The organism is Arcobacter sp. F2176 (assembly GCF_004116465.1).
GTDB classification, from domain to species: domain Bacteria; phylum Campylobacterota; class Campylobacteria; order Campylobacterales; family Arcobacteraceae; genus Arcobacter; species Arcobacter siniprincipis.
In genome coordinates this window covers 1-57,671 of the sequence record NZ_PDJV01000012.1, presented here as the reverse complement: position 1 = coordinate 57,671, position 57,671 = coordinate 1, and the positions used below count along the sequence as shown (strand labels likewise).

Annotated in this window: 61 protein-coding genes, 6 tRNA genes, 1 rRNA gene and 1 pseudogene (1 of these 69 running past the window's edge); 22 read left to right on the top strand and 47 right to left on the bottom strand. The window is 29.6% G+C overall.

Features of this window, described 5'->3' with window-relative positions; translation table 11 throughout:
- The 3 genes from CRU95_RS11650 to CRU95_RS11640 all read right to left on the bottom strand — a co-directional run.
- Positions 1-136, bottom strand: partial view of an FkbM family methyltransferase gene (locus tag CRU95_RS11650; RefSeq protein ID WP_258238699.1) — the 5' portion only. 713 nt of this gene lie to the left of the window's left edge; the window shows 136 of its 849 coding nt (coding positions 1-136); the start codon lies at positions 134-136; its stop codon lies beyond the left edge, outside the window.
- 260 nt (positions 137-396) lie between these two features.
- Entirely contained in the window at positions 397-1,314 is a 918-nt protein-coding gene (gene lipA / locus CRU95_RS11645; RefSeq protein WP_258238698.1) for a lipoyl synthase, read from the bottom strand.
- Entirely contained in the window at positions 1,298-2,062 is a 765-nt protein-coding gene (locus CRU95_RS11640; RefSeq protein WP_129101290.1) for a lipoate--protein ligase family protein, read from the bottom strand. Before CRU95_RS11640 ends, lipA begins: the two co-directional genes overlap by 17 nt.
- A 326-nt stretch (positions 2,063-2,388) precedes the next feature.
- Between CRU95_RS11640 and aceE the strand changes: the two genes are divergently transcribed.
- The 4 genes from aceE to CRU95_RS11620 are packed head-to-tail and all read left to right on the top strand — an operon-like array spanning position 2,389 to position 9,177.
- Positions 2,389-5,073: a pyruvate dehydrogenase (acetyl-transferring), homodimeric type gene (aceE, locus tag CRU95_RS11635; protein ID WP_129101289.1), complete on the top strand. Its 2,685-nt coding sequence runs from the start codon at positions 2,389-2,391 to the stop codon at positions 5,071-5,073.
- Positions 5,074-5,083: 10 nt separating this feature from the next.
- Complete coding sequence (aceF, locus tag CRU95_RS11630) at positions 5,084-6,811, top strand: dihydrolipoyllysine-residue acetyltransferase (RefSeq protein WP_129101288.1); 1,728 nt, start codon at positions 5,084-5,086, stop codon at positions 6,809-6,811.
- 9 nt (positions 6,812-6,820) lie between these two features.
- Positions 6,821-8,590 (top strand): dihydrolipoyl dehydrogenase, encoded by a 1,770-nt coding sequence (gene lpdA, locus CRU95_RS11625; RefSeq protein ID WP_129101287.1) that lies wholly within the window; start codon positions 6,821-6,823, stop codon positions 8,588-8,590.
- Between the two features lie 29 nt (positions 8,591-8,619).
- A complete protein-coding gene (locus CRU95_RS11620) occupies positions 8,620-9,177 on the top strand; it encodes a hypothetical protein (RefSeq protein WP_129101286.1) in 558 nt (185 codons plus the stop codon).
- On the opposite strand, the gene CRU95_RS11615 is transcribed toward CRU95_RS11620, so the two are convergent.
- Genes CRU95_RS11615 through CRU95_RS11590 form a run of 6 tightly spaced genes read right to left on the bottom strand, consistent with a single transcriptional unit; the run spans position 9,161 to position 12,742 of the window.
- The gene (locus CRU95_RS11615; RefSeq protein WP_129101285.1) at positions 9,161-9,670 is read right to left on the bottom strand and encodes a GDSL-type esterase/lipase family protein; all 510 of its coding nucleotides are present in this window, start codon (positions 9,668-9,670) and stop codon (positions 9,161-9,163) included. The genes CRU95_RS11620 and CRU95_RS11615 overlap by 17 nt on opposite strands.
- Positions 9,671-9,716: 46 nt before the next feature.
- Positions 9,717-10,364, bottom strand: coding sequence for an energy-coupling factor ABC transporter ATP-binding protein (locus CRU95_RS11610; RefSeq protein ID WP_129101284.1), 648 nt, complete (start codon positions 10,362-10,364; stop codon positions 9,717-9,719).
- A complete protein-coding gene (locus tag CRU95_RS11605; protein WP_129101283.1) occupies positions 10,361-11,008 on the bottom strand; it encodes an energy-coupling factor transporter transmembrane protein EcfT in 648 nt (215 codons plus the stop codon). The genes CRU95_RS11610 and CRU95_RS11605 overlap by 4 nt, the downstream gene beginning before the upstream one ends.
- Positions 11,005-11,418, bottom strand: a complete 414-nt coding sequence (locus CRU95_RS11600) for a hypothetical protein (RefSeq protein WP_129101282.1) — start codon at positions 11,416-11,418, stop codon at positions 11,005-11,007. The genes CRU95_RS11605 and CRU95_RS11600 overlap by 4 nt, the downstream gene beginning before the upstream one ends.
- A complete protein-coding gene (cbiM, locus tag CRU95_RS11595; RefSeq protein ID WP_129101281.1) occupies positions 11,418-12,014 on the bottom strand; it encodes a cobalt transporter CbiM in 597 nt (198 codons plus the stop codon). Before cbiM ends, CRU95_RS11600 begins: the two co-directional genes overlap by 1 nt.
- The gene (locus CRU95_RS11590) at positions 12,014-12,742 is read right to left on the bottom strand and encodes a DUF4198 domain-containing protein (RefSeq protein WP_129101280.1); all 729 of its coding nucleotides are present in this window, start codon (positions 12,740-12,742) and stop codon (positions 12,014-12,016) included. Before CRU95_RS11590 ends, cbiM begins: the two co-directional genes overlap by 1 nt.
- Positions 12,743-13,176: 434 nt before the next feature.
- Between CRU95_RS11590 and CRU95_RS11585 the strand changes: the two genes are divergently transcribed.
- From CRU95_RS11585 to CRU95_RS11575, 3 genes are all read left to right on the top strand, one after another.
- On the top strand, positions 13,177-13,377 hold the full coding sequence (locus tag CRU95_RS11585) for an AlpA family phage regulatory protein (RefSeq protein WP_129101279.1): 201 nt from the start codon (positions 13,177-13,179) through the stop codon (positions 13,375-13,377).
- A gap of 82 nt (positions 13,378-13,459) precedes the next feature.
- The gene (locus CRU95_RS11580) at positions 13,460-14,011 is read left to right on the top strand and encodes a Lin1244/Lin1753 domain-containing protein (RefSeq protein WP_129101278.1); all 552 of its coding nucleotides are present in this window, start codon (positions 13,460-13,462) and stop codon (positions 14,009-14,011) included.
- A 338-nt stretch (positions 14,012-14,349) separates the two neighbouring features.
- Positions 14,350-15,831: a plasmid recombination protein gene (locus CRU95_RS11575; protein WP_129101277.1), complete on the top strand. Its 1,482-nt coding sequence runs from the start codon at positions 14,350-14,352 to the stop codon at positions 15,829-15,831.
- A gap of 235 nt (positions 15,832-16,066) precedes the next feature.
- On the opposite strand, the gene CRU95_RS11570 is transcribed toward CRU95_RS11575, so the two are convergent.
- Positions 16,067-16,693: a short chain dehydrogenase gene (locus tag CRU95_RS11570; RefSeq protein ID WP_129101276.1), complete on the bottom strand. Its 627-nt coding sequence runs from the start codon at positions 16,691-16,693 to the stop codon at positions 16,067-16,069.
- A 102-nt stretch (positions 16,694-16,795) separates the two neighbouring features.
- Here CRU95_RS11570 and CRU95_RS11565 point away from each other — a divergent pair, with 102 nt between their 5' ends.
- A complete protein-coding gene (locus CRU95_RS11565) occupies positions 16,796-17,680 on the top strand; it encodes an AraC family transcriptional regulator (RefSeq protein WP_129101275.1) in 885 nt (294 codons plus the stop codon).
- A gap of 239 nt (positions 17,681-17,919) precedes the next feature.
- Here the strand turns inward: CRU95_RS11565 and CRU95_RS11560 are convergent, their stop codons facing one another.
- The 7 genes and pseudogenes from CRU95_RS11560 to hisI form a co-directional block, all read right to left on the bottom strand.
- Positions 17,920-18,594: a DUF1826 domain-containing protein gene (locus tag CRU95_RS11560; protein ID WP_129101274.1), complete on the bottom strand. Its 675-nt coding sequence runs from the start codon at positions 18,592-18,594 to the stop codon at positions 17,920-17,922.
- A gap of 20 nt (positions 18,595-18,614) precedes the next feature.
- Entirely contained in the window at positions 18,615-18,881 is a 267-nt protein-coding gene (locus tag CRU95_RS11555; RefSeq protein WP_129101273.1) for a DNA repair protein Rad50, read from the bottom strand.
- A 14-nt stretch (positions 18,882-18,895) separates the two neighbouring features.
- The gene (locus CRU95_RS11550; protein WP_129101272.1) at positions 18,896-19,153 is read right to left on the bottom strand and encodes a DUF2116 family Zn-ribbon domain-containing protein; all 258 of its coding nucleotides are present in this window, start codon (positions 19,151-19,153) and stop codon (positions 18,896-18,898) included.
- Between the two features lie 31 nt (positions 19,154-19,184).
- Entirely contained in the window at positions 19,185-19,286 is a 102-nt protein-coding gene (locus CRU95_RS16835; RefSeq protein ID WP_258238697.1) for a TraR/DksA C4-type zinc finger protein, read from the bottom strand.
- A 35-nt stretch (positions 19,287-19,321) separates the two neighbouring features.
- Positions 19,322-19,543, bottom strand: coding sequence for a hypothetical protein (locus CRU95_RS16830; protein ID WP_258238696.1), 222 nt, complete (start codon positions 19,541-19,543; stop codon positions 19,322-19,324).
- Positions 19,544-19,558: 15 nt separating this feature from the next.
- Entirely contained in the window at positions 19,559-20,128 is a 570-nt protein-coding gene (gene ribA, locus CRU95_RS16825; protein ID WP_258238701.1) for a GTP cyclohydrolase II, read from the bottom strand.
- Positions 20,129-20,140: 12 nt separating this feature from the next.
- A pseudogene (gene hisI / locus CRU95_RS16820) lies at positions 20,141-20,461 on the bottom strand (phosphoribosyl-AMP cyclohydrolase); the annotation flags it as partial.
- A 155-nt stretch (positions 20,462-20,616) separates the two neighbouring features.
- Between hisI and pyrC the strand changes: the two are divergent.
- Positions 20,617-21,630 carry a dihydroorotase gene (gene pyrC / locus CRU95_RS11535; protein ID WP_129101270.1) on the top strand — a complete coding sequence of 338 codons (1,014 nt, stop codon included), beginning with the start codon at positions 20,617-20,619 and terminating at the stop codon, positions 21,628-21,630.
- Positions 21,631-21,742: 112 nt separating this feature from the next.
- Here the strand turns inward: pyrC and CRU95_RS11530 are convergent, their stop codons facing one another.
- Complete coding sequence (locus tag CRU95_RS11530) at positions 21,743-21,979, bottom strand: helix-turn-helix domain-containing protein (RefSeq protein WP_258238695.1); 237 nt, start codon at positions 21,977-21,979, stop codon at positions 21,743-21,745.
- A gap of 95 nt (positions 21,980-22,074) precedes the next feature.
- Between CRU95_RS11530 and CRU95_RS11525 the strand changes: the two genes are divergently transcribed.
- Positions 22,075-22,347 carry a hypothetical protein gene (locus CRU95_RS11525; protein WP_129101268.1) on the top strand — a complete coding sequence of 91 codons (273 nt, stop codon included), beginning with the start codon at positions 22,075-22,077 and terminating at the stop codon, positions 22,345-22,347.
- Positions 22,334-22,642, top strand: a complete 309-nt coding sequence (locus tag CRU95_RS11520) for a hypothetical protein (RefSeq protein ID WP_129101267.1) — start codon at positions 22,334-22,336, stop codon at positions 22,640-22,642. Before CRU95_RS11525 ends, CRU95_RS11520 begins: the two co-directional genes overlap by 14 nt.
- Before the next feature lie 5 nt (positions 22,643-22,647).
- Here CRU95_RS11520 and CRU95_RS11515 read toward each other — a convergent pair whose 3' ends face one another.
- The gene (locus tag CRU95_RS11515) at positions 22,648-22,941 is read right to left on the bottom strand and encodes a hypothetical protein (protein ID WP_129101266.1); all 294 of its coding nucleotides are present in this window, start codon (positions 22,939-22,941) and stop codon (positions 22,648-22,650) included.
- 98 nt (positions 22,942-23,039) lie between these two features.
- Between CRU95_RS11515 and CRU95_RS11510 the strand changes: the two genes are divergently transcribed.
- Positions 23,040-23,441 carry a hypothetical protein gene (locus tag CRU95_RS11510; RefSeq protein ID WP_129101265.1) on the top strand — a complete coding sequence of 134 codons (402 nt, stop codon included), beginning with the start codon at positions 23,040-23,042 and terminating at the stop codon, positions 23,439-23,441.
- Between the two features lie 52 nt (positions 23,442-23,493).
- On the top strand, positions 23,494-24,354 hold the full coding sequence (locus CRU95_RS11505; RefSeq protein ID WP_129101264.1) for a DUF726 domain-containing protein: 861 nt from the start codon (positions 23,494-23,496) through the stop codon (positions 24,352-24,354).
- On the opposite strand, the gene CRU95_RS11500 is transcribed toward CRU95_RS11505, so the two are convergent.
- The 20 genes from CRU95_RS11500 to mraY all read right to left on the bottom strand — a co-directional run bounded on the left by CRU95_RS11500 (position 24,290) and on the right by mraY (position 42,936).
- The gene (locus tag CRU95_RS11500; protein WP_129101263.1) at positions 24,290-25,507 is read right to left on the bottom strand and encodes an integrase arm-type DNA-binding domain-containing protein; all 1,218 of its coding nucleotides are present in this window, start codon (positions 25,505-25,507) and stop codon (positions 24,290-24,292) included. The genes CRU95_RS11505 and CRU95_RS11500 overlap by 65 nt on opposite strands.
- Positions 25,508-25,664: 157 nt before the next feature.
- Positions 25,665-25,952: a YciI family protein gene (locus CRU95_RS11495; RefSeq protein WP_129101262.1), complete on the bottom strand. Its 288-nt coding sequence runs from the start codon at positions 25,950-25,952 to the stop codon at positions 25,665-25,667.
- Between the two features lie 61 nt (positions 25,953-26,013).
- On the bottom strand, positions 26,014-26,379 hold the full coding sequence (locus tag CRU95_RS11490) for a hypothetical protein (protein WP_258238694.1): 366 nt from the start codon (positions 26,377-26,379) through the stop codon (positions 26,014-26,016).
- Between the two features lie 65 nt (positions 26,380-26,444).
- Positions 26,445-30,971 carry a DNA-directed RNA polymerase subunit beta' gene (rpoC, locus tag CRU95_RS11485; RefSeq protein WP_129101260.1) on the bottom strand — a complete coding sequence of 1,509 codons (4,527 nt, stop codon included), beginning with the start codon at positions 30,969-30,971 and terminating at the stop codon, positions 26,445-26,447.
- Positions 30,964-35,109 (bottom strand): DNA-directed RNA polymerase subunit beta, encoded by a 4,146-nt coding sequence (gene rpoB, locus CRU95_RS11480; RefSeq protein ID WP_129101259.1) that lies wholly within the window; start codon positions 35,107-35,109, stop codon positions 30,964-30,966. The genes rpoC and rpoB overlap by 8 nt, the downstream gene beginning before the upstream one ends.
- A 174-nt stretch (positions 35,110-35,283) precedes the next feature.
- Positions 35,284-35,655, bottom strand: coding sequence for a 50S ribosomal protein L7/L12 (gene rplL, locus CRU95_RS11475; RefSeq protein WP_129101258.1), 372 nt, complete (start codon positions 35,653-35,655; stop codon positions 35,284-35,286).
- A gap of 46 nt (positions 35,656-35,701) precedes the next feature.
- On the bottom strand, positions 35,702-36,190 hold the full coding sequence (gene rplJ / locus CRU95_RS11470) for a 50S ribosomal protein L10 (protein ID WP_129101312.1): 489 nt from the start codon (positions 36,188-36,190) through the stop codon (positions 35,702-35,704).
- A 221-nt stretch (positions 36,191-36,411) separates the two neighbouring features.
- Positions 36,412-37,113, bottom strand: coding sequence for a 50S ribosomal protein L1 (rplA, locus tag CRU95_RS11465; protein ID WP_129101257.1), 702 nt, complete (start codon positions 37,111-37,113; stop codon positions 36,412-36,414).
- Positions 37,114-37,186: 73 nt separating this feature from the next.
- Positions 37,187-37,612 carry a 50S ribosomal protein L11 gene (gene rplK / locus CRU95_RS11460; RefSeq protein WP_129101256.1) on the bottom strand — a complete coding sequence of 142 codons (426 nt, stop codon included), beginning with the start codon at positions 37,610-37,612 and terminating at the stop codon, positions 37,187-37,189.
- A 99-nt stretch (positions 37,613-37,711) separates the two neighbouring features.
- Complete coding sequence (gene nusG / locus CRU95_RS11455; RefSeq protein ID WP_129101255.1) at positions 37,712-38,239, bottom strand: transcription termination/antitermination protein NusG; 528 nt, start codon at positions 38,237-38,239, stop codon at positions 37,712-37,714.
- A 9-nt stretch (positions 38,240-38,248) separates the two neighbouring features.
- Positions 38,249-38,431, bottom strand: a complete 183-nt coding sequence (gene secE / locus CRU95_RS11450) for a preprotein translocase subunit SecE (RefSeq protein ID WP_013136416.1) — start codon at positions 38,429-38,431, stop codon at positions 38,249-38,251.
- Between the two features lie 80 nt (positions 38,432-38,511).
- A tRNA-Trp gene (locus CRU95_RS11445) sits at positions 38,512-38,587 on the bottom strand.
- A 31-nt stretch (positions 38,588-38,618) separates the two neighbouring features.
- Positions 38,619-38,786 carry a 50S ribosomal protein L33 gene (gene rpmG / locus CRU95_RS11440; protein WP_013136417.1) on the bottom strand — a complete coding sequence of 56 codons (168 nt, stop codon included), beginning with the start codon at positions 38,784-38,786 and terminating at the stop codon, positions 38,619-38,621.
- Positions 38,787-38,794: 8 nt separating this feature from the next.
- Positions 38,795-40,003: an elongation factor Tu gene (tuf, locus tag CRU95_RS11435; RefSeq protein WP_129101254.1), complete on the bottom strand. Its 1,209-nt coding sequence runs from the start codon at positions 40,001-40,003 to the stop codon at positions 38,795-38,797.
- A gap of 240 nt (positions 40,004-40,243) precedes the next feature.
- Positions 40,244-40,320, bottom strand: a tRNA-Gly gene (locus CRU95_RS11430).
- Positions 40,321-40,328: 8 nt separating this feature from the next.
- A tRNA-Tyr gene (locus tag CRU95_RS11425) sits at positions 40,329-40,413 on the bottom strand.
- A 68-nt stretch (positions 40,414-40,481) separates the two neighbouring features.
- Positions 40,482-40,558 (bottom strand) — tRNA-Thr (locus CRU95_RS11420).
- A 21-nt stretch (positions 40,559-40,579) separates the two neighbouring features.
- Positions 40,580-40,655: transfer RNA gene (locus CRU95_RS11415), tRNA-Phe, on the bottom strand.
- Positions 40,656-40,696: 41 nt separating this feature from the next.
- A complete protein-coding gene (gene murD, locus CRU95_RS11410) occupies positions 40,697-41,851 on the bottom strand; it encodes a UDP-N-acetylmuramoyl-L-alanine--D-glutamate ligase (protein ID WP_129101253.1) in 1,155 nt (384 codons plus the stop codon).
- A 23-nt stretch (positions 41,852-41,874) separates the two neighbouring features.
- Positions 41,875-42,936: a phospho-N-acetylmuramoyl-pentapeptide-transferase gene (mraY, locus tag CRU95_RS11405; RefSeq protein ID WP_129101252.1), complete on the bottom strand. Its 1,062-nt coding sequence runs from the start codon at positions 42,934-42,936 to the stop codon at positions 41,875-41,877.
- A gap of 67 nt (positions 42,937-43,003) precedes the next feature.
- On the opposite strand from mraY, the gene gpmI reads away from it, so the two are divergent.
- From gpmI to CRU95_RS11390, 3 genes are read left to right on the top strand one after another with little or no spacing between them, the layout of a single operon-like run.
- Positions 43,004-44,479: a 2,3-bisphosphoglycerate-independent phosphoglycerate mutase gene (gene gpmI / locus CRU95_RS11400; protein WP_129101251.1), complete on the top strand. Its 1,476-nt coding sequence runs from the start codon at positions 43,004-43,006 to the stop codon at positions 44,477-44,479.
- A gap of 10 nt (positions 44,480-44,489) precedes the next feature.
- Positions 44,490-45,188 carry an ATP-binding cassette domain-containing protein gene (locus tag CRU95_RS11395; RefSeq protein WP_258238693.1) on the top strand — a complete coding sequence of 233 codons (699 nt, stop codon included), beginning with the start codon at positions 44,490-44,492 and terminating at the stop codon, positions 45,186-45,188.
- Positions 45,188-47,257, top strand: a complete 2,070-nt coding sequence (locus tag CRU95_RS11390; protein WP_129101250.1) for a penicillin-binding protein 1A — start codon at positions 45,188-45,190, stop codon at positions 47,255-47,257. The genes CRU95_RS11395 and CRU95_RS11390 overlap by 1 nt, the downstream gene beginning before the upstream one ends.
- Before the next feature lie 60 nt (positions 47,258-47,317).
- On the opposite strand, the gene glnA is transcribed toward CRU95_RS11390, so the two are convergent.
- From glnA to CRU95_RS11370, 4 genes are all read right to left on the bottom strand, one after another.
- Positions 47,318-48,745 (bottom strand): type I glutamate--ammonia ligase, encoded by a 1,428-nt coding sequence (glnA, locus tag CRU95_RS11385; protein ID WP_129101249.1) that lies wholly within the window; start codon positions 48,743-48,745, stop codon positions 47,318-47,320.
- A 124-nt stretch (positions 48,746-48,869) separates the two neighbouring features.
- On the bottom strand, positions 48,870-49,652 hold the full coding sequence (hisJ, locus tag CRU95_RS11380) for a histidinol-phosphatase HisJ (protein ID WP_129101248.1): 783 nt from the start codon (positions 49,650-49,652) through the stop codon (positions 48,870-48,872).
- On the bottom strand, positions 49,649-50,101 hold the full coding sequence (locus CRU95_RS11375) for a molybdenum cofactor biosynthesis protein MoaE (protein ID WP_129101247.1): 453 nt from the start codon (positions 50,099-50,101) through the stop codon (positions 49,649-49,651). The genes hisJ and CRU95_RS11375 overlap by 4 nt, the downstream gene beginning before the upstream one ends.
- A gap of 29 nt (positions 50,102-50,130) precedes the next feature.
- The gene (locus CRU95_RS11370) at positions 50,131-50,352 is read right to left on the bottom strand and encodes a MoaD/ThiS family protein (RefSeq protein WP_129101246.1); all 222 of its coding nucleotides are present in this window, start codon (positions 50,350-50,352) and stop codon (positions 50,131-50,133) included.
- Positions 50,353-50,415: 63 nt separating this feature from the next.
- Here CRU95_RS11370 and CRU95_RS11365 point away from each other — a divergent pair, with 63 nt between their 5' ends.
- A complete protein-coding gene (locus CRU95_RS11365; RefSeq protein ID WP_129101245.1) occupies positions 50,416-51,072 on the top strand; it encodes an MqnA/MqnD/SBP family protein in 657 nt (218 codons plus the stop codon).
- Positions 51,073-51,081: 9 nt separating this feature from the next.
- Positions 51,082-51,849: an undecaprenyl-diphosphate phosphatase gene (locus tag CRU95_RS11360; RefSeq protein WP_129101244.1), complete on the top strand. Its 768-nt coding sequence runs from the start codon at positions 51,082-51,084 to the stop codon at positions 51,847-51,849.
- Here CRU95_RS11360 and CRU95_RS11355 read toward each other — a convergent pair.
- Entirely contained in the window at positions 51,829-52,863 is a 1,035-nt protein-coding gene (locus tag CRU95_RS11355; RefSeq protein ID WP_129101243.1) for a UDP-N-acetylglucosamine--N-acetylmuramyl-(pentapeptide) pyrophosphoryl-undecaprenol N-acetylglucosamine transferase, read from the bottom strand. The two genes, CRU95_RS11360 and CRU95_RS11355, sit on opposite strands and share 21 nt — an antisense overlap.
- A gap of 2 nt (positions 52,864-52,865) precedes the next feature.
- Entirely contained in the window at positions 52,866-54,083 is a 1,218-nt protein-coding gene (locus CRU95_RS11350) for an FtsW/RodA/SpoVE family cell cycle protein (RefSeq protein ID WP_129101242.1), read from the bottom strand.
- A 28-nt stretch (positions 54,084-54,111) separates the two neighbouring features.
- Between CRU95_RS11350 and CRU95_RS11345 the strand changes: the two genes are divergently transcribed.
- Genes CRU95_RS11345 through CRU95_RS11330 form a run of 4 tightly spaced genes read left to right on the top strand, consistent with a single transcriptional unit; the run spans position 54,112 to position 57,241 of the window.
- Entirely contained in the window at positions 54,112-55,971 is a 1,860-nt protein-coding gene (locus CRU95_RS11345; protein WP_129101241.1) for a penicillin-binding protein 2, read from the top strand.
- Positions 55,972-56,031: 60 nt separating this feature from the next.
- Entirely contained in the window at positions 56,032-56,547 is a 516-nt protein-coding gene (locus CRU95_RS11340; RefSeq protein ID WP_129101240.1) for a peptidylprolyl isomerase, read from the top strand.
- A complete protein-coding gene (locus CRU95_RS11335; protein WP_164969775.1) occupies positions 56,537-56,998 on the top strand; it encodes a hypothetical protein in 462 nt (153 codons plus the stop codon). Before CRU95_RS11340 ends, CRU95_RS11335 begins: the two co-directional genes overlap by 11 nt.
- A gap of 12 nt (positions 56,999-57,010) precedes the next feature.
- On the top strand, positions 57,011-57,241 hold the full coding sequence (locus CRU95_RS11330; protein WP_129101238.1) for a transcriptional antiterminator Rof: 231 nt from the start codon (positions 57,011-57,013) through the stop codon (positions 57,239-57,241).
- Between the two features lie 28 nt (positions 57,242-57,269).
- On the opposite strand, the gene CRU95_RS11325 is transcribed toward CRU95_RS11330, so the two are convergent.
- Positions 57,270-57,345 (bottom strand) — tRNA-Thr (locus CRU95_RS11325).
- A 210-nt stretch (positions 57,346-57,555) separates the two neighbouring features.
- A 5S ribosomal RNA gene (rrf, locus tag CRU95_RS11320) occupies positions 57,556-57,671 on the bottom strand.

Below are 57,671 nucleotides of genomic sequence, written 5' to 3'. Positions count from 1 at the left end.
CATCTATAAAATCAGGACTAGCTAATTGTAAATCACTATATTTGCAAAGAGCGAGATAATTTATATTTTTAAAACCCATTTTATCAAGGCCATTTTTTACTTCGAGGGGACTTCCACTTGATGTTGATAATATCAAAGCATCTTTTGGAACATCTTCTATTTTGAGAACTGTTTTTTTTCGAGAACTTTGAACTCTTGTAAAGTCATCAATTATTCCAGCTACTTCTATATGTTTTAATACTGATTTTGTAAGTTTATTTATACCTAAAATATATTTTTTAGTAGTTTTAGAAGAGATAAAGAGTTCAACTAACTCTTTATCTTTTTGATTTATGTAATCAAGTCCAATTAGATTGATGATTTATCCTTTTTTATTTGAAGGATTATATCATCATATTATTTTAGTAAATCTTTGTTAGCACTCTCATGACCTAAATATTCATGTGCCAAATAAGAACTTCTAGCATATGGAGTTGAGTGTACAAATTCAAATCCTAAATCCATAGCAAGTTCTTTATATCTTGCAAATTGCTCAGGTTTTACATACTCAATAACTTTTGCATAATCTCCACTTGGCGCTAAATATTGCCCAATACTTAAAAACTTACAGCCAACAGCAACTAGGTCTTTAAATACTTGTACCATCTCTTCTTCAGTCTCTCCAAGTCCAACCATAAGAGCTGATTTAGTTTTGATTTTATCGCCACCAAGTTCTTTTAATCTTTTTAATACTTGAAGTGATCTTTCATATGAAGCATTTTTTCTGATTTTATAAAATCGAGGAACCGTTTCAATATTATGTCCAATAATAACAGCCCCAGAATCAATAACAGTTTGAAGTGATTCTTCTCGTGCTTTAAAATCAGGGATTAGAATTTCCACTTGAGTTCCGGGACATTTTTCTAAAATATCTTTTGTCACCCTATAAAATTGTTGTGCTCCACCATCTTTTAAATCATCTCTAGCAGGACTTGTAATTACTACAAATTTAAGTCCAAGGTGTTTTACAGAAGTAGTAACTTTTTGTATCTCACTTAAATCAACTTCAGTTGGAAGTCCAGTTTTTACATTACAGTATGAACATCTTCTTGTACAAATATCTCCCAAAATAAGAAATGTTGCATTTTTCTTTGCAAAACACTCACTTATATTTGGACATTTTGCCTCTTGGCATATTGTATGTAATCCACCCACATCTTTTAAAAGATTTTCCATCTCTATTTGTGCACTTGGTGTTAATTTTTTTCTTAACCATTCTGGTTTTTTGAAATTTACTTTTTTCTCAGCAAATTCCATATTACTTGGCATAGTCATATTTATCCTTTAATAACTCTTTTTTTTTCTTTTTTTCTTTCTCATTTAATTGTGAATTTATCAATTCTACTTTAAAACTTTCATTAAAAGATTCTATCAATAAATTCTTTGCTTCTTCATATGTTAAATTTATATTTAAATCTTCTAAGCTGATTCCAAATCTTTCATCAATACTGTTTTCATTTTCTAAATTTGTGTTACTTTTTTTCACACTGTATAAAGGAATTGAACCGTGTTGAAATATTACTTTTTTTGTTCTTCTTTGTGCATTTCCACCAATTTTTTGTCTATTTACCAAAATATCATAAGCTTCATAACCCACTTGACAAAACTCATTTTTAGATAGATTTACACCCTCATCATCCTTAGCAAAACTCGTTTTTAGACCCAATTTTTTGTAAAAATTTAGCAAAAAATAACAAATCAGCTCATATGATTGTTTAATATTGTAACTTTTTAGCATAGGTGTTGGTATGACTAGTGAGTATGATAAATCATGACCATGAAATAGTACTCCACCACCAGTAACTCGCTTAGCATAATTACCATTATACTCATCACAAAATGAATAAGAAGAAAAGTCCTGTGAAACCCCTATAGTAAATGATTTACTCCAATGATAAACTCTTAAAATAGCTTTATCATTTTCTTCAAAAGATGATATTAATGCATCATCTGTTGCCATATTTACCCTAGCAGAATTTTCACCATCTTTTATAACTCTAAACGAGCTTTTTTCTTCAATCATAGAAACCTTTTCTAAGCAAAAAATAATTATTTTTATCTTAAACTTAAATTTTAATTAATATTTTACATATTTTTAACATAATTTTCTAGTAAAATAGACTAAAATTTGTTGTTTTTTCATTATATTTGATAATATTTCTAATATAACTTAAATGAAAAAATTAATTTTTCTGATAAGTATATGTTAAGTAAAAATAAGTACCATATGACCACAATTCGATACACTCGATAATGGGCTTACATTATTTTTACATTTTGGACATATGTTCACCAGTAAATATAGAGAAAATCGCAATTTCTATTAAAAAATCTAACAAGGATTACTAAATGTCAGTTGAAAACTTAAACGATGTCTTGAAAGATCTTGATCCGCAAGAAACACAAGAATGGATTGATGCTTTAGAAGCAGTTATTGAAGAAGAAGGAAGCGAAAGAGCTCATTTTCTTTTGGAAAAACTTATTGATAAAGCAAGAAGAAGTGGAGCATATTTACCATATAATGCGACTACTGCTTATTTGAATACTATTCCAGTAGAACAAGAACCTAAAATGCCAGGTAACTTATCACTAGAGAGAAAAATAAGATCTATCATTAGATGGAATGCACAACTTATGGTTTTAAGAGGTTCTAAAAAAGATTTAGAATTAGGTGGGCACATCGCATCTTTTCAATCTTCTGCAACACTATATGATGTTGGATTTAATCACTTTTTTCAAGCACCAAATGAAAAAGATGGTGGAGATTTAATATTTTTCCAAGGACATATCTCTCCAGGTATCTATGCAAGAAGTTTTCTAGAAGGAAGACTTACTCAAGAACAAATGGATAACTTCAGACAAGAAGTTCATGGAAAAGGTTTACCATCATATCCACATCCTAGACTTATGCCAACATATTGGCAGTTTCCAACTGTATCTATGGGACTAGGACCTATTCAAGCTATTTATCAAGCAAGATTTTTAAAATACTTAACTGATAGAGGAATCAAAGATTGTTCTAATCAAAAGATTTATTGTTTCATGGGTGATGGTGAGTGTGACGAACCTGAATCATTAGGAGCAATTGGACTTGCAGGAAGAGAAGGATTAGAAAACTTAATCTTCGTTATTAACTGTAACTTACAAAGACTTGATGGTCCTGTTAGAGGAAATGGAAAAATTATCCAAGAACTTGAAGGTGAATTTAGAGGTGCTGGATGGGAAGTACTTAAAGTTATCTGGGGAAGCAAATGGGATGAACTATTAGCTAAAGATACATCTGGAAAACTTCTAGAACTTATGGAAGAGACTGTTGATGGTGAGTACCAAAACTTTAAACAAAAAGGTGGAGCTTACACAAGAGAAAAATTCTTCAACAAATACCCTGAAACTGCAAAACTTGTAGAAAATATGAGTGATGATGAAATTTGGATGTTAAACAGAGGTGGACATGATCCAGTTAAAGTTTATGCAGCATACAAAAAAGCAAATGAAACTAAAGGTAGACCATCTGTTATCTTAGCTAAGACTGTAAAAGGTTACGGTATGGGGGAAGCTGCTGAAGGTAAAAATATTGCACATGGTGTTAAAAAAGTAGATTTAAAATCTTTAAGACAATTTAGAGATAGATTTGATATTCCTGTTACTGATGAAGAAATTGAAAAATTACCATACTACTTACCACCTGAAGATTCAGAAGAAATGAAATATATCAAAGAAAAAAGAGCTGCGCTTGGTGGATTTGTTCCTCAAAGAAGAGAAGCCTTTACTGAAAAACTTGTTATTCCTGAATTGAGCGCTTTTGATGCTATTTTACAAGGAAGTGGTGATAGAGAAATTTCTACTACTATGGCATTTGTAAGAGTTTTAAATACACTTGTTAAAGATAAACAAATCGGAAAAAGAATTGTTCCTATCGTTCCTGATGAAGCTAGAACATTCGGTATGGAAGGTATGTTTAGACAACTTGGTATTTATGCAGCTGAAGGTCAAAAATATATCCCACAAGATAAAGATCAAGTGGCATACTATAAAGAAGATAAAAAAGGTCAAGTACTACAAGAAGGTATTAATGAGTTAGGTTCAATGGGTTCTTGGATAGCAGCAGCTACTTCATACTCAATCAATGATTGTCCTATGATTCCATTTTATATTTTCTACTCAATGTTTGGATTCCAAAGAACAGGTGATATGTGTTGGGCAGCGGGAGATCAAAAAGCAAAAGGTTTCTTAATCGGTGGAACATCTGGTAGAACTACACTTAATGGTGAAGGTTTACAACATGAAGATGGACATTCTCATATTATTGCTAATACTATTCCAAATTGTGTTACTTATGACCCAACATTTGGTTATGAAGTTGCAGTTATCGTTCAAGATGGTGTTAGAAGAATGTATGGTGAAACACAAGAAGATGTATTCTATTATATTACAACATTAAATGAAAATTACCACCAACCAGCAATGCCAAAAGGTGCTGAAGAAGGTATCAAAAAAGGTATTTATAAATTAGAGACTGTAAAAGCTAAAAATAACTATAAAGTTAATTTATTAGGTTCAGGTTCAATTTTACAACAAGTTAGAGCTGCTGCTAAAGTATTGGCAGATGATTATGGAATTGCAAGTGATATTTACTCGGTTACTTCTTACAACGAATTAACAAGAGATGCACAAGACGTGGAAAGATCAAATATGTTAGATATCAATGGAAAAGATAAAGTTCCATATGTGACTCAAGTATTAGGTGATGACGAAGAATCAATATTTATATCAGCAACTGATTATATGAAATCATATTCTGAGCAAATCAGCCCTTATTTAAAAGGTAGCTTCAAAGCTTTAGGAACTGATGGATTTGGTAGAAGTGATAGTAGAGCTAACTTAAGAAGCTTCTTTGAAGTTGATTCTGACTTTATTGTATTTACTACTTTATCACAACTTGTTAAAAATGGTAAGTTGAAAAAATCTATTTTAGCTGATGCTATGAAAAAACATAACATCAACCCAGATAAAATCAACCCACTAAAAGCATAAGGAGTAGAAGATGAGTACAATTCAAGATATTTATATTCCTGATTTAGGGGCTGACAAAGATGTTGATTTAATTGACATTATGGTTAGTGTTGGTGATACTGTTGAAGTTGAAGATGGTTTAATTACACTTGAGACTGAAAAAGCATCTATGGATGTTCCTACAACTCATGCAGGTGTTATAAAAGAAATACTTGTGAAAGTTGGAGATAAAGTAAATTCTGGTGATTTAATTGCAAGAGTTGAAATCCAAGATGAAGCAAGTAGTGAAGAAGCTCCAGCTGAAGCTGCGGCACCAGCTCCTAAAACTGAAGAGAAAAAAGAAGCACCAGCTGCTTCTGCTCCTGCTAGTTCTGGTCCAATGGATTTAAAATCAGCAGAAGCAGAACTTCAAGCAATTTCAGCTTCAGGTGCACAAGTTTCTTGTCAACTGATCCAAGATCAAACTATTTGTTCAGTAATTGAAGAAGTTCATATTCCTGATTTAGGTGCAGATAAAGATGTTGATTTAATTGATGTTATGGTTAATGTAGGTGATACAGTTGAAGCAGAACACGGTTTAATTACACTTGAAACTGAAAAAGCATCTATGGATGTACCTGCTCCATTTGCAGGTGAGATTTTAGAACTTTTTGTTAAAGTTGGAGATAAAGTAAACTCTGGTGACTTAATTGCTAAGATGGTTAAAACTGTAGTTATGGAAAGTAAAGTTCCAACTCCAGCACAAGCACCTAAACAAGAAGCTCCAAAAGAAGAGAAAAAAGCACCTGCAACTTTACAAGCAGCTGTTGCAACAGCAACTGTTAAAGAAGACACAAGTGTATTATCTCAAAAAGCTAAAAAAGTTTATGCAAGTCCAAGTGTAAGAAAAATAGCAAGAGAATTTGGTGTTGATTTAGGTTTTGTAAAAGGAAGCGCTAAAAAAGGTAGAATTCTAAAAGAAGATATCAAAGCTTATGTAAAAGAGCAACTAAATAAACCAGCAAGTGCATCTGGAAGTGGATTAGGATTTAATCTACCAGAACTTAAAGAAGTAGATTTCTCACAATTTGGTGAAATTGAAACTGTTGAGTTAAGTAGAATCCAAAAAATTTCAGGACCAAGTTTACATAGAAACTGGGTATCAATTCCTCATGTAACACAATTTGATGAAGCTGATATTACAGAACTAGAAAGCTTTAGAAAAGCACAAAATGCTATTGCTGATGGGTTTAAACTTTCACCTTTAGTATTTGTGGTTAAAGCTGTGGCAAAAGCCTTAGCTATTCATCCTAAATTTAATTCATCATTAAGTGCTGATGGACAAAATTTAATTATGAAAAAATATTTCCATATTGCAATTGCAGTTGACACTCCAAATGGTCTTATGGTTCCAGTAATTAGAGATGTTGATAAAAAAGGATTTAAAGAAATAGCTATTGAAATGGCTGAGATTTCTAAAAAAGCAAGAGAAGGTAAACTAAAATCTGCTGATATGCAAGGTGCTTCATTTACAATCTCATCTTTAGGTGGAATTGGTGGAACTAAATTCACTCCAATTATCAATGCTCCTGAAGTTGCAATCTTAGGATTATCAAAATCTGAAATGAAACCAGTATGGAATGGTGAAAACTTCATACCAAGATTAACTTTACCGTTATCATTATCTTATGATCATAAAGTAATCGATGGTGCTGATGGTGCAAGATTTACAACTACTTTATCACAACTATTAAGTGATATTAGACTATTAAGTCTGTAAGGAAGAGAAATGAGTAAAGTTATAGATATTTTAATTCCTGATTTAGGTGCTGATAATGATGTTGATTTAATCGATGTTATGGTTAGTATTGGAGATAAAGTAGAAGAAGAAGATGGACTTATTACCCTAGAGACTGAAAAAGCCTCTATGGATGTTCCAACTACTCACGGTGGTATTATAAAAGAGATTCTTGTAAAAGTTGGAGATAAAGTTAACTCTGGTGATTTAATTGCAAGAATTGAAATAGAAGATGAAGCTTCAGCAACACCAGCTGTTGAAGAAAAAGTGCAAGAAGCACCAAAAGCTAAAACTGAGCCAGCAAAAACTTCTACAAATACTGATGGTGCAGGTGAAGTAAAAGGTCAAGTACTAGTAATAGGAGCAGGACCTGGTGGTTATTCTGCTGCTTTTAGATGTGCAGATTTAGGTTTAGATACAGTTTTAGTGGAAAGATATCCAACACTAGGTGGAGTTTGTCTAAATGTTGGTTGTATTCCATCTAAAGCACTTCTTCATGTGGCAAAAGTTATGGAAGAAGCAGAACACATTTCACATGCAGGTATCAAGTTTTCAAAACCTGAGATTGATTTACCAGGAGTTGCAGCTTATAAAAGTGGCGTTGTAAAAAAACTAACTGATGGTTTAGGTGCAATGGCTAAGATGAGAAAAGTAACAGTAGTACAAGGTTATGCTAAGTTTTTAGATAATAACTCTGTTATCGTTGAGCATACTGATGTTGAAGGTAAACAAACAAAAGTTACTTTTGATAATTGTATTATTGCAGCTGGATCTCAAAGCTCTAAAATGTCATTTATACCTCATGAAGATCCTAGAATTTGGGATTCTACTGATGCCTTAGAAGTAAAAGAAGTACCAAAAAGACTTCTAGTTATGGGTGGAGGAATTATCGGACTTGAAATGGGAACTGTTTATCAAAAATTAGGAAGCCAAGTTGACTTCGTAGTTAGAGGTAAACAACTAATGAGCGGAACTGATGCTGATATAGTTAAAATGTATACTAAATCAAATGTAAAAAGATTTAATGTAATGTTTGAAACTCAAGCACAATCAATCATCCCAAAACAAGATGGTGTTTATGTTGAATTCAAAGGTAAAAATGCACCAGAAGGTGCAGTAGCTTATGATGCAATTCTTGTAGCAATGGGAAGAAGTGCAAATGGTAATAAACTAGACCTTCAAAATTGTGGAGTGAATGTTGATGATTATGGAATCATAAAAGTTGACAATCAAATGAGAACAAATGTACCAAATATCTATGCAATTGGAGATATTGTTGGGCAACCTATGCTTGCACACAAAGCAGTACATGAAGGTCATGTGGCAGCTGAAGTAATAGCTGGTGAAAAAGTATTCTTTGAACCAAAACAAATTCCAAGTATCGCTTATACTTTCCCAGAAATCGCTTGGGCTGGTATGACTGAAAATGAAGCAAAAGCAGCTGGTGTAAACTATGAGGTATCAACTTTCCCATGGTCAGCATCAGGTAGAGCATTGGCAAGTGATGTTTCAAGTGATGGTATGACTAAACTTATTTTTGATAAAGATACTCACCAACTAATTGGTGGAGCACTTGTTGGAGATAATGCAGGTGAATTACTTGGTGAAATTTCACTAGCACTTGAAATGGATTGTGATGCAGAAGATATTGCACTTACAATTCATGCACACCCTACTTTACATGAATCAGTTGGTATGGCAGCTGAAATATTCCACGGAAGTATTACAGACTTACCAAATGCAAAAGCTAAAAAGAGATAAAACTCTTTTTAGTTATGTTATAATTATGAATGACATTTTATAACATACTAGATTTTATATTCTTTTTAATACTATTTTTCCTAATTTATCACTCTTATGTACAAAAAACTTATCTAAAAATATTTGAATATTTTAAAATCTTTTTTATACTTTCAATCTCTGCAAAATTTGCTCCTGAAAGTGCAACCTTATTACAAAAATTTCATATAACAAAAGCAGATACATATACTACTCTTATATTAATTGCCTTTGCCATAAATCTATTAATACTATATTTTGGATGGGATTTTATATTTAAAATACTTTCAAAATTTATTGATAGTCAAAATATCAAATCTTTGTTGGCAAAAGTTATAACAGTAATTGAAATAAGTGTTTTAAGTACGCTTTTTCTATATGTGGTAATGCAGTTTTATCCTGCGAAAAAGTATATTTATCCATCTGTGAAAAAAAGCTATACCTATCCTAAAATAGAGAAATTTTATACTCACTTTTTAAATGATAATTTTGTCTTTATGATACTGAATCAAGATACAGCAACAAATCATAAAGAGCTACTATTTAAAAGTTTTAAAAATAGCTTCTAATTTTGTTTGCCCACTCAATATAAGCTTTCATATTTAAATGTAAACCATCTGTTGTATAAATATTTAACAAAACCTCATCCCTTGATAAATTCTCATTTAAATCTATAAAAGTAAGATTATTGTCATTACAATACTCTTTGAGTTTGATATTGATTTCTTTTACTTTTTTATTAAAAGAGTTCATTTGTGTATAAAGTACAGATTGTACAAAAACTTTTGAAGTAGATTTGATTTTCAATCTATTTAATATTTGGATATAATTCTCAAAAATTTTGTCTAAACTCTTATAAGAATTCATATCATTAATACCAATCATTAGATAAATACATTTAGAGTGAACTTCAATAGCTAAATCTAATCTAGCTAAAATATCAACTGTAGTATCAGCATCATGACCAAGGTTTATAATTTTTTTGGGGTAAAGAAGAACATCCCACTCTCCCCTTGATGTAAGAGAGTCACCTAACATTACTATATCAATATTGTTTTTCATGTTTACCAACTTTATACTTTATTGATATATTTTATTAGCCTTTGGCTTATTCCTTTATCAAACTTTTATTTAATCTATATATTGTAAGTGTAAGTTTATCAATGAAACTTTTGTGATGGGATACGATTATCATAGATTTTTTTATAGAATTTAAAATCTCACATATAGTATTTTCACTTTTCTCATCTAAATCATTCGTAGGCTCATCAAAAAGCAATATTTTTGGTTTGGTAATAAGAATCCCAGCTAAGGCTACGATCTTCTGCTCACCGCCACTTAATTCATGTATAATCCTATTTTCTAACTTCTTTATATTTAGGTTTTCCAAAACTTCGCTAGCTTTTGTATATGATTCATCTTTTGATACACCTTTTGCCCTTAAAGCAAACATCACATCTTCTATTACAGTTGGGCATAAAAAATGATTTGAAACATCTTGGGGTAGATATCCTATATCACTTCTATATTTTCTAAAATCTTTTAGTGAGCCCATTTTGTCATGGAATATTTCAATATAGCCACTTGAAGGAGAGATTAAACCTGCAATTATTTTAAGTAAAGTACTTTTCCCACTTCCATTTGCTCCAACAACAGCAACTTTTTCTTCATGTCCTACATTTAAATTTATATTTTCCAACAAACTTTTGCTTTCACATGAATAATTTACATCTCTTACATTAACAGAACAACTCATAGACTTACCACCATTTTATTAATTGCAACAATAAATACTAAAATTGAAAGGATAATATAGTTTTTATTTTTTGAGGGCATTTCAAGTAGATAAATCTCACCATTAAATCCTCTTGAAATCAAACTATCTCTCATCTCTTCAGATTTTCTAATTGATTTTATAAACATCATTGCAAATACATTTCCATAAGTTTGGTAACTAAAAAGATTACTTCTAGCATGAAATCCTCTAAGTCTAAGTGTTGCTTTTATTGTTTTAAATTCTTTAAAAAGATATTCGATCATCACAATAGAAAAATAAAATATTGTCACAAACTTTTTTGGAAATCGAAGTGAATTAAAACCTCTTACTATGTCATAACCTTTTGATTTATAAAAAACCAGTAAATTAAATAACAAAATAAAATTTGTTCTAAAAAAAAGCTCAATTGCTTTATTTATATCATGGAAGGCTACAAAAACAACTAAGAAAATTATAAATAGATTTATTAAAGCAAGTTTTTTTAAAATAGATAATACCTCTTTATACTCAACAATTAGCATAAAAAATATTGGCAATAAAAAAATATATTCTATATGAAAAGAAAAAGCTACAATTGCAGAATAAATAAGTGAAACTAATAATTTAATTGGATATTCGTTCATTTTCTCTTTACTTTTTTGATTAGGAAAAATATTATACCAATTAAAAGTAAAGAGATAACTATTTTATAATATTTTTGTGTCTCTTCTTCTTGTATATGTTTTGTTAGACTTTGGGTATGTGGCTTAGAAACTTCTATTTTCTCTTGGGCCATATGTCCACCTTCAGCATCAACAATTACATCTATATTTTTAAACTTCGAATTGTATGTATATTTTCCCTTATTATCAAGTTTATCTTCAAATACAATTTTGTCTTTATTTTTTATGATTAATCTACAGTTTTGACAAACTGCTCCACTTGCAAAATAAGCAAAAACATGTACATTACTATCTTCATTTGTTAAAAATACATTTAATTTGTGAGCCCATACACTAGAAAATAGTATAAAAATTATAAAAATATATTTCATCATTTGGCCTTCAAAATTTTTGGATAAGTTTTTTTGATAAACTGCAATAAAAACATACTTATTATTCCTTCAATTACCATAGCACCTGAATCAACTATAAATATAGTATATGAAGCATACTCATACTCTGGTTTTGAGAAAAGTAAGATAATTGCTAAAAAAAGTGTTGCAAAAAATGTGCCTAAAAATCCCACTAAAAAAAACTTTACTTTTTCATTTAATTTATTAGTAATTTCCATATTATATAAATAATACACAATGATTGCCGGCATTCCCATAACAAAAAGATTTACTCCTAGTGATACAACACCTCCATAACCTAAAAGTAAAGCTTGAAGTACTAAAGCTATAAAAATACTAATAAAACTCATCCACCCAATTAGTATCCCAATCACGCCAATAAGGACTAAATGTATTTGGGTAACACCAAGTGGGACATGAATAAATGTTGCTATAAAAAACATAGCACTCATAGCTGCTGCTAAAGTTATCTTTTCATCTTTTATAGATTTTATAGAAACATATAAACAAACTAAACTAATAGCGCTAACAGTTATAGTTGATTCTAAAGTTAAGACACCATCAGCTATATGCACTAGTAAGCCTTAATCCAAAGTAAAGCACCATTTTCTATAGGGTACTCTTTACCATCTTCTTTATTTTTTATTTGCCCTTCTTCAATTAAAGCTGCAAATCCCCACCATCCTTTGTGATTCATAACAAAAGAAAAAATACCATTAGCATCAGTTTTAACAACTTGTGTTACATGACTACTAGTTGGAGCTTTAAAATTAAAGTCATTATATAGTTCAACTTCAACTTCAACATTACTAGCTGGTTTACCATCGTGTAAAACTTTTCCTTGAAATAAATTACCTGCATATAATCCAAAAGGTTTAACCATTGGTACAATCTCATATTTTAACCCAATAGGTTCATCCCAACCATCTTCTAAACCATAAGCATCAACAATTAGTTTTGGTACATGAATAATATACTTTCCTTCTGCTGGTTCAAAATATGCTTGTGGCTCAACAAAAAATTTATATACACCTGGCATATTTATTTTATATTTTGCACTCCATGCTTTGTGGCCTAATTTAGTAGTTTCACTTACAGGTATTTTATTATCATTACTATTTACAAATAATTTTGGCTTTTCCATTGTCATTGCATTTTGCTCAAAAGGATGTATAAATGAAATATCAAAATTAAGCGTTGAATCTTTTTTATCATCAACAACATCACTGTTTGACATAAAAGTTAAGAAATGAGCTTGTGATAGTGTAAGCAACATAATAAGAGTAGAAATAATTTTTAACATGTGTTTCCTTTTAGTTTTGAAGATTATAAATCCATATGCGTTAAATCACACTAAATAAAAACTACACTTATGTATTTTTAGGAAATTTTTAGGAAAATAATAAAAAGAGGCAAAATGAACCTCTTTTTATTAATCTTTAGGAAGTAACTTTACAGGTACGATTTGGAACTAAAGTACAATCGTAAAAGTACTATAATATAGGAAGTTATAAAAATATTAACTTCCATAGTACCGTAAAAAATACCGTAATAAAATCTTGTTTATAAATTTTTATGAAAAAAAAAATTACAAAATTTATCTTTCCCTAGATTATATATTAATTAATATTAAATAAAAACAAACTTCTTTAAAATGCCTATTTTAAGGGCTTGACAAGCCAAAAAAATTAAACTAAACTTCTCAAAACATATAAAAAAAGGAAGGAAAATAATCAAATGGAAAATGATAAATTACTTAAAATAAAAGAAGTATGTAATCTACTAAATGTATCAACAAGAAAATTTTATGAAGATATAAAAACTGATAAAACTTTTCCGCAAAGTTTTAGGTTAGCAAATACTAAAACAAAATTATATTCACAAAGAGAAATTAGAGAATGGATTGATTTACAAATGCAAAACAATAGAGTTTCATAAAAAATTTGTTGCTTAAGCTACTTATATTTCATTTAGATGATTAGCAAATAAAAAATATAAAGTTAAAAATAAAAGGTAATTAATGAACATTAAAAAGAAGGATGCATATTACTTTTCACATGATAGTAATGCAAAAGATGATTACAAATGTATGCTTTTAATAGAAGAACTAGGGCTCGAAGGATATGGCATTTTTTGGGTATTAGTTGAAACACTTAGAGAACAAGAGAATTTTAAGTATCCACTTAAATTACTAACAAGTTTAGCTCGTAAATATAATACTACAGTTGTGAAGATGGAAGTTGTTGTAAAAAATTATAACTTATTTAGCATTGAAGATGATATTTTCTTTTTTAGTCCAAGTTTAAATAGAAGAATGGACTTAATGAATAAAAAAAGAGAACAAGCAAGACTTGCTGGAATTAGAAGTGGAGAAGTAAGAAGAAACAAGAAAAATGAACAAATGTTAAACAGTCGCTCAACAAATGTTGAACAATTAAATAAAAGTAAAGTAAATGAAAAAGAAAAATATGAAAAATTAAATGAACTACTACTTTTAAAACAAATAAATAAAGACAAAGAAAAAGATAGATTAGAATCTCTTGCTTATGAAAAAAAAGAAATTAAGATTTAAAAATATTGAATCTTAAATAGCAAAAATTAAGAATGAAGTATAAGAGACAACCGTAGGGCGTCAGTAGCCCAACAGTTTGTAAATCATTAAAGCTAAATTACGCGTACGCGTTAGTTATCTAGATGACCAATAAATGAAAATATTAGTATTTGATAATTAGATAATTATCTCTATAAAGCATAAGAAGTACGTATGCACTGTGTGCCTATGTATCATGTATTTAGGTAAACCATAAATACAACTTACTAACCTCCCACTTTGTGTTAGGTTGTAAGTTCAAGGGGTACGGTCGCCACCCTTAAAAATCCCCATTATTCTATATTCTAAGGAGAAGTATTTTGAATCAAAGAAAGAAAGTACAAGTTCGTTTTCAAACTACTTGTAGAACTATCCAAAGCATAAATCATGATTTTAGAATTGCTAAACCCAATTACTTAAGAGATAATATGCACCACAACAAATTTTATAATATCTATTTTGGGTATGATCCAAAACAATTAAAACAAAAAGCTAAAAAAAGTTTTGATGAATACAATCAGTTATATAAAAATAAACATCATAGAAATTTACAGAAGGGTAAACAATCAGATCATCTAACTGGAGTTATTACTCTAAGTCCTATTGTAAATGAATGGCTAGAACAAGGTAAAGTAACAAAAGAACAACTAGAAAAATCTTTTGCAGATTCAATACCACTAATCCAAGATAAGATACATAATATCTTAGGTGATGATAGTATTAAGTTATCTCATTATGTAATCCACTATGATGAAAAAACACCTCATATGCACTTTACTTTTAATAACCATACAAAGAATGGTGAAGCTGTATGGTATAACCTAAGAAAAAGTGGAAGACTATCAGAGTTTCAAGATATTGTCGCATCTACTTTTAAAGATATTGGATTAGAAAGAGGTGATAGAAAATCAACTACAAAACATCTATCTGTTAGGCAGATGCATGAAGAAGAGATTAAACAACTTAAAAAAGACATACAAGACCATATCAAAAAACTTCAAGCTCAAAAGAAGAAGATAAAGAAAACTGTAGAGGATAAAAAGCAATTAAAAAGTGAACTTGATAGCATTGATATTTCTATTAAAAAAGCAAGGGTAGAACTAAAAAGTGAAAGTTTAACTTTAGAATCACTTACAAAAGAAAAAGAAGAACTTGAAACTACAATCAATATTATAAAAGAAGATAAGCCAATCATTGACATAAAACAAATTAAGATCTATGATACTGATAAAATAGTAGAGGAATGTATTACTACTAAACTAGGTTTTACAAAAGTAGATGAAGATAGATTAAAACAGTACCTTAACTTCTATGCTAAACACCTACATAAGTACAATGAGTTTACAAATTCAATTAATGGACTAAATCACCCACAAGATTTACTACTGGAAAATAAAAAACTTATAGAAGAAAATAGAACACACTTAAAACAACAAGAACATATAGATACGTACTATGTAACAAAAAGAAGATATAACAAGCTTATTGGAGAGAATAAAAGTTTACAAGAACAACTGCAACAAGAACAAATCTTAAGCAAAAAGTTTAATGTAAAGATTGAACAATCAAAAGCATACTTTGGTATGAATAAAAAGCTAAGAGAAGAAGTGAATGACCTTAAACTTAAACTACATAACCTTGATATTATACAAGAAGAATACAAAAGAATGGATGAAGCTTTTACAAAAATAAGTAAGTACCTTAAATGTGAAGATGATTTAGATGTGATAATTTCTAAGATTTCAAAATATACTGGGAGTGAAGAGAAGAAAGGAAAGATAAATCATAATAAATTAAAGTGATCTTTAAGTCCATAAGTCCTAAGGGTTTGAGAGAATCTATAAATTCTACTTCTTGAACATTTTTGGGAACAAATTATATTTGTAAATAAAGATTGTAAAGCCAATATGTAAGATTTTCTAATTTTGTTCCAAGATTTAGAGTTTTAAGAAAAGATTATTTAGAGTTTTATGTCTTATTTTCTGTTAACAGATTAAGTTGACTAAGTAGAATTTCTTCTGCCTAGTCATTTTTTATTTAGTAAGCATCTACAACAAGAACTTGACCCGTAATGAATCCATCTACAGAACGCTCAAAAGCTTTTCCCACTAAAAAACCTGGAACAGGATGAAAACCAGGCATCATTTCACCATATACATCCCAAGCTTCTTCTAATACTGTAGGGTTAATAGAATTTATTCTAATACCTCTAGGCATTTCAAACGCTACACATTTTACAAATGTATCAATAGCACCACTTGTAGTTGCATCTGCAATAGCATATGGAATAGGTTTTATATTTAAAATTCCTGTAATTAATGAAAATGAACCATTATCTGCTATATACTCTTGACCTACTCTTACAATATTAATTTGTCCTATCATCTTACTTTGAATAGTATTGTTCCATTGTTCTTCTGTCATTTCTGTAAATTCTGCATATTCACAGTAACCTACTGTATTTACTACTGCATCAAAATGACCAACATCTTCATATAATTTTCTTAAAGACTCTTCGCTTGTAATATCAACTTTGTAATCACAAACTTCTCCTGAACGACTAGCTGTAATAACTTTGTGTTTCCCTAAACCACTTAAAGCAGCTTGTCCCATATTTCCTTTTGCACCAATTAAAATCACTGTTTTTTGATTATCTATTGACATTTAATTCCTTCTTTTTAAATTTTATGTATAATAACACACCAATCTAAGTATGTGAATACATAAAAACGTAAATATCATGCATAAAAGCACAAATGAGAAAAAATGACAAATGATTCAATGCAATTAACTAATTTATGTAAATTATATGGATTAGAAAACAAAAATGGTTTTGCTAATACATATATAGAGGAAATAAAACTATTTAAAGTCTCATCTAATGAAGAGCTAATGCCTCTTTTATACAAAAAGGGTTTTAGTTTTGTAGGTAGTGGTAAAAAAATTGGTTATATCAATAATGTAAAATTTGAACATGGTTATTTAGATTATTTAGTTATTAGCTCTCCTCAACCTGTAGAGTGTGAAACTTATATAATGGGAGATGAACCATTAGTCGGAATATATATAACTTTAGATATGAATAGATTACAAAAAGTAGTTAAGAAGTTTACTCAATTTGATTCATCAGATAAAATAGATAAAGAAGTAGGTTTCTCTATCACTTGTAATAATAGAACAGATGTTATTCAAAACATATATGGAAAATTCTTAGCAATACTTGAGGATGAAATTGAATCAGATATTTTAGCTAACGGTTTACTTGATGAACTTTACTATAGGATTTTACAAAGCAATAGTGGTTCTATGTTAATACAATTATGCCAAAAAGATAGTAATCTATCTAGAATATCAAGAGTTATTGATTATATTCTTGAAAACATTGAACAAAAAATTGATTTAGATGAAATGGCGAAATTAGCTGATATGAGTGTAAATAATTTTCATAAACTTTTTAAACAAGCAATGAATGATACTCCTATTCAATATATAAAGAAAATAAGATTAGAAAAAGCAAAACAATTAATAGCTTATAATAATATGAAAGTAATTGAGGCATCAAATGCAGTTGGATATGATAATGTTAGTCAATTTAGTAGAGAATTTAAAAGATATTTTGGACATCCTCCTAGTACAATTAAAAAAGTATGAGTAGAAAATTAAGAGCTCATTAATTCTCATAGAAGTGGCCTTTTTAGTCAAACTTAGTATAAATTATAAAGTTCAACAACTTATTCTTTTAGGAAATAGACATTACTTTGCAATCATTCAAATATATGAGATAAATAGTAAGTTCAAAACCTAGGAGATTGTGAACTTAATACCTCACATTACTGCTCAAATGCATACGATATGATTGTTAGCTTCATAAGATAATCCACAACATTTAACTACTTAAAATCTAAAGTTAATATCAAACGCTTTTCATTGACTATCAATCCTGGTGAACGGTGGACTAAGCCCGCATTTTCATTACCCTCCCAAAGCGTACCTTTGAGCAATGCAACATCGCCACAATCTAGTTGTTGGATATCATTTTCACTTTGGTAAAGGCCAGATTCACTGTCAGGCAAGCCGTTACAACTCCAACCCAGTTTTGTTTGATCAACCAGCTCATGTGGCAGCCATTCTGTGGCCATACCTTGATAGGTTGTCACAAGACGGCAAGGCACTTTGTCCACATGAAACTTAGGGCACATCGCTCGATCTAAAACTTTCAAACGCATGCCTGCTTGTTTAAGTTCAAACAAATAACAAAACATATCTACAAGCTCAGCAATATCTTCGCTAACTTCGGTCATATTGTTATCAAAAGATTCGCTAACACGCGAAAGTGCATCTTGTGGCGTTAAGACCATTTCCTTTTGAAATGTAGGATTCAATGCTAAAAATTCTTTTACCGAATATTGTAGAGTAGTAGACTTCTCACGTCGCCAAATGGCTATATTAATCTCTGCCTGATAGATATCGCTCAAAACCGTTGGCTGTTTATCCTGGGCCATATGTCGGGACATGCCTCCTGCTTGATTCCATTCACCAGCAAAATTGAGATTCTTTTCATTCATCGTCATTTTTCCTTTAACATTCATTGATGTTCATGTTCATCAAGCATATTTCTAATTTTTTTATACATATCTTTTGCATTTTTATTTGATAGTTTTTTTTCTTCAATCAGTTTTAAAACTTGATTTAATTCTTCAATAAAAGATACAATATCTTTTTTTGCTTCAACAATCTCTTCTTTTTCATTCCCTTTTTCTATTTCTTCATTTAATTCATCTAAAAAAGCTTGTGATTCTGGTAACATCACATTAAATATTATACTTTCTAATTCAACTTTTATATTTTTCACTTATTCCCTTATTTTTAGTTATTTTCATATCCAAATTTAATTGATTCTTCCTCTATTTTCTTTTTAACAAGTTCATGCTCCCAACCATGTCTTTTGGCAAAATTCTCAATCTCTATCTCTCTTTGTTCTAAGGTACAAAATATAAATATTCTTTTTAAAAATGGTTGAGGAATTTGTATTGCAACCATTTGAAAATAGTTCTCTTTACAGCTTTTAGAACAAAAAGCTTTATTCATAGGTATTTTTTTACCACAGTATGGGCAATTTGACATTATCTTTCCTTTTTATATACACAAGCTAAATCTAGGATTTTTGTTCTTTTTCATAAATCGGTCTACAATATATACAAAATCTAGCATGTGGTTTAGCTCTAAGCCTTTTTATCCCCACTGGTTCATCGCACATTTCACAAATATCATAAGTGCCATTCTCAATCTTTTTTAAAGCGGTTCAATCTCTCTTAACTCTTCAATTTGCTTTTCTCTAAGAATACTTAAATTATATGTATCACTTGAAAGCTCCGCAAAATCTGTCTCATCCCCTTTTGTGTCACGATGAAGCTCTTCAATAAAACCTTGACTTGATGTTGTTTCTTGAAGTAGTTTTTCTTTTTTCTCTAAAAGTTTGTTTTTTAACTCTTCTATATGCGCTTCTTTTAACATAACATTATCCTTTATTTAAAGTAGATGCCCCAGTTCATCTTTTTTTGTTTTTAAATAATTTTCATTAAATTTATTTATTTTTGTGATTGCAGGGATTCTTTCAACAATCTCTATCCCACTATTTTCAAAAAAGTTAATTTTCCTTGGATTATTTGTAATAAGTCTCATCTTTTTTAGACCCAATTCTTTTAAAATGTATTCAACTGCTTTATAATCTCTTTCATCTTCTTTAAAGCCTAGTTTTAAATTCGCTTCTACTGTGTTAAATCCTTGGTCTTGAAGATTATAAGCATTTATTTTATTTACTAGTCCAATATTTCTTCCTTCTTGTCTATGATAAATAACAAGACCACCTTGAGCTGAAATTAGCTCTAATGCCAAATCTAGTTGATTATTACAATCGCATTTTAAACTACCAATAGCATCTCCAGTTAAACACTCAGAGTGAATTCTCACCATTGGTATTTCTATTTGGGAAAAATTTTTACTCATAATTGCAAGATGTTCTTGTGAGCCATCTTTATATGCTTTGATGTCAAAAGTTCCATATTTTGTTGGTAAATTTGCAATTTTAGAAGAGATAATATTTTTTTTATTTTCTTTGTCTAAATATGATCTGAAAAAACAAGATTTAGTACCTGTATGACAAGCTGTATTACCGATTTGTTCTACAATTACTAAAAGTGTATCTTCATCACAATCAACTCTTAAATCAATTAGTTTTTGAATATGACCGCTTTCTTCACCTTTTTTCCAGATTCTGTTTTTACTTCTTGAGAAATAGTGAATAATTTTTGTTTCAATAGTCAAATCAAAAGCTTCTTTGTTCATATAACCCAACATTAATATCTCATTTGTTCCATACTCTTGGGCAATAACTGGAACTAATCCATTAGATTTTTTAAAATCAATATTCATAATTTACCTTCATATAATACATTTATCAATCACTCTTCTAAAAATTTGCAAACTAGTTGCAAGTTTGAAATTCTAGCAAACAAGATTTAAATGCAACTTAGTTGCATTTAAAAACTCTTTAGTTAAAATGCACCAAATTAAAAGGAAAATTTAGCATGGAAAAATTTATTATAAATTCTGCATTAGACATGCATCTACATTTAAGAGATGATGATATGTTAAAACTAGTGGGACCTCTAACATCAAAAAGTTTTGCAGGTGCACTTATTATGCCAAATCTTCTTCCACCAATTACTACAAAAGAGGCTTTATTATCATATAAACAAAGAATCAAAGAGTTTTGTAGAGAAGATGTTTTTACTCCCTATGTTACGATATTTTTTCAAGTGGACTATTCATACACATTTTTAAAAGATATAAAAGATGAAATAATAGCTGTGAAACTTTACCCTTTTGGAGTAACAACCAATAGTGAAACAGGTGTATCTTCAATGGATGTTGAAACTTTAAGACCAACACTTGAATCAATGAGTAAATTGGGAATTCCTTTATGTGTACATGGAGAAACAAAAGGTTTTGTTATGGATAGGGAAAAAGAGTTTTTACCTATTTATGAATCTTTAGCTATTAATTTTCCAAATCTTAAAATAATCATGGAACATATTTCAACAAAAGAAGCAATAGTTTTACTTAATAAATATGATAATTTATATGCAACTGTAACTATTCATCATCTTCTTTTAACCCTTGATGATGTTGCAGGTGGAATGTTAAATCCCCATAATTTTTGTAAACCAATAGTAAAAAGATATGAAGATAGAGATGCTTTACAAGAAGTTGTATTACAATCACATCCTAAAATTATGTTTGGTTCAGATTCAGCTCCCCACCAAAAGGAATTTAAAGAGTGTCATCATGGAGCAGCTGGAGTATTTAATTCGCCTATTGCTTTACAACTTCTAACTGAATTTTTTGAAAGAAATGGTAAATTAGATATATTAAATGCTTTTGTAAGTTTGAATGCACAAAGAATTTATAATTTAAAACCTATTTCTAAACCAATTACTCTAATAAAAAAAGATTTTATAGTTCCTTATTCTTATTCTTATAAAAATGAACAAGTAGTTCCAATGTTTGCAGGTAAAACTTTACTTTGGAGTATTGAGTGATAATAAGAAAAAAGTTCAAATTTGAAGGTGCCCATATAGCAAGAAATTGTTCAACAATCTGTAGTTTTTGACACAAAATTCTGAACAGTCTTGATGCTCTGTATTATAAACATTAATTTATAATAATATTAATATCAACTTCTAAATAATCAGCAATCCTAACTACATGAATTAAATTAAAATGTTTACAATTTTTATTATTCTCACAATCACAATAAAAACTAACAGAATTAAATCCTACATTTTGAGAGAATTCTAATTGAGATTCGCCTTTTTCTTGGCGATATTTTTTTACATTTTTAGATACTAATTTATAAAACTCATCTGCATCATCATAGATATTATTCAATATATTCACCCAATGGTTAATTTATATTTAAAGTTTATCGGTATAGAATATTTAAATCTTTCAGCTATAGATGAATAAAATCGAAAAGAGTACAAATGGAAGAAAGAAAAAATAATAATATATCTGCTCAAGAATATCTAAAAACATATATACAAAAAAAAGACCTAGCTTTTAAAAATAAACTATCTCATGATGGCTTACCTACAGATTTAAAATTTGGTGAATTTGAATTTGATATTGAAGATGGACATTATAAAATAAGTCAAACTTTTTATATAAATGATGAACAAAATCATAAAGAAGAAATGATTGAATTATCAAAACTATTAAATCAATTTTATAAGGAAAAAAATAATGGCATTAATTAAGTGTCCTGAATGCAAAAGTACAGTATCTGATAGTGCTGGTACTTGTCCTACTTGTGGAGCAAAAGTCGAAAAGGTTTTTAATGGAATAGAATATTTTATAAAGTATGCTTTTGCTTACTTCTTGGCTTTTTGTGCTTTAGGTTATATTATTACAATACTATTTGGATTAGAAGAACCAACTAGCTCTAATGTTACTTTTGGAGTAGGTATTTATATGGGGATTATTGCTCTTATTATTGGATCATTCATTCAACATAAAAAATTCAAAACTTTAAAAGCTCAAAATGGAAAGTAAAATAACTATTGTAAATCATCCATAATCAATTTTTTTAAATAAGCAGATTTACTCATACCTAATTCTTTAAACCTTTTTTCAAAGTCTTCGTAGTCTTTAATACTAAGATTTGTAGATACATTTTTAAACTTTGATTGTGCCTTTTTAAGACTTTCTCTTCTTTTTTTATCTTTTTTTGAAATTTTTTCTTTCTCTTTTTCTTCAGATAGAATAGTCTTTTTTATTTCATACATATCCTTTGATAAAGAAGCTATGTTATGGGATATTTTATCAATATTTTGTGCTGAAAAATCTTCCATTTTTTCTCCAAATAATGATTATTTATAATATTATATATAATCATTACTTAATACATACAATTGTAAAGTTTCTATATTCAAATTTAAAAGGAAAAACTATGCTTATTGAAATAAAACTAGTAAAACCAGTAGAGCCAGTTGGAGATTGTGCAACATTCTACTATGAAACTGAAAATGAGTATTTTATTGATGAAATAAAAAAATATAAATGTCCATTTAGATTAGCAATGTTTCTTGATGAAGCAATGGAAGAATTTGATGATATTAAAGAGCTAATTAGATTAGAACCTAATCAAAAAGTTGACTTACTTATTAATTTATTAGCTGAATCAGAACGAATGATTAAAGATCCTACTTTATTTGCATTTTCAGATAAATACCTGGAACAAACTTATTATTTAGATAAATATGGTTATGAAATTGAAATAGAAGAATCAGATCTTACAGAACAAAGTGATAGAGGCTATGAAATGGAAGTTGATAATTATCTGTATAAATAAGTTATTTAGATAAATATATTATAATTGATAAATTATAATATTAAAGTATTTTATGAAAAAGAATAATAATGATGTCCATATACCATTTTTTAATGAAGAAATTAAAATCCTTAAAAAAGGTAAGAACCCTATTGTAGTTTGTATTAATGGGTTTTTAACTGAAAAAGATAATAATTCATCAGAGAACTGGATAAATTCAATTGAGAGTATATTTCCAGATAGTACTGTTACTCATGTATTATGGGAATCTGAAAACCTGAAAAAAGTTTCTACTTTTATTTCTAAATTATATTCTATAAAACAATCAAGTTTTCTTCTCCTAATACCTTTTTCTTTGAGTTTTTTAGGAATATTACTTAAACCTGCAATTGCTTTTTTTACATATAAAAATAGTCCTTGGAATAAGGTTAGTAATAACGCAAATGAAGTTGGTAAACAATTAGCTCAATCATTAATAAATTCTAGCAACAATCAGTTCATACTAATTGGGCATTCATTAGGTGCAAAAGTAATTTGTACTTGTTTAAAAGAGTTAGAAAGAAACAACTATCATTGTATAAAAGAAGTACATTTACTTGCAGGTGCAGCTGATAGAGATTCGATTGACTTCAATACAATAAAAGATGTTGTTTCATATAAAATATACAATTATTACTCAAATAAAGATTACGTTTTAAAACTCTTATACAATACTAATAATTTTCTTAAACTAAAATTTTCATCATCACCCATTGGTCTAAAAAAAACTATGGATTCATTTAATTCTAAAGTTGTAGATATTGATGTATCAAATGAAATTTCCAATAAACTAAACAATCATTCCGATTACCATAGTAAGCTAAAAGAAATTATAATCCATACAACCAATTTGCGTACCACTGAATTAGATCCCTCTTCTCTTCAAAGTATTTAAATTTTGATTCCCTATTATATGAAGCTTTTACTCTATTTCTTTCCTTATGGGCTAAACAAGCTTCTATAATATCAGAATGAAAACCATGCTCTTTATAAAGATTGTGTGCAGTTGTTGAGAACATACTTCTAAAGCCATGTACTGTATGTCTATCTTTGTATCCAAGCCTTACTAATGTATCACTTAGTGTTGCACCTGATACACCTCTATCACTCTTTTGTGGAGAAGGGAATACAAACTCACTTCTATGTCTTGAATATGGCTCTATCTCTTTTATAATCTTAATTGCTTGATAGGGTAAAGGACAAACAAACTCTATATTCATTTTCATCTTTTCTTTTGGTATAGCCCAATAGCCCTTTTCTAAATTTAACTCATTCCACCTCATTAATCTAATATTCTCACTTCTTACAAATACATAAGGAAGTAGTTTAAAAATAAATATAGTACTTATATCACTTCTATATTTTTCACTTATTGAATTTATATCAATAAGTAATTGTTTAATATCTTCTGGTTCTATAAGTGCTGGAAGATGTGCATCTTTTTTATTTGGTACAAAAATTGATTTTTTATCTATATCTGCAATTATATTATGCTCTACATACTCATTTGTTACAGCGTACATATATATTTTATTTACTAAAGCTAGTAATCTATGTGCAGATTCTATTACACCTTTTTCTTGATACTTTTGCAAAGCATTTATAATATCTATTCTTCTAATATCTTTTATTGCAATATTTCCAAGCCAAATAGTGATATTTTTTAATATTCTTTTATTTTGAATAATTGTAGCTTCAGATTTACTCTTTTTTCTTAAATCCAACCACTCTTCAATAACATCACTTAAAGTTATTGTTTCAGATGTCTTTTTAACTTTTTTTATTGATATAGGATTTACATTATTAGCCAGTGAGTATTTAGCTTCATCTTTTTTTGTTCTTGCATCTTTTAAAGATACTGTAGGATAAATACCAAAAGACATAGATTTTCTTTTTCCACCATAAGTGAAGTCATATCTCCATGATTTTGTTCCATTTTTTTTAACTACAAAATAAAGACCTTCTCCATCACTTAGTTTGTAATCTTTTTCTTTAGCTTTAGCATTTTTAAGTTGCGTATCATTCAGGGGTTTAACGGTTCTTGCCATTTTATTACGGTACTCACTTTCTAAAAGTTTCTCAGTACCGTCAATAGTACCGTAAAAATACTGTAATTATTCTAAAAAGTTTGTAATTGATTGTTATTGTTTTGCAGTTTTAAACCCTATAAAGTATCGATTTTATAGGGTTTTTTGTGATTGTTTATTAATCTTTAGGAAGTAACTTTACAGGCACGATTTGAAATTCATCCATATTCCAAACATTGTTTGTAACATATGGTTCATTATCTATCCAATCATTTAATTCATCTTCACTTTCAAAATCAACAAATAGTGTAGAGCCAACCATTTGATCTTCTTCAATTAGAGCACCTGCATTGATTATTTTACCTTCAGCTATAAGTTTTTTTGCACCTGCTACATGAGCATCTCTTACTTCTAATCTTTTATCTAAAGCATTATCATTATCATAAGCAATTATTAAATATTGCATTGTATTCCTTTGGATTTATTTTAAGAATTAGCATTCTAGCATTAAAAAAGTATGATATTAATTATGTGTTAAAAAGAAGTCCAGTAGCAACTGCAAAACAGAAAGGGTAAAGAATAACATTAAAGTATCTAAATAGTAGTGTTATATTGATGTTTATTGGCATTACTTCATGAATCTCTAATCCAGAAGATAATTTTTGCATCATATTTAATTTAAAAGCCAGATCAAAAAACTTGATAAGAATAATACTTGACATCCAAAAGCCATAGTTTGATAGATATATTGATACAGCAAGTGTATAGAAAAATGTAACATGCAAGATAAAATATAAAAAGATATTTTTTCTAAATACTTGATAGTTATTGTAAATTAAACCATAAAGGTTATCATGTTTTTGCCAGTTTGACTCAAATAGTTCAAGAGCCATAAAGAGTAGTAATAAAGAGTATAAGTCCATTATTAAAAATCACAATAGAGCAAAAGCTCTATTGTCTATTTATCGTTAATTCTAAATTTGATTTTTTGATCTTTATAAAGACCAGTTCCAACTGGTATAGTTCTACCAATTACAACATTTTCTTTTAAGTCTTCTAATAAGTCCATTTTAGCACTTATTGCAGCTTCAGTAAGAACTTTAGTAGTCTCTTGGAAAGATGCAGCTGAAATAATAGAATCAGATGTAACAGCAGCTCTTGTAATACCTAATAATAAAGGATCAGCAATCGCAGGTTCTCCACCTAGTCTCATAATTCTTCTATTTTCAATTTGGAATCTTTTCTTAGAAACCATGTCTCCTACAATAAACTTAGTATCTCCACCATCAAGAATAGAAACTTGTCTTAGCATTTGAGATAAAATAACCTCAATATGTTTATCAGCAATATTTACCCCTTGAGATCTATATACTTGTTGTACTTCAGAAACAATAAAGTAATGTAATGCTTTTTCACCTAAAATTCTAAGTACATCATGAGAAGCAACTTGTCCATCAGTTAATGCTTCACCAGCATGAACAAACTCACCTTCGTGTACTAAAATTTGTTTAGATTTATCAACTAAATACTCTACTTTGCTACCTTTATCATCAGTTATGATAATTCTTTGTTTATTTCTTAAACTTTTTCCAAAAGAAACTACACCGTCAAATGATGCTAATACAGCAATATTTTTTGGTCGTCTAGCTTCAAATAATTCAGATACTCTTGGAAGACCCCCAGTAATATCTTTAGATTTTTGAGAAGCTTTTGGAGTTTTACCAATAATATCAGCTATCTCAACTTTTTGTCCTTCAGAAACAAAAAGAGATGTTTTAGGATCAAGTGTATATCTAATTAATTCATCAGATTCAGTTGCTAAAACAATAGTTGGTTTAAATCCAGCAGGAACATATTCATTAATAACTAATTTAGAAGTACCAGTTAAATCATCAAATTGCTCAGATGCTGTAATTCCTGGAATAATATCTTCAAATGTTACAGTACCAGCTTTTTCTGAAATAGTTGGATTTGCATATGGATCCCATTCTGCAATAACAACTCTCTCATCAGCTTCTGGTTTAGAAAGAATAGTCTCTTTTTCAACTTCTGTATTATCATCTAATTCTATAACAGAACCTCTTGCAATATAATGTCTTAATGCTTCTCTATCATCACCATCAACAATAACAGCAAAAAGTCCTTTTTCAACAACTTTATCTCCAGCTTTAATATCTGGTCTTCTCTCTAAATAATCTCCAGTTAATTTATAATATTTAACTGAACCTTTAGCTCCTGATGTAACTAAAGTAATAATAGGCGCACCATCTTCAACTTTTAATTCAGATGCGAAAGGAACTCGGTTTGGAACATTCCAACCGTCTTTAATCATCTCTACAATTGATTCATTTGCTTCAACTTCTTCACCATCAGCATATGGTAAATAAAGTTTACCTTCAATTTTACCAGATACACCTGCTAGCTCATTTGGTCTTGCAACATCATTTTTTCTTAAGTAGAATTTCTTCTCTTCTTTACCGTTAGTAATTGTCAAAATTGTCTCTTCATGAAGAGTCTCAGTTGTAATCTTACCTTTAAATGGTGCATTAATTTTTGGTTCAACAAGTAAAATACCTGCATTTCTTCTATTTGCAACAATTATTTTATCAGCTTTAGAAACATAAGTTTTGATATTATAATATCTAATAAACCCTTCTTTATCAGCTCTTAATTCTCTTTCTGTTTGAGTTGCACTTGCAGTTCCCCCAACGTGGAAAGTTCTAAGAGTAAGCTGTGTTCCTGGCTCCCCAATTGATTGAGCAGCAAGTACACCAACCGCTTCACCTGGATTTGCTTTTCTTTGCTCACCAAGGTTTAGACCATAACATTTTGAACATAATCCATTTTCAATTTTACAAGTTAAAGGAGTTCTAATTACTACAGATTTAACTTCTGAATCTTTTACAATTTTTGCATCTTCTTCAGTAATTAATGTACCTTCAGTAAACAAAATTTCATTAGATATTGGATCAATAATATCTTCTGCAATTACTCTACCTGTGATTCTTTCTTCTAAGCTCTCAGTTAATTCATTACCACTTGATAAATCAGTAATTTCAATACCTTCATGAGTCCCACAATCATCAGCTGTAATTCTTACATTTTGAGAAACGTCAATTAGTTTTCTAGTTAAGTAACCCGCATTTGCAGTTTTAAGTGCTGTATCAGCAAGACCTTTTCTAGCTCCGTGAGTAGAAATAAAGTACTCAAGTACATTTAGACCCTCTTTAAAGTTAGAGATAATTGGTGTTTCAATAATAGAACCATCAGGTTTAGCCATAAGACCCCTCATACCTGCAAGCTGTCTAATTTGAGCAGCAGACCCTCTAGCCCCTGAATCGGCCATCATATAAATAGAATTAAATCCATTTTTATCTGTTTCAACAAGCTCCATCATCTCTCGACCAAGTTTATTATTAACTTCTGTCCAGATATCAATAATTTTATTATATCTTTCTTGTTCAGTTAATAAACCTTGCTCAAATTGTTTTTGAACTTCAATAACATCTTTTTTAGACTTAGCAATATGCGCAGGTTTAGTTTCTGGAACTCTAATATCATCAATAGAAACAGAAATACCCGCATCAGTTGCATATCTAAAACCTAAGTTTTTAAGGTTATCCAAGAATCTTGGAGTAACTTCATATCCACCATGTTTATAAATATAATCAACCAAAATACCAATATCTTTTTTCTTTAAAATCTTATTCCATAATTCTAAAGGAACAAAATCAGGTAAAATATTATGAACAATTAATCTTCCAACTGTTGTATGAATAATTTTATCATTCATTTTTGTTCTGATTTTTGCATGTAAATCTACTTGTTTCATCTCTAAAGCGATAACTGCTTCATCAACACCAGTAAATAGTTTATGCTCACCTTTAACCCCATCTTTTTCTAATGATAGATAATAAATACCTAAAATCATATCTTGCGAAGGAACAGCAATTGCTCTCCCTGATGCTGGTAAAAGAATATTCATAGAACTCATCATAAGAATTTTTGCTTCTGCAATAGCTTCTTGTGATAAAGGTACGTGAACTGCCATTTGGTCACCATCGAAATCGGCATTAAATGCAGAACATACTAATGGGTGTAATTGAATAGCTTTTCCATCAATTAGCGTTGGGTGGAACGCTTGAATTGAAAGTTTATGAAGAGTTGGAGCTCTATTTAGCATAATTGGATATTCATCAACAATTTCACTTAAACATTCCCAAACTTCATTAGTCTCAGCTTCAATCATTCTTTTTGCTGATTTTAATGTAGTTGCATAACCTTTTTCTTCTAGTTTTGCCATCAAGTGTGGTTTAAATAATTCTAAAGCCATTTTTTTAGGAATACCACATTGATCCATATTTAAAGATGGTCCAACAACGATTACAGATCTTCCTGAGAAGTCAACTCTTTTACCAAGTAAATTCTGTCTAAATCGTCCTTGTTTACCTTTAATAATTTCAGATAAAGATTTTAAAGGTCTTTTATTTGCACCTTTAACTGCATTTGCAGTTTTTCCATTATCAAATAAAGCATCAACTGCTTCTTGAAGCATTCTTTTTTCATTTCTTTGAATGATTTCAGGAGCATCAAGTTCTGATAATCTTTTAAGTCTATTATTTCTGTTTATTACTCTTCTATAAAGGTCATTTACATCAGATACAGCAAATTTTCCACCATCAAGTGAAACAAGAGGTCTTAAATCTGGTGGAAGAACTGGTAGTTGAGTTAACATCATCCATTCAGGTCTATTTCCAGAGTTAATAAAGTTTTCAACAACTTTTAATCTTTTGATAATAGTTTTAGTTTTAGCTTCTGATTTAGTAGATTTCATATCTTCTTTTAAGCTATGTAATAATTCCATTAAATCAAGGTTTTCAAGTAAATCTCTTACAATTTGTCCACCCATATTAGCTTCAAAACCAGTATGTTCATAATGATCATAAATAGTTCTATATTGTTCTTCATTTAAAATGTCATATTTCATTACTTTTTTAGAATGTTCATTATCATAAAAAGCTTCACCTGGCTCATTTACGATATATGCTTCATAGTATAATACTCTTTCTAAATCTTTTAATTTAACACCAAGTAATGTACCAATTCTTGTAGGTAATGAACTTACCATCCAAATATGAGCAACAGGAGATACTAAATCAATATGTCCCATTCTGTGTCTTCGCACTTTTGCAGAAGTTACTTCAACCCCACATTTTTCACAAACAACACCTTTGTATCTCATTTTTTTGTATTTACCACAAAGACATTCATAATCTTTTACTGGTCCAAAAATTTTCGCACAAAATAAACCATCTCTTTCAGGTTTTAATGTTCTATAGTTAATAGTTTCAGGTTTTTTAACTTCTCCACATGACCAAGAAAGAATTTTCTCAGGACTTGCAAGTCTAAGTTGAAATGCTGAAAAATCTTGTGGTCTTTCTAACTCTTTTATCTCAATTGGCTCTAATACTGTATTTTTACTCATTATTTTCTACCTCGTCAAAAATCTCTACATCTAAACCTAAAGCTTTTAACTCTTTTGTTAATACAAAGAAAGTTTCAGGAACACCTGAATCTGGAACATTTTCACCATTTGAAATTGCTCTATAAGCTCTCGTTCTTCCTTCTACATCATCAGATTTTGTTGTAAGCATTTCTTTAAGAACTGAAGTTGCTCCATAAGCTTCCAATGCCCAAACTTCCATCTCTCCAAATCTTTGACCACCAAATAGTGCTTTACCACCAACTGGTTGTTGTGTTACAAGTGAATAAGGTCCAGTAGATCTTGCGTGAACTTTTTCATCAACTAAGTGATGTAGTTTTAGCATATACATATAACCTACATTTACTCTTTCTTTCATCTTATCACCAGTTTTACCATCAATAAGATTAGTTTTACCATCTAAGTCAATTTTTGCTAATTCAAATAGTTTTAAGAATTCGTCTTCTTTTACACCATCAAATACTTGAGTTGCAAATCTAACACCTTTTGTCCAATCTTGTGCATAATCAACTAATTCATCATCACTTAATTTAGCTAAAAACTCTTTACCATTCATAAGTTTTGCAACATCAGCAATTTCTGTCATCTTAGCTCTTAATTCAGATACAAATTCAGTCTTCTTAGCATCAAAGATATCTTGAATTTGAGTTCCAAGTCTTTTACCTACTAATCCTAAGTGAACTTCAAGAATTTGTCCAATATTCATCCGTGATGGAACTCCTAGTGGATTTAATATAACATCAACAGTTGAACCATCTTCTAAATATGGCATATCAACTTGAGGTACGATGTTAGAAACAATACCTTTGTTTCCATGTCGTCCTGCCATTTTATCCCCAACTTTGATTTTTCTCTTAGTTGCGATATAAACTTTAACTTGTTTGATTACACCTGATTGTAAAATATCATCATGCTCTAATACTTCAAGTTTTTCTTCATGGTCAGTTCTTAATCTAGATTTTTGATTAATAAAATACTCTTTTATATCGTTGTATTTTTTCTCAACATCTTTATCATAAGAAGATACTACTTTTTTCATAGCAAATCTATTTACATTTGCTAATACATCTAAAGGAATAACTTGACCTTTTTTATAAACTACATCATCTAAATCAACATCTTTAACTAATAGGGCTTTTGATAATAAATCATTGATTTTTAAAATCTCTTCTCTATCAAGCATTAATAGTTTATCATGATGTTTTAAATCAAGTTCAGCTTTTTCTGATTCTATTTCAGCAACTGCTCTTGAATCTTTTTCATAACCTTTTTTAGTAAATACTTTTACATCAACAACTGTACCTTCCATTGAAGTAGGACAGTAAAGTGATTTATTAATAACGTGACCTGCTTTTTCACCAAAGATTGCTCTTAATAGTCTCTCTTCAGGAGTTGGTTTAATTTCGCCTTTTGGTGTAACTTTTCCAACCATAATCATACCTGGCTTGATAAATGTACCAACTTTTACAATTCCTGATTCATCAAGATGTGTAATTGATTCATCTTTTACACCTGGTAAATCTCTTGTTATCTCTTCATTACCATGTTTAAGCTCTCTACACTCAACATCTTTTTCATAAATATGAATAGAAGTAAATGCATCTTCTTTAATTAATCTTTGAGATAATACAATCGCATCTTCGTAGTTATATCCATTCCATGGCATAAAGGCAACACAAGCATTAACACCAACTGCTAATTCACCTTTGTCCATTGAAGGACCATCAGCGATTACTTGACCTTTTTGAACTGTATCACCCTCTTTTACTGCAATTCTTTGCCCAAAAGATGTATTATTATTTGTTCTAACATTTTTATTTACACTATAATGGTCAATAAATGCACCATTTTCATCTTCACCTCTAATGTAAATATTTTTAGCATCAGCTTTTTCAACAACACCTGTTCTATCAGCTTTAATAGCTTCCCAAGCATCTCTTGCAACTGTTTTTTCTAAACCAGTCCCAACTATTGGAGCATTTGGTCTTAATAATGGAACGGCTTGTCTCATCATATTCGATCCCATAAGTGCTCTATTGGCATCATCATGTTCTAAGAATGGAATTAATGAAGCAGCAACTCCCATAACCATTTGAGAAGAGATATCAATTAAATTAACTTTAGATCTTTCTACAATTAAAATTTCACCATCTTGTCTAGCTTCAATTAAAGGTTCAACAATTTTACCATTGTCATCAACTTTAGTAGAACCAGGAGCAATTAATAATCCCTCTTCTTGGGTTGCTGTTACATAAATAATTTCATTTGAAACAATTCCATCTTGAACTTTTTTATATGGTGCTTCAATAAATCCTAATTCATTTACTTTTGCAAATGTAGATAATGTATTGATAAGACCAATATTTTGTCCCTCTGGAGTTTCAACTGGACAAATTCTTCCGTAGTGAGTTGCGTGAACATCTCTTACTTCAAATCCAGCTCTCTCTTTTACAAGTCCACCTTCACCAAGTGCAGAAAGTCTTCTTTTATGAGTAACTTCTGATAATGGATTAGTTTGGTCCATAAATTGTGATAATTGTCCAGATGTAAAGAACTCAGTAATTGTTGATGTAATCATTTTAGAGTTAACTAAATCATGTGGCATAATATCTTCTAATGTACCAGATAATGTAGTCATTTTGTCTCTAATTGCTTTTTGCATTTTGATTAAACCAGAATGCATTTCATTTGCAAGTAACTCACCAATAGCTCTAATTCTTCTGTTACCTAAGTGATCTCTATCATCGATATGACCATGACCAGATTTAACTTTTACAAGGTATTGAACAGTTTTAATAACATCTTCATAAGTAAGTGTTGTAACATATTCAGGAACATTTACACCTAACTTGTGGTTCATTTTCATTCTTCCCACTTTAGTTAAGTCATATCTTTCTGGATCAAAGAATAATTTTTTAACGAAATCTTTTGCGGCTTCTTTAGTTACAGGCTCACCTGGTCTCATTACTTTATAAATTCTAATAGCAGCTAAATCATTTTCATCTTCTAGTTGTTCAGTTTGTCTTAATAATTTTAAAGACTCAGCATCTGCAGCAAATGCATTGATAATAGAATCATCAACTCCTTCAGCTAAATCATTTGCAATATCAAAAGAATCAAAACCTAAGTCAAGTAATTTTTTTAATTTTAATTCATCTAAATGAGTTAAAGAATCAAATAATACTTCACCAGATTCTGGATCAAAAATTGTACCAGCAGTACTTCTGTCCATTAATAATTCAACTGGGTATTCAACTAATTTTAATCCACCATCAACTAATGCCTTAGCTTTTCTAGCAGTTAATCTTTTTCCAGCAGCAATTACTAAATTACCTTTGTCATCTTTAATATCAAATTCAACTCTTCCTGTAAAATCTTCAGGACTAAATTCAGTTAAGAATTTATTGTTTTTAATTTTAATATTTAAAATTGGGTAGAACATTTTGATAATATCTTCTTTAGAATATCCTAATGCTCTGAAAAGAATAGTTACAGGAACTTTTCTTCTTTTGTTGATTCTTACGTATAATACATCTTTTGCATCATATTCAAAATATAACCAAGAACCTCTATCTGGAATAATTTGTCCAGTATAGATCAATTTATTTCCAGCAGTATTTGATTCTTCTTCTTTGAAGATAACACCAGGAGATCTATGTAATTGGTTAACGACAACTCTTTCAACACCATTTACAATAAATGAAGTTCTATCTGTCATTAAAGGTATTTCTCTAACGAATAAAGATTGTTCTTTCATATCTTTAACGCCGATTTTTTCACCAGTTTTTTCGTTAAGATCCCAAAGTGTTAATCTTATTTTGATTTTTAATGGGATTGAGTAAGTAAGACCTCTAACCATAGACTCTCTTACGTCGTATTTTGGTTTACCCACTTCACTTTCTATATAATCAAGAGTAATTCTACCCTGAGCATCATGTATTGGGAAAATTGATTTAAATACTTTTTCTATTCCAGCATCAGTTCTGCTCTCTTTTCCGACCATTAAAAAGTTGTCATACGAATTTTGTTGTAATTGTAATAAATTAGGAATTTCAATATGTTGTGGATTTTTAGCAAAATCGACTCTAAGCCTATTACCAGATTTTAAAGAATTTAGCATAGTTCACCTTGTCAAAAATTTGATTTTTTTTTTGCTTTTTAGTATAAAGCACAAAAGCATCCCTAAAGGATAGGGTTAAAATTCCTCAAAATTTTAACCTTAGCCTTCAAAGATGCTATCTATATACAAGGCTCGTAAGCCTTGTATTACATAGAATGAATTACAAAAAAGTAATTATTTTAATTCTACTTTTGCACCAGCTGCTTCTAATTCAGTTTTAGCTGCTTCTGCATCTTCTTTTCCGATACCTTCTTTAACGATTGCACCAGCTTCTTCAGACATAGCTTTTGCTTCTTTTAATCCAAGACCAGTTAATGCTCTAATTGCTTTAATAACATTAATTTTTTTGTCTCCTGCATCAACAAGAACAACATTAAATTCTGTTTGTTCTTCAGCAGATTCTACAGCTGCAACAGCTCCACCAGCAACTGCAACAGGTTGTGCAGATACACCAAATTTTTCTTCGAATTCTTTAACTAATTCTGATAACTCTAATACAGATAAACCAGAGATGTATTCTAATACGTCTTCTTTAGAAATTGCCATTTCTTTTCCTTATATATTTTAATTTTTATTAAATAATTGTTGCTTATTAAGCAGCCTCTTCTTCTTTTTTCTTTCTAAGAGCATCAAGCCCAATAGTAAAGTTCGTAACTGGAGCCATCCATGTAGCTGCAAGCATACCAAGAAGTTGTTCTCTTGATGGTAACTTAGCAAATGCATTAACAGTAGCAAGATCAGCGATTTTACCTTCAATGATACCAGATTTGATAGCAAATTTATCTTTGTTATCAGATGCAAACTTATCAGCTACTTTACAAGCTGAGATTTGATCTTCAGACCATAAGAAAATGTTTGTACCAGTTAATTCGATATCACCTAACTCAGCATTTTTTACAGAAACAGCAACAAGAGTATTTTTTGCAACTTGTACTTTAGTTCCATTATCTCTAGCGTCTTTTCTTAATACTTCTAACTGTTTATGAGTTAATCCTTTATAATCACAAACTACGATAGCTTGAGACTCTTTGAATTCAGAAGTTAAGAAATCAACGATTTCTGATTTTTGTTGTTTAGTCATCATTATATATTTCCCCCTTTCAAAACATCCAACTTCGGCGGGTTTTACAAGATACGGGGGTATCTAACCAGCTGTCTTCAGTTTTATATCAGTGCCTTGAATAACACTCAAAGATATTGATTAAATCAACATCTTTGAATGTTAAAATTTCTTTTAACAAGTTTTCAGATAAAAAAATCTACCTGAAAACTTAAATAAACAAAAGTAAAACTTACTTTTATTTACCCTTTAATATCCATAACTTCTAATACTTCTAATGAAATAGATGGTGACATAGTTAAAGAAATTGCTGCATTAGTAACATATCTACCTTTTGCAGTTGAAGGTTTTGCTTTATTAATTGCACCTACAAATGCTTTGATATTTTCTACAATTGCTTCATTAGAAAAAGATACTTTTCCAACTGCTGCTTGCATATTACCTTTTTTATCAACTCTATATGTAACTTGACCACCTTTAGCATCATTAACAGCTTTGTTAACATCCATTGTAACAGTTCCAGTTTTAGGATTAGGCATTAAACCTTTTGGCCCTAAAATTCTACCGATTTTACCAACCATTCCCATACAATCAGGAGTAGCTATTAAAACATCAAAGTCAATGTTTCCAGCTTGAATTGATTCTACTAAATCATCATTACCAACAATATCAGCACCAGCTGCTTTTGCTTCATCCATTTTTGTTCCCTTAGCAAAAACTGCAACTCTTACAGTTTTACCAGTACCGTGAGGAAGAACAACTGCACCTCTAATCATTTGATCAGCGTGTCTTGGATCTACATTAAGATTAAGTGCAACTTCAACACTTTCATCAAATTTAGCTGATTTTAATTCTTTTACACAAACAACTGCTTCTGCCAATGTGTATTTTTTATCTTCAATTTTTTCTAATAAACTTTTATATCTTTTTGAAACTTTTGCCATTTTACTCTCCGCAATTTTATTTTTTTTTGCTACCGCCGTATGAGCCTGGTGGTAAGGCTAATGAAAAGAAATATTAAATTTCTGTTTCAATTCCCATTGATCTAGCAGAACCTGCAACAATTTTTGCAGCTTGTTCTTTATCATCAGTATTTAAATCTTTGATTTTCATATCAACGATTTCCATAACTTGATCTTTAGTTAATTTACCAATTTTGTTTTTAAGTGCGTTATCGCTACCTTTTTTAACACCTGAAATTTTTTTAATTAAGTCAGTCATTGGTGGTTGTTTAACTAAAAATGTAAAACTTTTATCTGTATAATAAGTAATTTCAACAGGAATACTAAACCCTGCTTTATCCTTAGTTTTTTCATTGAAAGCTTTACAAAATTCCATAATATTGATTCCTCTTTGTCCTAATGCAGGACCAACAGGTGGTGATGGGTTTGCAGCACCAGCAGGAATTTGAAGTTTTAAAACACCAGCTATTTTTTTAGCCATCTTTTCTCCTTTTAAATTTGTTGTTTAATGATTTAGACATTAGGCAAGAAAACTCAGAAGCTAATTTTATTGCCTAATGTCTATATTCTAAAAGAGTATTTAAACTACTCTTTCTACTTGTGTATAAGAAATCTCTACAGGAGTATTTCTCCCAAAAATTGATACATTTAATTTCAGTATACCTGAAGCTATATCAAAATCTTCAACTATTCCATTAAAGTTTGCAAATGGACCTTCATTGATTCTAACCATTTCACCATCATCAAATGAAACTTTTGGTTTAGCAGCAGCTCTATTATTAACTTTATCTAAAATAGAATTGATATCTTTTTCAGATAATGGTGTAGGTTTTTTAGACTCACCAATGAATCTTCCAACTTTTGGCATTGATTGAATTCTATGCCATAAAGCAGTATCTAAATCAATTTTAGCAAAAGCATATGCTGGATATAAAGGTCTTTCAACAATTGTTTTATTACCTTTTTTTACTTCGATTAAATCTTCTGTTGGAACTAATACCTCAGCAATTTTACCATCAGCCATTTCATCAGCTAATCTTGCTAGTGCTCTTTTCACTGTTAATTCACTACCAGAGTGAGTTTGAATTGCATACCATAAATGTGCCATTATTATTCCTTAGTTTATTACTGAAGACAAGCTAAAAGACATCACAGCATCAATTAGAGCTAAAAACAATGAAATAACTGTTACTACTACAAATACAGAAATATAAGCAGATCTAATTTGTTCTTTAATTGGAAAAATTACTTTTCCTATCTCTTCTCTTGCATTCTTATAATATGTTTTTAACTTACTCACAATCGACTCCAGAGTTATAATTATTTAGCTTATAAATATTTTTTAAAAAAGTTATTTTTACTACTTTAAGAAATATTTAGTGGCAGGCCAGGAGGGACTCGAACCCCCAGCCATCGGATTTGGAATCCGGCGCTCTACCATTGGAGCTACTGACCTGCTTAAAAAGATAAAGGGGTTAAGTAAAGTCTTACGACTTTAACTTAACTTCTTTATGAATAGTGTGTTTTCTTAATCTTGGACAATATTTGTTAACCTCAAATTTCTCAGTATGAGTTTTTGGGTTTTTCCAAGTAGTGTAGTTAATATCTCCACTTTCTTGACATTTTAATCCGATTTTTATTCTAACTGCTGCCATATTAATCCTTACGCGATAACTTCAGCAACAACTCCAGCACCAACAGTTCTTCCACCTTCTCTGATAGCGAACTTAGTTCCCTTTTCAAGAGCGATAGGAGCAACTAGTTTAACTGTCATTTCTACATTGTCACCTGGCATAACCATTTCTGTACCTTCAGGTAAAGTACAAGAACCAGTTACGTCTGTTGTTCTTACATAAAACTGTGGTCTATATCCAGAGAAAAATGGAGTATGTCTTCCACCCTCTTCTTTAGAAAGGATATAAACTTCTCCTCTAAATTCTGTATGTGGAGTAATTGTTCCTGGCTTAATAAGAACTTGTCCTCTTTGTACATCTTCTTTTTTGATACCTCTTAAAAGAATACCTGCATTATCTCCAGCTTGACCTTCGTCCATTTCTTTTCTGAACATTTCAATACCAGTTACAGTAGTTTTTTGAGTATCGTGGATCCCAACGATTTCAATTTCTTCACCTAATTTAATAGTTCCTTTTTCAATTCTACCAGTAACAACAGTACCTCTACCTTGGATAGTAAATACGTCTTCTACAGGCATTAAGAATGCTTGATCAGAATCTCTAACTGGAGTTGGGATATAAGCGTCTACTTCATCCATAAGTTTATAGATTTTTTCAGACCATTCACCAGCTGCACCAGCTTTTGCTTCTTCTAATGCTTTAAAAGCAGAACCAGCAATAATTGGAGTATCATCACCTGGGAAATCATAAGTAGATAATAATTCTCTTACTTCCATTTCAACAAGTTCTAACATTTCTTCTTTATCTTCGTCATCAAGTTGATCTTCTTTATTTAAGAAAACAACGATGTAAGGTACACCTACTTGTTTAGATAATAAGATGTGCTCTCTAGTTTGTGCCATAGGTCCATCAGTTGAAGCGATAACTAAGATAGCTCCGTCCATTTGTGCAGCACCAGTAATCATGTTTTTAACGTAATCGGCGTGACCTGGACAATCTACGTGTGCATAGTGTCTAGTTTCAGTTTCATACTCAACGTGAGAAGTAGCAATAGTAATTCCTCTTTCTCTTTCTTCTGGAGCGTTATCGATTTGATCGTAATCCATTGTTGCTTGACCATTTTTTAGTCCAAGAACCATAGTGATCGCAGCAGTTAATGTAGTTTTACCGTGGTCAACGTGACCAATAGTACCAATATTTACGTGTGGTTTACTTCTGTCAAATTTTTCTTTTGCCATAGAATTTTTCCTTTAAAAGATTTAATTAAATTGCCCTCTGAGCAGATAAGCCCAAAAGCTGATCTATTCAGAGGGGTATTGTGAGACATTCACATAAGTTAAATGTACGAATACAACTAAATTATGTTAACGGGACGCAATTATACATTAAAAAAGATTACAAGGAGATTACAATGTAGTAAAAGAGTTATAATTTTTGCAATTTATATAACTCAGCTCCCAGAATCAATAAAAAATAAATGGAGCGGGAGACGAGACTCGAACTCGCGACAATCTGCTTGGAAGGCAGAAGCTCTAGCCAACTGAGCTACTCCCGCTCATTTAATGGTGGTGAGGGAAGGATTTGAACCTTCGAAGCCGTAGGCGGCGGATTTACAATCCGCAGGATTTGACCACTCTCCAACCTCACCGGTTGAAATTATTAATCTGGTCTAGCGCTGTTCTTCAAAATGAAGATTTCGCAGACTTATAACTTATATGGAGCTGGTGAAGGGAGTTGAACCCCCGACCTGCTGATTACAAATCAGCTGCTCTAGCCAACTGAGCTACACCAGCATATAAATATATTTACAAAAATGGTGGCGCGGGGCAGAATCGAACTGCCGACACAAGGATTTTCAGTCCTTTGCTCTACCGACTGAGCTACCGAGCCATCGTTTTTGGACTGAAATTATAATGTCTATCATATTAATTCTAGCTTAAAGTACCTACAAGATTTTTAAATTCTTCTCCCCTATGCTTATATGAGGTAAATTGGTCCAAAGAAGCGGCTGCTGGCGAAAGCATTCCTATACTATTTTCACAGAATAATTCATCAATTTTTTCAACTGCTTTGGCTAAATATCTCAATGCAAAAACTTCAATCTCAAATTTATTTGCTAATTGAAATATTTTTTCATCATTTGAACCAATTGCAAAAATTGTAATATCATAATTTTTCATTTCTTCAAATAAAGGTTTTAAATTTGCACCTTTATCATCACCACCTAAGATAAGATTTATTTTTTTATCTTTATATGGCTTTAATGCATTTATTGTTGCATCAACATTTGTAGCTTTACTATCATCTATCCATAATCTATTTTTTTTATCGAAAAATTCTTCAACTTTATGTTTTCCAACAACAAAAGAATTTATAAGTTCATAATCCAATTCATCAAAAAGTATTTTGCTACTTATTAATGCCATGATTGAATCTAAAAGAAATGGTTCTTTGAATTTTATTTTTTCTTTTTCTATTCCAAACTCTTTACATAAACAATCACTATTTTTATAAGTAATCACACAAGCATCAGTTTTGTAATTTTTAAATTCTTCTGGAATAATTGCAATTTCACTTTCTAACATAAAATCCAAGGGTTTTAATTTGGCTTTTTTGTACTCATCAAAACTTCCATGCCAAGTAATATGATCTTCACTTACAGGAAGAAGTATATATATATTTGCTTTTGCTTTGTTAGTATAATAATTTGTAAAAGATGAAGTTTCCAATATCCAAATATTTGCATCTTTATTTAGCTTAGCCAAGGGTGTTCCAATATTTCCACCACAAACACTACCTTTTTTTTCTAATAGATGTTGAGTCATTTCAGTTGTAGTTGTTTTACCATTTGTTCCAGAAATCCAAATACTAAAAGGCATATCATCTGCAAATAAATCATATTCACTTATAATGTTCTTAGAATTCTTAACCATATGATTAGAAGGCATTATGCCAGGACTTACAACAGTAATATCATTTGAAGATTTATCATAAGTTTCAAAATCACTATCATCATATAATTTAACATCATCAAAAGCTTCTTCTATAGCTTTTGCAGTAAGTCCTTTACCTAAAACTCTAATCATATTTTCCTCTATCTTAGATTTGTTTATCTAATTTTAAAACTTAATAGTGCAAAAAGATTTGCCATAAAAGCTATAATCCAAAATCTTACTATTATCTTATTCTCTTTCCATCCTTTATGCTCAAAGTGATGATGAATAGGAGCCATTAAAAAAACTCTTTTTTTTCTTAATTTAAATGAACCAACTTGTAATATTACAGATACTGTTTCTACTACAAAAATAAGGCCAATAAACAAAAGTAATATTTCACTTTTCCCTACAATTGCCATATATCCCATAAAACCACCTAAAGGTAAAGAACCACTATCTCCCATAAATACTTCAGCAGGATGAGAGTTGAACCAAAGAAAAGCGATCAATGCTCCTATTATAGAAGAGCCTAATATTGCTAATTCTCCTGCTAATTTTATATTTGGTACAAGTAAATATGCACTAAAAATTGCATGTCCAGAAATATATACTATGATTGATAAAGTAAAAAATGAAATAATTGAAGGGACAGTTGCTAATCCATCAAGTCCATCAGTCAAATTTACAGCATTAGAGGTGGAAACAATTACTAACATCCAAAAAACTATTGAATAAATTCCCATATCAAAAAGAGGTAACTTATAAAAAGGAATATATAGTTCTGTAGTATGAGCATAATAGTAAAGTGTAGCTGATACTAAAAAAGCACAAATAAACTGCAATATAAGTTTAGCCCTAGCACTAAGTCCTGCTGAGTTTTTTTGTTTGAAAATTTTTGATAAATCATCTTGCATTCCAATTAAACAAAATAATACAAGTGTCAAAAGTCCACCTACAACATAAAAGTTATTAAGTTTCACTGTTAATAAAGTAGCAATTAAAGTTGAAAAAACAAATACAACTCCACCCATAGTAGGAGTCCCACATTTTATTTGATGAGATTCAGGTGCATACTCATATATAGGCTGATTAGCCTTTTTATTTTTTGCCCATTTAATAAATCTTGGCATTAAATACATAGTTAACAAAAATGCAATTAAAAAGGCCATTCCCGCACGAACTGAAATATATTGAAAGATATTAATATCAAGATGTCTATAGAACCAGTAAAACAAATTTAAACCTTCGTTTAGATATAATCTCCGGATTATAATATATTAATAATTTTAAAAGGTTTAAATAATGACAAATAAAACAATTCTAATCATAACAGATGGTATTGGTCATAATAATTCATCAGATTTTAATGCCCTAAAAAATGCAAATACTCCAACTTATGATTATCTATTTAAAAATCTACCCTACTCTTTAATCCACACTTATGGAACTCATGTTGGTTTACCAGATGGACAAATGGGAAATAGTGAAGTAGGACACATGAGTATAGGAAGTGGAAGAGTTTTATATCAAGATTTAGTAAAAATTAATTTAGCAATAAAAAATGATACACTAAAAGATAATGAACTTTTAAACTCTACTATTAAAAAATCAAACAATATTCATCTTTTAGGATTAATTAGTGATGGTGGTGTTCACTCTCATATTAATCATATAATAGCATTCGCCAAGCTTTCTAAAAATCTAGGGAAAAAAGTATTTATTCATATAATAACGGATGGTAGAGATGTTGCTCCTAATTGTGCTAAGAAATATATAAAAAGCATAGAAAATATTTGTGATGACGATATATCTATTGCTACTATTTGTGGAAGATATTATGCAATGGATAGGGATAATAGATGGGACAGAATAAAAAAAGCATATGATGCCATTGCTTTAGGTATTCCAAAAACAAATGAAGATATAAATAAATATATTGATGATTCATATAATAATGATGTTTTAGATGAATTTATTGTTCCTGTATCTTTAAACAATTACAATGGATTTGAAGAAAATGATGGAGTTATTTTTTGTAACTTTAGAAGTGATAGAATGAGAGAAATGTCAAATGCAATAGCAAATAAAAACTTTTCCCAATTTCCAAGAGTAGAAAAAAGTCTTAACATCGTAACAATAACTGAGTATGACAAGAACTTTCCTCTTCCTGTTCTTTTTCCAAAAGAGACTCCTAAAAATACCTTAGCCGAAGTTATTTCTAATAATGGTCTTAAACAACTTCATACTGCTGAAACTGAAAAATATGCTCATGTGACTTTTTTCTTTAATGGTGGATTAGAAGAACCTTACTTAAATGAAACTAGAGTATTGATTCCATCTCCCGATGTTGCTACTTATGATTTAAAACCACAAATGAGTGCACCTGAAGTTGGAATAGAAGTTAGACGAGCTATGGATGAAGAGTATGATTTTGTTGTTGTAAACTTTGCTAACGGGGATATGGTAGGACATACTGGTATTTATGAAGCAGGGATAAAAGCTGTTGAAGCTGTTGATTTAGAACTTGGAAAAATAATAGAAAAAGCAAAAGAGAGAAATTATAATATTGTTTTAACCTCAGACCATGGTAATTGTGAAATGATGAGAAATGAGAGTGGTGAAACTTTGACAAATCATACAGTGGGAGATGTTTACTGCTTTGTAATATCTGATAAAGTAAAAGAGGTAAAAACAGGAAGTTTAAATAATATTGCACCAACAATATTAAAACTAATGAATCTTGATATTCCTCAAGAAATGGATGAAGCTTTAATATAAGCGTATACCTATGTCTATATTTAAAATTAATAAACTTAAAATTAAAAACAATAATCAAGAGTTAGTTAATTTAAGTTTTGAAATAAACAAATCAATGGCACTAATAGGTGAAAGTGGAAGTGGAAAATCACTTACACTAAAAGCTATTTTAAATCTTTTACCATCAAATTTAAAATCTATTATCAATATAGATCCTATTAGTGAACTTAATAAAGAAAACATAGGTTTCATACCTCAAAATCCATTTACATCTTTATCTCCCATGACAAAAATTTCTAATCAATTTTTTTGTAAAGAGATTAAAAAAATAGAAGTATTAAAATTAGTTGGCTTAGATAAATTTGTTTTAAACAGATTTCCAACCCAATTAAGTGGCGGACAACTTCAAAGAGTTGTAATTGCAATTGCAATTAGTCAAAATCCAAGCTTTTTATTACTTGATGAACCAACAACAGCACTTGACACAAAAAATAAAGAGGTAATATTACAACTTTTAGAAAAGTTAATTAAAGAGTTAGATTTAAGAATATTATATGTTACACATGATATCTATTCTATAAAAGATTTGTGTGAAGATATTATAATTTTAAAAAATGGTAAAATAATAGAAAGTGGTAAAACAAAAGATGTTTTATCTAATCCAAAAAATGAATATACTATTGAATTAATAAATTCAAACTTTATAAATAAAAAATTCAGGGAAGCATAATGATAAAATATATTTTAGGAATTATTACAATAATTGGACTATCAGTCGTATCTTGGCTAGTTTATTTATATCTCAACTTAAGATTTGATATTGATAAAATAGTTAATTATAAACCACCTTTGACAACTCAATTTTTTGATAAAAATGGTGAATTAGTAGCCAACATTTTTGAGAAAGAAAACAGACTTTATGTAGATTATGATGATATACCGCCAAGAGTAATTGAGGCATTATTAGCTATAGAAGATACTCAATTCTTCGAACATGGAGGAGTAAACCTTGATGCTATTAGTAGAGCTTTAATTAAAGATATAAAAGCTGGAAAATTAGTTGAGGGAGCTAGTACATTAACACAACAATTAGTCAAAACTGTTTTACTTACTAGAGAAAAAAAACTTATAAGAAAAATCAAAGAAGCCTTACTTTCAATTAGAGTTGAACAAGTATTAACAAAAGAAGAAATTCTGGAACGATATTTCAATCAAGTATATTTTGGCCATGGATACTTTGGTATAAGAACAGCAGCACTTGGATACTTTAAAAAAGAACTTTATCAATTATCATTAAAAGAAATTGCAATATTAGTTGGTCTTCCTAAAGCTCCTAGTTTTTATGACCCAACAAGAAATTTAAAGTTCTCACTTGCAAGAGCAAACCAAGTTGTAAATAGATTAAAAACTCTTGGTTGGATAAATCAAAATGAATACCAAGAAGCTACAGATTCTGTGCCAACTGTTTATAACCAAACCCTAACTAAAAATAAAGCTCCATATATTGTTGATTATGCCTTTAAAGAATTAAGAAAAAATATTCCAAATATAAAAGAAGAAGGATATATAATTAATTTGACTATTGATTTAAAAGCACAAGAAATAGCAAGAGAAGCTTTAAAGCTTTCATATAATAATATTATTAAAAGAGATCAATACTTTAGATCTCAAGCTTTCAAAGGCTTAGAAGTTTATCCTATAAATTTAATAGAAGAACAAGAAGCATTTACAAAAACTTTAAATGGTGGACTAATCACAATTGAAAATAATACTGGGAAAATTCTAAGTTTAGTAGGTGGTGTTAATTATAGAGAGTCTTCATTTAACAGAGTTATACAAAGTCAAAGACAACCAGGAAGTGCTGTAAAACCATTTATTTATCAACAAGCTTTAGATTTAGGGTACTCACCTGCAAGTCTTATAGCAGATATTTCAAGAACATATGAATTTGATGATGAAGAAACAAAAAAAGCTAACACAGAAAATCCTGATGCAAATGAAGCAGATGATCAAGTAACAGAAGAAACAGATGAAGATACAAGTAAAAAAAGATGGCAACCTAAGAATTATGAAGAAGATTATAAAGGATTAATTACTTTAAGAGAAGCATTAGTTCACTCACGAAATCTTGCCACAATTAATTTAGTAAATGATATAGGCATTGATGTTATTTATAAAGGATTAAAGACATATGGATTTAATGATTTACCATTTGACTTATCAATTACATTAGGAAGTTTTGGGGTTTCTCCAATGGAATTTTCCCAAACCTACTCTATGTTTTCAAATAATGGGATTCAAGTAAAACCCTATATTGTTAGTTCTATTACTAATCGATACAAACAAACTGTAAATTTTGAACCAGAAGAAAAATTTGTAACAACACCTGAACAAGCTTATTTAATGACAACAATATTAGAAGATGTTGTAAATAAAGGGACAGGAAGAATGGCAAATGTTGAGGGAATTGAGATTGCTGGGAAAACGGGAACTTCAAATAACAATATCGATGCATGGTTTTGTGGATATACTCCTACTTTACAAACAATTGTTTGGTTTGGAAATGATGACAATAAACCTATGAGAAGAAGTGAAACAGGAGGAAGAGCAGCAGGACCAGCTTTTGCATATTTTTATAAAAACTACTTGAAACTTCACCCTGAAATTAAAAGAAACTTTTCACAACCAGATAATGTTAAAACTACTACATTAAATGGACAAAAAGAGTACTATACAGAAACTTCAAAACTTCCATTAAATAAATCAAGACTTCTTGAAAAAGATCAAGTTCAATTTTAAAAACTAGGCATAAAAAAAGCTTGGCTAAAAAGCCAAGCTTTTAAAAACTTATTCTTGTTATTAACAAGAATAAGTACTCATGAATTCAAACGCAGTAGGTCTAGCTTCATCAGGCCAAACTTGAGTTTCAAATTTATAGTGTTGGTATGTATCTATCATATCTTGAGTAAATACAGGTTTTAAGAAATCATTATCTCTAATTAATGCTTCTAAAGAACCTCTTAATGTATGAGGCATTTGAGGAATTTTTCTCTCTCTAATTTCATCTAAAGGCATTTCAAATAAATCTTCATCCATTGGACCAATTGGTTCAACTTTATTAGCAATACCATCAAGTCCAGCCATTAACATAGCTGCAAATCCTAAATAAGGACAAGAAGTAGAATCTGGAAATCTCATTTCAATTCTAGTAGCTTTTTCACCTGCTCCATAAGGAACTCTACAAGAAGCTGATCTATTTTGAGAAGAGTAAGTTAAGATTGAAGGAGCTTCAAATCCTGGAATTAATCTTTTGTAAGAGTTAGTTGATGGGTTAGTAAATGCAGCAACTGCTCTAGCATGTTTAAAAATTCCACCAACATAATGTCTAGCTGTTTCAGAAAGATTTCCATACTCACCCTCTTTGTAGAATAAGTTTTTACCCTCTTTCCAAATTGATTGATGAACATGCATACCATTTCCATTATCACCGTAAAGTGGTTTTGGCATAAAAGTACAAGTTTTACCATTTAAGTGTGCAACCATTTTACAAACATATTTATATTTTTGAACATTATCCGCAGCTTCAATTAAGTCACCAAAAACAATACCAATTTCACCTTGTGCTTGAGCAACTTCATGATGTCCTAAAATAACTTCTAAACCAACTTGTTCTAAAACTAGCATCATTTCAGCTCTTAAATCAACCATTGAATCTGTTGGTTGAACTGGAAAGTATCCACCTTTAGTTCTTGGTCTATGTCCTGTATTTCCACCTTCAATATCTCTTGAATCTGCCCAACAACCCTCTTCTGAATCAACTCTAAAATAAGACTCATTAATACTATCTATAATTTTTACATCATCAAAAATAAAGAATTCATTTTCAGGTCCAAAATAAGCAACATCACCAACACCAGACTCACTTAAATGAGTTAATGCTTTTTTAGCAATTGATCTTGGACATTTTTCGTACATTTCACCTTTATAAATATCATAAACATCACAAATTACAATAATTGTTGAATCTGCTGTAAAAGGATCTAAAAATGCTGTTGCAACATCTGGTTTTAATAGCATATCTGATTTATTAATTGGTTGCCATGCATCAACTGATGAACCATCAAATGGTAAACCATTTGTTAAATTACCTTCATTTACCGCACTCATCATATAAGTTACATGATGCCACATACCTTTCATGTCTGTAAATCTAAAATCTACAAATTTTACTTCATTTTCTTCACAATATTTAAAAAACTCTTCAGTATTGTTAACAAATTTACCCATACATAATCTCCTGATATTTTAATTTATCATATCTTATCAAAATTAAGTTTATAAATTACCAAATTTTTGTATAAAAAATAAACATTTATTATATTATTTAAAAGATATTTTATAATTCATCTGGTTAAAAACTAACCAGCATTCTTTCTCTCTTCTCATATGTTGCCACTTTAGTAAAACCAAAAGATTTTACATAACTTATTACTTCTTCATACTTAAAACCTATTTGATCAACACTATGTGCATCAGAACTAAGTGTTATAGGAATATCAAGTTCATAAACCAATTCTAAAATATCTTTTGAAGGATAAATTTCTTTTATTGGTTTTCTTAATCCCGCTGCATTTACTTCTATTGCCATATTAGATTTCTTTATCTCTTTAAGAGCATCTTTTGCTATTGTTTTTATATCTTTTTTAGGTAGATACTTAAAAATCTTTATTAAATCAATGTGCCCTACAATATCAAAATACTTTGATTTTGCAAGAGCTTGAACTGTATCAAAATAATCTTGCCATATTTTATCAATATCATTATTCTCATACTTGCCAATAAATTCTGGGTTATCAAAACCCCAACCATCTAAAAAGTGCACAGAACCAATAAGATAATCAACTTTTGCATTTAAAATTTCATCTAGCATTTTTATATTTTGCATAAAATCAACTTCATATGCCAATAAAATTTTTATTTGCTTTTTATACTTATCTTGTAGTTTTTTAACTTCATTTTCATAATAATCTTTTTGAGAAATATTAAGTCTATATTCCTCATCAAAGTCCATAGGGGCATGTTCAGAAAAGCCAAATTCGTCAATTCCTAATTCAATTGCTTTTTTTACATACTCTTCCATTGTTCCAGTTGCATGGTTACAAAGAGTTGTATGATTATGCAAATCTACTCTCATGCCAATATTCCAGAACCTGCTATTTTAGTACTTCTATCTTGGGCATAAACCCTTTTACCATCCAAAATATCATATTTCCAAATAGGAGCAGATTTTTTAAAATCTTCCACAAAGTCATCTATTAATTCTAAGGCAACTCTTCTTTTAGGAGAACAAACAGCCGCAATATATGAACTCTCATGATTTAAAACATCACCACGACTGTGTGCCATAAGCACAATTGCATTTTGAGAATTTGCCTTATCTTGCCAAGAGTTAAACCAATTATTTAAAATTGGTTCATAAATATCAAAAGACAAACCTTCAATACCATCTTCATCCCTTACAACTCCCACAAAAGTGATAATTGCACCATAATTGGAATTTTTAAACTCTTCGTACCAAGCATTTGTAATATTTTCTACAGGCAAAGCCCCATCAAAAAGTTGTAATTTTCTATCATTATTCATTATTTATTATTCACTTTTCATTAAATTTTTCATCCACCACAAACAGGAGGTAATAAAGATACTTTATCTCCACTACTTAACTCAACATCTTTTGAACTAACCATCATATCATTTACTGCAACAGCACAGTTTTCAAGCCACTTTACCATATCTTGATCATCTTTTAAAAATATACTTAATTCTGATAAATTTTTTATATCTAAATTGAGTGGTTTTTTGTTAATTGGTCCTAAAAATTCTATAGTTACCACTTTAACTCCTTTTTACTAATTTTTAATTATTATATCAAAACTATTTTAAAGGAAAACAAATAAATGATATTTGCAAAAATCGATTATATAAATTTATTACCTTTTCATGTATATTTTAAAAAAAATATTAAACCAGCAAAATTAAAAGCAATTATTAATTCAAAAAAATCATATCCTGCTGATATTAATAAAAAATTTTTAAATAGAAAAGTTGATGCAGCTTTTATTTCTTCAATCAAATCAAAAGGTCAAAAATCACTAGACTTTGGAATAATAGGGAAAAAAGAAATACTTTCTGTTTTATCAATTCCAGGTGATTATAAAGAAGACCATGAATCAAATACTTCAAATTTACTAGCAAAAATTCTACAATGTGAAGGCCAAGTCCTTATTGGAGACAAAGCGTTAAAATATTATGTTAGCCATGATAAAGATGACTTTATAGATTTAGGTAAACTTTGGACAAAAAAACATAATTTGCCATTTGTTTTTGCAAGACTTTGTTATAACAAACATGGAGACTATTTAAAAAAAGTAACTAAAAATTTTAATAAAAGAGCAGTAAAAATTCCTCAGTATATTTTAAAAGAGTATTCACAAAGAACAGGTATCTCGGTAAAAAATATACAATTTTACCTTACAAAACTCGATTATAAAATTGAAAAAAAAGAAAAAAAAGGTTTAAATCTTTTTTTTAAACTTGCAAAAGAAATAAAATAAAGGCAAAAAATGCAAATTATTGATTCAGTTATACTAGGAATAATAGAAGGATTTACAGAATTTTTGCCTATTTCTTCTACAGGACATTTAATTGTTGCAAGTGAATTTTTGGGTTTGGAACAAAGTAATATAAACAAAGCTTACGAAGTTATAATCCAATTTGCAGCAATTTTAGCTGTAATATTAAACTACCCTGATAAATTTTCAATTAAAAAGATTGAGCTATGGAAGAAATTAATTTTGGCATTTATTCCAATTGGTGTGGTAGGTTTTCTATTTTCACACCAAGTAAAAGCTATGTTTTCTATAGAAATTGTTGCCATTATGTTTATAATAGGTGGAATTATATTTTTAATTGTAGAAAAATTTTATGATGAAAAAAAATCTCACATTACAGATGTGGAACAAGTAACTTATAAACAAGCTTTATACATAGGGATTGCACAAATTTTTGCACTGATTCCAGGAACATCAAGAGCGGGTTCTACAATTATTGGAGCTATGTTAGTTGGACTAAATAGGAAAGCTAGTGCTGAGTTCTCTTTTCTTTTAGCTTTTCCTGTTATGTGTGCAACTACTGGGTATGATTTATTAAAACACTATAAAGATTTTACTGATGCTAATTTTATAGTTTTAGCTATTGGTTTTGTTGTAGCTTTTTTTGTGGCTTTTTTAACTATTAAATTGTTTTTAAAATTTTTACAAAACTTTACTTTTGTAGCTTTTGGTATTTATAGAATTATATTTGGTGTAATTTTACTTTTGATTTTCACTTAATATAAAATCTATTATTTTTTTAATTGCATCATTTGAAATCAATGTTGATAGATTTTCAGATATAGATTTTATATCGCTATTAATCGCTTCAAATAAGATGTCTTTATTTAAATCTTTTTCCCTAACTAAAAATGCAAGTTTTTTCTCTTTTAAAAACTTTGCATTTCCATATTGATGATCTTGTGCCGCAAAAGGAAAAGGAACAAAAAGTGTAGGTAAACCATTTGCTACTAACTCCCATAGTGTTGAAGCACCAGATCTACTTATTGCAAAATCTGCTTCTTTCATTTTATCAATTAACTCATTTGTAAAATCAAAAACATCTACATCTAAACCCAATTTTTCATATTCACTTTTAACTCTTGAAAAATCTCTATCACCAGTTTGATGAATAATTTTAATTCCCATATCATCTAAATCTTTTGCAACACTTATTGCAAAACTATTAAGGGCAACTGCACCTTGTGAACCACCTAAAAAGATTATTTTTTTTACTTTTGTTCTTATTCTAGAGTTTAAAAAGAATTCAGCACTTACTGGATAATCTTTTATTTTAGAATTTTCTAAATATGAAGAAAAAACTTCAACTGCAAATTTTGCAGTAAGCTTATTCAATCTACCCATATAAGAGTTTTGTTCATGTATATATAATTTGCAAGAGGGAATTAGTATTGAAGCAAAAGTTGCAGGTGCAGCAGAAAAACCACCTACACTAATCACACTCTTTACATCATTTTTTATAAAATAAACACAACACTTAAATGTTTGAAATAGAATTTGTCCTAGGGCTTTAACTTTTCCAAATAAGCCTTTATTAACTACACCTCTAGTATTTAAGAAATATGCCATCTCTACATTCTTATAATCACTAAACCATTTTTTATCTTGTCCATTTAAAGATCCTATAAAAATAGGCTTATTTTTTCTATTAATAGCTAATTCATCAATAAATGCTTTTGCAACTTTTAAATGACCACCAGTCCCTCCACCAGTGATTACAGTTTTTCCACTCATACTTATTTTCTCTCTTCTTTTGCTAATTTGCTTATTGATAAAATTAAGCCTATGGATATTCCAAGACTAAGCATAGACGAACCACCATAACTCAAAAAAGGCACAGCAATTCCTTTTATAGGAATCATTCCTGATATTCCATATGAATTAATTAAAAAAGCAATAATAATCATTAATCCTAAGCCTAAAGTAAATAGATGATAAATAGGATTTTCTACTCTTTTACTTATTCTAAATATTCTCCAAACAATCACATACATAATAGCACTTACAATAAATAAACCTAGAAAACCAGCTTCTTCTGTGATTCCAGCTAAAATAAAGTCAGTGTGAACTTCTGATAAAAATCCCAATTTTAAATTACCTTGCCCTAAACCTGTACCAAAAAAACCACCATTGTGAATAGCATTTAATGAGTGAGAAACTTGATAAGGCTCAGGTAACTCTTCTATTCTAAGATGGTCATCAGCCCATTTTGGAAGTATTGACAATATTTTATCTTGATTTAATGCCCACCAAGAATATATTCTTTGTACCCTGTGTGGAGCAGCTAAAATTAGAGATACAAATCCTATTACAATTAAAAAGCCTAAAGCTAAAAAGATTTTAAAACTTCTATTTGCAAAAATCAATAAAATAACTAAAATTAAACCTAATAATACAACTTGTCCCAAATCTTTTTGCAAAAAAGCTACTAAAAAAACTACAAGTAAAAAAGCTACAAAATATGGTAATAGTAATATTGTTTCTTCTTTTAAACCCATTTTCTTAGGCTTATCCATAACTCTTCTATGAAATGACCAAGCTAAAAAATAGATAAACCCTATTTTAAAAAACTCAACAGGAGATAAAGAAAGACCAGGAAGTCTAATCCATCTATTTGCTCCTCCAGAACTTGTTACTAAAGAAGCCGGTAAAAATGGCATTGCAATCATCAATATTAAAAAAAGTATAAATAAAAACATTCCTACTTTTCCTATAATAAAATCAGGATTAAAAAATGAGATTCCCCACATTAAAAATATTGATAAAATTCCCACTAATAGCTGTCTTTCAAAGAAGTGATATTGAGAATATTCATAAAATACAACAGTATATACACTCAATGAGTATGAAAAAATTATACTAACAATTACTAATAAAGAGGACAATATAAACAGCAAATAGTCTGGCTGTGAAAAGTTCTGATTTGATTTAAACATTTTTTGGATAAAATTCATTTCACATTATAATCTAATATGGATAAAGATGTCTTCAAAAAACATAAACAAAATTACTAGAATTAAAAAAATTTTTATTATACTTATTTTTATTTTCTTAAGCTTAATACTTCTACTGTCAAATGTCTTCGTTACAATTACGGATAAAAGAAGGCTGCCCAATTTAGAGAGCAGTAAAACAGAACTTGCAATAAGGGGAAATATTTTAAGTGAAGACAATTTTAAAATTGCTTCTTCTTTAAAATTATACAAAGCAACTATAGATACTAGATTTTTAGATATTAAAAAAATTGATTTATTTGTTAAACTTTTTTCAATTTATAGTGATATACCTGAAGCTAAAATTTATGAAAAGATAAGTAACTCACTTAAAAATCCTGGTTCAATTGTTCTTTCATATAACATTGATTCAAAAACTGCAAAAAATCTAAAAGAACTAGGATTTAAACTAAGACATTTAAATGTTTTCAAATCAATAGAAATCAATGATAACAAAATATTAAGGGGGCTAAATATAAATGAAAGTGGAGAAAAGCGATTATACTCATATGATGATACTTTAACTCCTGTTATTGGATATATAAGAAAATATGAAAGTGATAATGGAAAAACAAAAGTAAATGGGATTAAAGGTTTAGAAAAAAGTTATAACAATATATTAAATAATACTAAAGATGGAAAACTAGAAGGCACAAGAGATGTACTTTCATATATTTCTTTTAACAAAAACTCAATTGTACAAAATAGAGTTGATGGTGCAGATTTAATTTTAAATATTCCACTTAGACTTCAAAAAAACCTTGAACTAATGATTGACCAATATAAAACAAAATTAAGTGCAGATGAAATTATTGTTTCAGTAATGGAAAGTGATACAGGTAAAATAAAAGCTTTAGCCTCATCAAATAGATTTAATCCAGGATTAATTAGACAAACTGATATCCCATACTTAGATGTAAGTGCCATTGAATTTTTATTTGAACCAGGTTCAATCATAAAACCTGTTTCTATTTCACTAGTTATGGATAAAAATAGAATCAAAAAAGATGAACTGTTTAACGCATATAATAACGGTAAATTAAACTCAAAAGGTGAATATCCAAGGGGAAAATATAAACTTGGTAGATATATAATTGGGGATGACCATGAATTTACAAAACATTATTTAACTGTTGATGATATATTTATTTATTCTAGTAATATAGGAACTTTACAATTAGCTCAAAGACTAAGTGGAAAAGAGATGTATGAAGGGCTTAAAAGTTTTGGAATAACAGAAAAAACTCAAATAGACTTACCATATGAGAAAGTTGGAGTTATGCCAAGTGTAAGGCAATTTTCAGCTGGTGAAGATAAAGGTGAAGACAATGTCTTTAAAGCAACTATTTCATATGGACAAGGTATGACAGGTACTTTTATGCAAATGATTAAAGCATATTCAGCATTCAATAATAATGGAATAATTGTAACACCAAAGATTGTTCAAAGTTTATCAGTAAATGACAAAAAAGTAAGCTTAGCTGATGATACACAAAAAAGAGTTATATCTAAAAAAACAGCTAATGAAATAAAAAGACTACTTATAAAAACAATAACAAAAGGCACAGGAGTTAATGCTCAAATAGAAGGCATTGAAGTTGGAGGGAAAACAGGAACTGCTCAAATTGCAAGACATGGAAAATATCAAAACATATATATTTCATCTTTTTTTGGTTTTGCAAATGATAAAAATAAAAAATACACTATAGGTGTAACAGTAATAAATCCAATATCAACAGGAAGATATTGGTATTATCATTATGCTTCATGGTCAGCTGTTCCTGTTTTCAAAGAAGTTGTTAATAATCTTATAAAACTTAATTATTTAACTAAGAGTACAGATAACTAAGAAATTTAATCTATTTAATACAGAATATTGATATAATTCCATAAATTTTAAAGGATAAAAATGTTTGGATCAAAAAAAGAGCTAAAAAAATATGATTTACCAAAAGAAGAGTTAGAAAAATTTCAATATGCAAAATTTACAACAGATAAAGGTGTAATTTGGACTAAGTTATTTCCAGAATCAACTCCAATTGCCGTATCAAACTTTGCAACACTTGCAAATGATGGATTTTATAATGGATTAATTTTTCATAGAGTAATTCCTGGATTTATGGCACAAGGTGGATGTCCAGATGGTTCTGGAATGGGAGGACCAGGTTGGTCAATTCCTTGTGAAACAGATGCATCTAATCATGTTCACAAAAGAGGAACATTATCAATGGCACACGCAGGGCGAAATACTGGGGGAAGTCAATTCTTTATTTGTTTTGTTCCTTGTCCACATTTAGATGGTGGGCATACAGTTTTTGGCGGAATTGAAGAAAATGATTCTGAAAGTTTCCAAACATTAGATTCGATTAATCAAAAAGATAAAATTGTTTCAATTAAAATTTTACCATCAAAAGATGATAACTAATATAATATTATTTATTCATCTACTCTCCGCCACCGCATGGGTTGGTGGAGGATTATTACTTTTTGGTATGGGCATATATTTTAAAGATAAAAAAACACAAAATATAATTTACTCTCATATAGGGCCGTTTTATGGTTATTTTCAATTAATTTGGATAAGCCTACTTTTAATAACTGGATTTCTTTTATTAAATCAACATAATCTTTATTCCATAATACTTGATGAATCATTCAGAAACTCTCAATTTGGGATATTATTATATAGAAAGATTTTCATAGTCTTTTTAGTAGTTCTTGCAACAGCAATCCATATGTACATTTCATTAAAAGCACATGGAAGACAAAGAACTAAAAAAGAAAAAATCATTTCAAGAGCATCTTCTATGTTTATTTTTTTATTTAACTTCTCTATTATTTGGTATGCTATAAATATTTCTCAATATTTTATTTAAAAAAGGCGAATTATGTATAATCCAATTTCATGTGAGTTTTTTGATCAACTAGATATAGCAATACAAAGAAAAATACCATCTACTATTGTTTACTTTAATCAAGAAGATATATTAACGGTAAAAGGATTGGTTAACGCATTAGTAGTAATTAAAGGGAAAGAGTATTTACTCTTAAATAATAAACAAAAAATAAGACTCGATTTAATTGTTTCATTTAATGGTAAAAAATATATAGAAATTTAACATATCTAAAACTAGGAAAAGAACAAAGTGGTGCTCACAGTGGGAATCGAACCTACAACCTCTTGCTTACCATGCAATTGCTCTACCGTTGGAGCTATGCGAGCTATAATAATGAATAATTATGCCTGACCGAAGGGAATAAATCCTGCTACAGGTAATAGTGAATATTGAATAATATTGACACCTGAGAGTAAAGAATAAATTCTAGTTAAGGGAATAATATTATAATATTCAGTAAAAAAAGGGCTAAAAAAAAGCTCAGTGCTAAAAAGACTAAAAAGTCTAAATAGAACTAAGCTTTAAAAAAACTCAAGAGTTGGCGACGACTTACGTTTCCACAAGGGGACCCTGCAGTATTATCAGCGATGAAGTGCTTGACTTCCGGGTTCGGAATGGAGCCGGGTATTTCCACTTCTCAATAATCACCAAC

Excerpts from the sequence above, each read along its gene's own strand:
- CRU95_RS11520 (WP_129101267.1), top strand. The coding sequence starts at position 22,334 with ATGGCATTAATTAAGTGTCCTGAATGCAAAAGTACAGTATCTGATAGT.
- CRU95_RS11570 (WP_129101276.1), bottom strand. The coding sequence starts at position 16,693 with ATGTCAATAGATAATCAAAAAACAGTGATTTTAATTGGTGCAAAAGGA.
- rplK (WP_129101256.1), bottom strand. The coding sequence starts at position 37,612 with ATGGCTAAAAAAATAGCTGGTGTTTTAAAACTTCAAATTCCTGCTGGT.
- pyrC (WP_129101270.1), top strand. The coding sequence starts at position 20,617 with ATGGAAAAATTTATTATAAATTCTGCATTAGACATGCATCTACATTTA.
- CRU95_RS11585 (WP_129101279.1), top strand. The coding sequence starts at position 13,177 with ATGGAAAATGATAAATTACTTAAAATAAAAGAAGTATGTAATCTACTA.
- CRU95_RS11340 (WP_129101240.1), top strand. The coding sequence starts at position 56,032 with ATGTTTGGATCAAAAAAAGAGCTAAAAAAATATGATTTACCAAAAGAA.
- CRU95_RS11550 (WP_129101272.1), bottom strand. The coding sequence starts at position 19,153 with ATGTCAAATTGCCCATACTGTGGTAAAAAAATACCTATGAATAAAGCT.
- rplA (WP_129101257.1), bottom strand. The coding sequence starts at position 37,113 with ATGGCAAAAGTTTCAAAAAGATATAAAAGTTTATTAGAAAAAATTGAA.
- gpmI (WP_129101251.1), top strand. The coding sequence starts at position 43,004 with ATGACAAATAAAACAATTCTAATCATAACAGATGGTATTGGTCATAAT.
- CRU95_RS11335 (WP_164969775.1), top strand. The coding sequence starts at position 56,537 with ATGATAACTAATATAATATTATTTATTCATCTACTCTCCGCCACCGCA.
- CRU95_RS11525 (WP_129101268.1), top strand. The coding sequence starts at position 22,075 with ATGGAAGAAAGAAAAAATAATAATATATCTGCTCAAGAATATCTAAAA.
- CRU95_RS11355 (WP_129101243.1), bottom strand. The coding sequence starts at position 52,863 with ATGAGTGGAAAAACTGTAATCACTGGTGGAGGGACTGGTGGTCATTTA.
- tuf (WP_129101254.1), bottom strand. The coding sequence starts at position 40,003 with ATGGCAAAAGAAAAATTTGACAGAAGTAAACCACACGTAAATATTGGT.
- rpoC (WP_129101260.1), bottom strand. The coding sequence starts at position 30,971 with ATGAGTAAAAATACAGTATTAGAGCCAATTGAGATAAAAGAGTTAGAA.
- CRU95_RS11490 (WP_258238694.1), bottom strand. The coding sequence starts at position 26,379 with ATGGCTCTTGAACTATTTGAGTCAAACTGGCAAAAACATGATAACCTT.
- CRU95_RS11560 (WP_129101274.1), bottom strand. The coding sequence starts at position 18,594 with ATGAATGAAAAGAATCTCAATTTTGCTGGTGAATGGAATCAAGCAGGA.
- CRU95_RS16830 (WP_258238696.1), bottom strand. The coding sequence starts at position 19,543 with ATGTTAAAAGAAGCGCATATAGAAGAGTTAAAAAACAAACTTTTAGAG.
- CRU95_RS11605 (WP_129101283.1), bottom strand. The coding sequence starts at position 11,008 with ATGAACGAATATCCAATTAAATTATTAGTTTCACTTATTTATTCTGCA.
- CRU95_RS11505 (WP_129101264.1), top strand. The coding sequence starts at position 23,494 with ATGAAAAAGAATAATAATGATGTCCATATACCATTTTTTAATGAAGAA.
- CRU95_RS11390 (WP_129101250.1), top strand. The coding sequence starts at position 45,188 with ATGATAAAATATATTTTAGGAATTATTACAATAATTGGACTATCAGTC.
- CRU95_RS11600 (WP_129101282.1), bottom strand. The coding sequence starts at position 11,418 with ATGAAATATATTTTTATAATTTTTATACTATTTTCTAGTGTATGGGCT.
- CRU95_RS11615 (WP_129101285.1), bottom strand. The coding sequence starts at position 9,670 with ATGAAAAACAATATTGATATAGTAATGTTAGGTGACTCTCTTACATCA.
- rplL (WP_129101258.1), bottom strand. The coding sequence starts at position 35,655 with ATGGCAATTTCTAAAGAAGACGTATTAGAATACATCTCTGGTTTATCT.
- CRU95_RS11510 (WP_129101265.1), top strand. The coding sequence starts at position 23,040 with ATGCTTATTGAAATAAAACTAGTAAAACCAGTAGAGCCAGTTGGAGAT.
- rplJ (WP_129101312.1), bottom strand. The coding sequence starts at position 36,190 with ATGACTAAACAACAAAAATCAGAAATCGTTGATTTCTTAACTTCTGAA.
- aceF (WP_129101288.1), top strand. The coding sequence starts at position 5,084 with ATGAGTACAATTCAAGATATTTATATTCCTGATTTAGGGGCTGACAAA.
- CRU95_RS11360 (WP_129101244.1), top strand. The coding sequence starts at position 51,082 with ATGCAAATTATTGATTCAGTTATACTAGGAATAATAGAAGGATTTACA.
- CRU95_RS11640 (WP_129101290.1), bottom strand. The coding sequence starts at position 2,062 with ATGATTGAAGAAAAAAGCTCGTTTAGAGTTATAAAAGATGGTGAAAAT.
- CRU95_RS11345 (WP_129101241.1), top strand. The coding sequence starts at position 54,112 with ATGTCTTCAAAAAACATAAACAAAATTACTAGAATTAAAAAAATTTTT.
- hisJ (WP_129101248.1), bottom strand. The coding sequence starts at position 49,652 with ATGAGAGTAGATTTGCATAATCATACAACTCTTTGTAACCATGCAACT.
- glnA (WP_129101249.1), bottom strand. The coding sequence starts at position 48,745 with ATGGGTAAATTTGTTAACAATACTGAAGAGTTTTTTAAATATTGTGAA.
- CRU95_RS16835 (WP_258238697.1), bottom strand. The coding sequence starts at position 19,286 with ATGTGCGATGAACCAGTGGGGATAAAAAGGCTTAGAGCTAAACCACAT.
- CRU95_RS11500 (WP_129101263.1), bottom strand. The coding sequence starts at position 25,507 with ATGGCAAGAACCGTTAAACCCCTGAATGATACGCAACTTAAAAATGCT.
- aceE (WP_129101289.1), top strand. The coding sequence starts at position 2,389 with ATGTCAGTTGAAAACTTAAACGATGTCTTGAAAGATCTTGATCCGCAA.
- CRU95_RS11495 (WP_129101262.1), bottom strand. The coding sequence starts at position 25,952 with ATGCAATATTTAATAATTGCTTATGATAATGATAATGCTTTAGATAAA.
- CRU95_RS11330 (WP_129101238.1), top strand. The coding sequence starts at position 57,011 with ATGTATAATCCAATTTCATGTGAGTTTTTTGATCAACTAGATATAGCA.
- CRU95_RS11580 (WP_129101278.1), top strand. The coding sequence starts at position 13,460 with ATGAACATTAAAAAGAAGGATGCATATTACTTTTCACATGATAGTAAT.
- murD (WP_129101253.1), bottom strand. The coding sequence starts at position 41,851 with ATGATTAGAGTTTTAGGTAAAGGACTTACTGCAAAAGCTATAGAAGAA.
- nusG (WP_129101255.1), bottom strand. The coding sequence starts at position 38,239 with ATGGCACATTTATGGTATGCAATTCAAACTCACTCTGGTAGTGAATTA.
- CRU95_RS11515 (WP_129101266.1), bottom strand. The coding sequence starts at position 22,941 with ATGGAAGATTTTTCAGCACAAAATATTGATAAAATATCCCATAACATA.
- lpdA (WP_129101287.1), top strand. The coding sequence starts at position 6,821 with ATGAGTAAAGTTATAGATATTTTAATTCCTGATTTAGGTGCTGATAAT.
- lipA (WP_258238698.1), bottom strand. The coding sequence starts at position 1,314 with ATGACTATGCCAAGTAATATGGAATTTGCTGAGAAAAAAGTAAATTTC.
- CRU95_RS11365 (WP_129101245.1), top strand. The coding sequence starts at position 50,416 with ATGATATTTGCAAAAATCGATTATATAAATTTATTACCTTTTCATGTA.
- rpmG (WP_013136417.1), bottom strand. The coding sequence starts at position 38,786 with ATGGCAGCAGTTAGAATAAAAATCGGATTAAAATGTCAAGAAAGTGGA.
- CRU95_RS11350 (WP_129101242.1), bottom strand. The coding sequence starts at position 54,083 with ATGAATTTTATCCAAAAAATGTTTAAATCAAATCAGAACTTTTCACAG.
- CRU95_RS11620 (WP_129101286.1), top strand. The coding sequence starts at position 8,620 with ATGACATTTTATAACATACTAGATTTTATATTCTTTTTAATACTATTT.
- CRU95_RS11375 (WP_129101247.1), bottom strand. The coding sequence starts at position 50,101 with ATGAATAATGATAGAAAATTACAACTTTTTGATGGGGCTTTGCCTGTA.
- CRU95_RS11590 (WP_129101280.1), bottom strand. The coding sequence starts at position 12,742 with ATGTTAAAAATTATTTCTACTCTTATTATGTTGCTTACACTATCACAA.
- CRU95_RS11565 (WP_129101275.1), top strand. The coding sequence starts at position 16,796 with ATGACAAATGATTCAATGCAATTAACTAATTTATGTAAATTATATGGA.
- rpoB (WP_129101259.1), bottom strand. The coding sequence starts at position 35,109 with ATGCTAAATTCTTTAAAATCTGGTAATAGGCTTAGAGTCGATTTTGCT.
- CRU95_RS11395 (WP_258238693.1), top strand. The coding sequence starts at position 44,490 with ATGTCTATATTTAAAATTAATAAACTTAAAATTAAAAACAATAATCAA.
- CRU95_RS11610 (WP_129101284.1), bottom strand. The coding sequence starts at position 10,364 with ATGAGTTGTTCTGTTAATGTAAGAGATGTAAATTATTCATGTGAAAGC.